The following is a 57,671-nucleotide window of genomic DNA, read 5'->3' as shown; positions in this document are numbered from 1 at the left end:
CACTTATCGCTAACGGTTTAGTGCCTATTGTTAGGTATAGCATTCATGAAATTGTATCCCGTGTCGGTGAATTACAGATGCTTGGTTATAACCCTGAGCAAAGCCCGTGTGGAATGGTAAGTAAATGGAATGCCAGTGAACTAACCGACAGCGTACAACTGGTTTTTGTAGCAACACCAGAAGATAATAGTGAACATGGCTTTGGTCGATTTTTAAATCAAATTGAACTGGCGATGCAACTAATGGCTGTGGAATTAGAAATTGAACCTAAAAAAGAAGAAATGATGGTTAGATTTCATCAACATTTGGCATACAATTTTTAATCTTATTGAATCTTAAATGGAAGAATGAATCACATTCATTTTATAAGGCTGATATTGCTTAGGTGGCTCTATACAATGCTGTTATATGCCAAGGAGGCATAGATGAAAATTTTACAAACTTTACAAATGTTAGCGTTAATTACCGTCTCATTTGTTACGAGTGCCAATACTGATGATACTTTTGATAGTATTTCTGCAGGTATTAAAATTACTAAACCTGCAAGTTGGCATTTTCTATCAGCTCAACAAAATATAGAAAACTTGAAAAGTGTTGATTGGCGTAATGCCAAAACAAAAGATTTAGTTCTTAAATACGCCAAAGCTCCATTAGTGGCGATGATGAAATACCCTGAACCTTATGAAGATATTAACCCTAGTTTAAAAATTAATATTCAATCTTTAGGGGATTTTTCAGCAGATAATCCTAACAATATTTTAAACCTTATTCTTCCTCACTTGAAAAAAGCATTTATTGATTTAGAGGTGATACAAGAACCGATCGAAATAACCTTATCCGGATTAAAAGCATCTTACATGCGTTTTAATTATAATTTGGTAGTTCCTGGAGGGGAAAGTTTCCCTACGACATCAGAAATGTGGCTTGTGCCAAGAGGTGATTATTACTTTATGATTGGCTCAGGTACCAGACAGGATGAAAAAACGGGGAGCCGTAAAGAAATTAAGGAAATTTTAAATACTTTAATAATAGATAAGTAAGCAAGTATTAAGCCTTACAGGTGGGGATGGCTCTGTTTAGTTATTATTAGATCGTTGGTAATAAAACCTGTTTAGCTTGATTGAGGGCGCTTTTGTAATTTACGCTGCAACGTTCTTCTGTGCATTGAAAGCTGCCTTGCGGTTGCGGATATATTACCTTGGTTAGCCTTTAATATTTGCTGAATATGTTGCCATTCAACTTGTTCGGCGGATAATGTTTTTTCACTGTTATGCTCAAAATCACTAGTTTCTATTTTGCTGCCTTTAAGTGTTGCGAGTAAGGTTTGGCTATCAACCGGCTTTGATAAATAATCATCAGCACCGAGCTTTATAGCTTCAACGGCGGTAGCAATACTGGCAAAGCCGGTGAGTAATATTATTCGGCTATCTGGACGCGATTTCCGTAGTGGCGTAATTATCGACAAGGTGTTTTCTTCCGCCAATTTCATATCAAGTAATATATAGTCAGGTTTGTGACTATGGCAGGCGAGTAAAGCGTCGTTATTATTATCGGTTTGCACACAGTCGAAGCCGTATTTAGTTAAACGTCTATTCAGGGTGTTGGCAAAAATAATATCATCTTCAACAATTAATAATTTTGGTATGTCTTCTTTGCCTATGGCTGTTATTGAGGTGGCTTCTATTGCAGATGAAGTGGTAGACATAATGCTGTTCTCTTTATTATAAACGGCTGATTATATTGAGCCAGTTGAAATGGGTAGACTCAAGGTTACCAGTGCACCGCCATCTTGATGATTGGTTAGGGCTAACTTACCACCAAGGCGTTCTAAACTGGCATGACTTAAAAATACCGCCATACCAAAACCTTGTTCACTGGTTACAGGTTTAACGCCTAACTCATTCAATTTTTTTAAGGTAAAACCTTTACCGTGATCTCGAATTGTTAATTGCCAATTTAAATCATTAACTTCACTGGTTATACAAAGCTCATTACGGTTATTGGCTTTACTCGCTTGTATGGCGTTATTAATTAAATTGAGAATAGCGGGTAATAAAGCCGCATCAGCATTAATTTTCGTGTTTTTTACATTATTTATTACATTAATTTCTGCTAAGTAACTGGCTGTGTTTTTATGAATTAATTCTAAACTGATCTCTGGGTTATTAACTCGTACATTTTCAGCAATTTCATCAACTAAATATTGGCAATTAATCGCTTTAATTACCTGCTCTTTAATATCAAAAACCATGGCGCGAAATTCAGATAAACTTGCAGTACAACGGCTGAGTTGGCTTTGCATATCTTTAACAATATCGTTATCAGGAAAATCTTCACTAAGTTCATCAGTAAGTAATTGTACAGTAGCTATGGGTGTTGCCAATTGATGAGTTACTTGAGCAGAGGCAACACCTAATGAGGTAACTTGCTCCTGCTTTAATAAGTTTTCTCGGTAAGCGGCAATGGCGAGTTCTTGTTGATTGATACTGCGCGCCATTTTACCCACAACAATGGCAACTACTAAGGCCGAAAATAAAAAGTTAATGCCCATACCAATGAAGTGACCTTGCATATTGCCGTGCATCACGCTCATGGGTAACGACCACAATAAAATACTGTAAGAAGCAATGGCAAGCGCAGCAACTATGGCAAGTAACAAGGGCGTTAATGTTACCGCGGCAATGGCGATAGGGATAAGCAATAAAGACACAAACGCATTAGTTGCCCCACCACTAAAAAATAATAATAATGAGAGGAAGACAATATCAGCACAAATTTGAATAAGTACCGCTTTTTGGCTGGCCTTTTTTTCACTCAAATGATTGTGACGATAATAAATATAACTGCTTAGGGTAAATAATATTTCTAAGCTAATTACACTAACTAATGGTGTCCACGGTAAATCGTAAGCGAGACCAATATTTACAAACAGAATCAATACCAGTTGAATGGTTATGGCGATTGTTCGCAGCGCAATAATTGCCTGAATTTGGTTAGTTATTTTAAAAAAATTTGCCATCTGTTTTTACTGTGAACATGTGAGTACAATAGAGTTATTACGATAACATTTAATGCATTTATACGCAGCAAAGTTGAGATAAATTATATGACCAAGCAAAGTAACGCAGAAAGTAACGAACAAACTCTCGATCAAGGAATACAAACAGCGACACTTGCTGGTGGATGCTTCTGGTGTATTGAAAGTGCATTTAATAGCCTTAAAGGTATTATTAACGCAACATCAGGTTATATGGGCGGGCAGGTTGAAAACCCAACGTATGAAGATATTTGTACGGGTACTTCTGGTCATGCCGAAGTAGTACAAGTGCAGTTTGATAGTCAGATAATTAGCTATCAAGAAATACTCGAGATATTTTTTAGCTTACACAATCCTACTCAGCTAAACCGTCAAGGTAATGATATTGGTACGCAATATCGTTCTGAAATTTTCAGCCATGATCAATCACAACAAACTATTGCCTTGGCAATCATCGAAGCAATGACTCAAGCACAATATTTTGACCAACCAATTGTGACCAAAGTGAGTCCGGTTGAAATTTTTTATTCAGGCGAAGCTTATCATCAAGGTTATGTTGAGAATAATCCGGGTAACCCTTATTGTCAGGCTGTTGTTTCGCCGAAGTTAGCCAAGTTTAGACAGACTTTCGTGGCAAAATTAAAGTAACTACGCAGCAAGCTTAGTGAATAAGATTATAAGAGATTATAAGTGAGTGTCACTTATAATCTTTCTTATAATCTTTTCGCGACATAAGCTTAAAAGTTCTTATAGTTGCATTAAGATATGAACTATTATTCAGTGACTTGTATGATTAGTTACGAGTTAGTTGGGTTTTATCATTATTCAAGGTTTCTTAACTAAGGTATGCATTTTGTTCAAGCTTTACTATTATCCAAACAATGCGAGTCTTGCACCTCATTTCTTACTACATCACTTAAAAGCAGACTATGAGTTATTGTTAGTTGATACAGATACAAACGCTCATAAATCTGCGGATTATCTTAAGTTAAATCCTGCGGGCTTAATTCCTACTCTGGTGGTAAATGATCAGCCCATTTTCGAAAGCCCAGCTATCTGCATACATATTTGCGAATTACATCCTGAATCAGAGTTAATGCCAACTATTGGCGATTTTAAACGGCCTTTATTTTTTCAATGGCTTGCATACTTAAATAATACGTTGCAAGCAGAAATTATGGTGTTTAATTATGCTCATCGTCATACCAATGATGAGAGCACAATTGCTAATATAAAGGCAGCACAAGAAGATAGAATTGCCGATGCATTGTCAATTATCAATGACCAGCTTGAACATAATAAATATTTACTCGGCGACACTCTTACCGCCTGTGACTACTTTCTATTTATGCTGATGGAATGGTGCTCAACTATAGAAAAATCTCCACTTACTTTTAAGCATATAGCAGCATATTTAAGAAGACTCTGTACAAACCCAACGATTAAAGCGGTTTGTGATATTGAAGGATTAGATCTCAGCCCTTTTAAATAAGCTTGAAATTCCTTTTTTATGACCCTGAACAAAATGGCATGGTATATGATGATTATAAGTGAGTGTCAGTTATAATTTTTACTTGGTGATTATTTAACCATGGTAAGGAGATGCGAATTAATCAATGTTTATGGCTGTCCCAATATTTACCAATATTTATTGTCAGTTTAATCAGCCATTAGTATCCAGGACTGCTACCACCGCGGTCACTCGATCTTTAAATAAAACTGTCACTCTTTCGTTACCAACCCAAACCAACATAAATCATAATGTTAATTTGGGTTTGATGAAGTCTATAAATGCTTTTACCTTTTTAGAGGCTGCTGAAGATTTATAATATACAGCATTCACCAACTCCCTATCTGTACCTTGTATCGTATATGAATTTATTAATGAAATCAGTTTACCTGACTCGATATCTTGCTTAACCATAAAACCAGACAAGCAAGTGATACCACTTCCTGATAAAGCTAATTGACGGATTGTTTCGCCATTACTGGCCGTTATTGTAGGTGTGATTGTATCTACCCCCCTAATCGGCCATTTATTAAGGGCTTTTATATTTGAAAAACCGATTAATGTGTGATTTTTCAATTCCGTTGGGTTTTTAGGTAAACCGTTTTGTTCTATATATTGAGGAGATGCAACAATAAAAAGAGAGCTTTTTCCTAAAATTTTAGCATGTAATGTAGAATCCTCTAACTTCCCTATTCTAATTGCAACATCGGTACGTTTTTCAATTAAATCGACTATTCCTTCATTCGAGTTAAGTTCAATTTCTATATTAGGGTAAGCTTTGTTAAAGACATTTATATGAGGCGCTATTTGGTGAAATATAAATGGGCTAACAGCGTCAATTCGTAACTTTCCTTGAAGGATTTCCCCTTGAGCGGTTATATCTGCTTCTGCATTTTTAATATGCTGAAGTCCAATACTTACAGCATCAATAAATTTTTTACCTTCATCTGTCAACATAACCCGTCTAGTAGTTCGAATTAAAATAGCTGTGCCAATATCTTTTTCTATTTTCGTTACAGAACGTGATATACGGGCCACTTGAATATTCAATGCGTCTGCGGCAGCGGAAAACCCTCCAAACTCAATGACAGCTAATAAAAGCTCTAAATCATCTGATCTTGTTTTTAAATTCAAATTAACCTCATTTATTACAATAGTGTTTTGTAAATAACTCTGTTTATCACAAAAGTTTAACAGGTAATAATTGCGTCACCAAACAGAAGTAGGGATTTATTTAACTCGCTAACTTCACACTGATTTATTTATATTGGAGATTATGATGCCATTAGCATTACTTGCATTAGCGCTCAGCGCCTTTGCTATAGGAACAACCGAGTTTGTGATTGTTGGATTACTTCCAACTATGGCACAAGACCTTAATATATCAATTCCTTCGGCAGGCTTATTAGTTAGCTTGTACGCACTAGGAGTCGCAATAGGGGCACCTGTTCTAACTGCTTTTACAAGTAAGTGGAATAGAAAGCACGTTTTATTGTCCGTTATGGGCTTATTTGTTCTTGGTAACCTAGTAGCTTGGCAAGCGCCTAGCTTTGAAGCATTGATAGTAGCGAGAATACTCACCGGGTTAGCGCACGGTGTGTTCTTCTCCATAGGCTCAACAATAGCGACAGGTGTGGTACCCAAAGAGAAGGGAGCAAGTGCTATTGCAATTATGTTCACAGGATTAACTGTCGCTTTAGTAACAGGAGTACCATTAGGCACCTATATAGGTCAAACGTTTGGCTGGGAAGCTACCTTTCTAACGGTATCTATTTTAGGCTTATTAGCTATGATTGGGAGCGCTATACTCGTGCCAAACAATTTAAAACAAGCCAAACCAACAAGCCTTGCGTCACAATTTAAAGTGTTAACACACCCAAGGTTGTTACTCGTTTATGCAATTACTGCGGTTGGCTACGGTGGGACTTTTATTGCTTTTACTTATTTAGCACCAATTCTCAATGAGATTAGTGGTTTTGAATCTAGTTCGGTAGGTTTAATACTCTTAGTGTATGGTATTTCCGTTGCTATCGGAAACATATGGGGTGGAAAAATGGCAGATAATTTTGGTCCTATTAAAGCATTAACAATCATTTTTTCAGGCCTAGCTACAATATTATTAATGTTGAATTTTACGGCTTATAACCCTATTGCAGCAGTAATCACGATTTTAGTGTGGGGAGCGTTTGCTTTTGGCAACGTACCAGGCTTGCAAGTTTATATTGTAAAGTTGGCTGAAAAATATACACCTGATGCGGTAGATGTAGCATCAGGTTTAAATATAGCTGCTTTTAATGTAGGTATTGCAATAGGATCATGGGGAGGCGGGATGATTGTTGAGGAGCATGGTTTAATGAATACTCCTTGGGTTGGCGCTGTTGTTGTTTTAATTGCACTTATTATAACCCGTTTTAGTGGGAGTTTAGATCGAAAGGAGGAGTTCATAAATTAGTTAAAGCTATAGCCTAAACTTGAAACGCTGTTTTGATTTATCAAAACAGCGTTGCTGACATCATATTGTAGTGGTTTAATTCCCAATGAAATCCCGCACTTTGAATGATAACGGGTAAATATAATTTGTTGTTTTTATATATCAACAACCACTTTACCCATACCTAAACCACTTGATAAACGAGCATGCGCTTTACCAACTTCTTCTAACGAGAAGCTTTGCTCATCTAATACTGGAGTCAAACCGCCTGCTTCAACAATTTTACTTAATTCACGTAAAATGTGCGCATGTTGTTCACGTTTGTGATTATAAAGCATAGGAATTAACATAAAGACTACATGTAAAGATAAGCCTTTAAAATGTACCGTAGTTAGATCTATTTTTAACATCGAGGTAGTAGATATTACATGACCGTTAAGTACTGCGGCTTCAAAAGAATTTGTCATGTTTTCGCCACCAACAGAGTCAAAAACAATATCAAAACCTTCGCCATTTGTATGTTTAGCGACATAATCACTGACCGTTTCGGCTTTATAGTTAATTCCTTGGGCACCAAGTTGTTCGATTAATGCTATTTGTTTATCGCCACCGCCAGTTGAGTAAACCTCTGCACCAAAGTAACGAGCCAATTGCAATGCAACATGACCAACACCACCAGAGCCGCCATGTACTAAAACTTTCTGGCCTTTACTAATACCTGCTCTAATTAAACCTTCATAAGCAGTAATAGCAACTAATGGTAAAGCTGCGGCTTCACGCATCGTCAAATTTTTTGGTTTAGCCGCGATTAGTTTTGCATCAGCAACCATATATTCTGCCAATGTTCCTTGAAGATCTGCCAATCCACCAGCACAGCCGTAAACTTCATCACCTACTTCGTAATCCGTAACACCTTCTCCAGCTTCTTCAATAATACCGGCAAAGTCCATTCCTAATAAAGCGGGCAACGCAGGAGAAAGTGGAAGTGCATCTCCCATTGCTCTTATCATGGTATCTACTGTGTTTATGCTCGTAGCAATCACTTTTATTAAAACGTGCCCTTCTTTCACTTGCGGCTTTGCTATATCAGCTACTTCAAAAAGATCTTCGCTTCCATATTGGTTTAATATCATTGCTTTCATTTTTATTTACCTCCATTAGTTGATGAAGTAAGTATATACACTGGTAATTAAATTGATAATAGAGCAAAATAAACAATCACTTTATAGTTTATGTTGATAATTTGGGTTTTAAATAATGAATATTGAACACCTTAAATTATTTGTTAGAGTTGCTAGCACGCAAAATATTAGCGTAGCTGGACAAGAGTTAGACTTGTCGCCAGCAGTATCTAGCGCACATCTCAATAAACTAGAAGATGCACTTGGTGTTCGTTTAATTCATCGTACTACGCGAAAGGTTTCGTTAACGGAAGAAGGCATCGCTTTTTTACCACATGCCGAAAATGTACTGGAAAGTGTTGAAGCAGCTCGTGCGTCAATAGGTGCAGGTAGTTCATCGCCGAGAGGAATATTGCGTATTGCTGCCCCTGCTTCTTTTGGTCGAATGCACTTACTTCCAGCGTTAAATGGATTCTTTGCTCGTTATCCCGATCTAACTGTCGACTTAAAATTATCAGATACGATCATCGATTTAGTCGATGGCGGCTTTGATATCGCTATACGTAATTCTGCACTTAAAGATTCTAGTTTAATTGCTAAAAAGTTGGCGACTGATTCTCGAAGGTTGTGTGCTTCTCCTGAATACATAGCCAAATATGGCGAACCTAAAGATCCTGATGAGTTAATTCATCATCAATGCATTACTTTGATGGGGCTTGATAATTGGGTATTCGATACGCCAACAGGCCAAAAGAAAGTCAAAGTAAAAGGAAGTTTTAGGACAGATAATGGTGAGGCCATTCGTGATGCTTGTGTAAATGGTTTAGGAATTACAGTGAACTCAAGCTGGAGTGCTTATCAAGAGCTTAATAGCGGTAAATTGCTCCATATTTTAAAGGACTTTCCATTAGTATCGAATACCGATATTTGGGCTGTTTATCCTAGTTCGCGATTATTAGCGCCAAAGGTAAGAGCCTTTATTGATTATTTTGCAAATCACTTTGGAAATTCTCCTTACTGGGACCAGTAGTAATAAACGTGAATATAGAGTGGAGTTGCTACTCAATGATAAAACTCTTTATGATAGTTCTAAGCTTATGATCTGCATGTTATTTTCCAATTAATAAAAAGCCCCTTGAACAGTAGGCTGTTCAAGGGGCTTATCGTTACTTTTATTGCGTTATTGGTCTGGCGTTGTCTTAAAAACTATAACTTGCACTAATACTGCCATTGATAGGAGCGCCGTAATAACCGACAACATATAAACTATTAATATATTTGGTATCGGTTAGGTTATTAATATTAGCTTGTACTGAAAATTGCTCCGAAATATCCCAACGAGCAAAAGCATTAACTATCGCGTAGGCACCTTGTTCAACGTTATAATCGGTATTAACAGTTTTTGACTGCCATAAACCACCTAAGCCAACTTTAACTGTTTCAAGTTGCGGAAATGTATAATCAATTGAGAAGTTGATGCTGTCTTTTGGAGCCCATTGATGCTCTTTTTCACCATCTTGGCCTTCAATATTTAAGTAAGTATAAGAAAATAACACGCCAATGTTATCCGCTATTGTGCCGGTTACCTCCACTTCAAAACCTTGTGATTCAACATTTATACCATCATAAAACCAAGTGCCGTCTGGTGTTGAACCCGCATAATTTGCTAAGCCTTCTTGCTCGGCTGTAAAAATGGCAAAATTTGCAAATAAGTTATTATCTAACCATTGGGTTTTTATACCTGCTTCATAGTTAACGCCTTTGGTTGGCGCTAAAAATTCACCCTGCTCATCATATTCATCTTGAGGTTGGTATATATCAGAATAATTTAAATAAGCATTAACATGCTCTGAAATAGTATAAGTAACACCCGCGTAAGGACTTATTTCCTTTTCTTTATTATAAATATCAACAGCATTGACAGTGCCATCACTTGCCACGGTTTTGTTTACGCCATCACGAATGAAATCAATCGCGTTAAAGCCAACAATAAAGAACAAATCATCAGATGCGTTTAATTTAGCTGAACCGAAAACGCGCGTTAAGGTAATATCGGTAGTTGAATATTCATTTCTATCGGCCCATTCAGGTTCTTCTATTACATTTAAGGCATAAGGAAACGCTGGTGTTGGGCCAAATGCTGGTGTTGTTGCATAATCAAAAGGGTGTTGATATTCAGCTCTTTCACTTTTTGCTTGGCTAGCACCAAAAATCAGCTCATGTGATCTATCAAATAAAGTAAATTCGCCTGTTGTGGTAATATCAAGAATATCAGCCGTATAATCAGTGTCGTATCTACCAGGCCAGCCATTTAGACCTAAACCTGTGTCTTTGTCGATAGCACCTGATGCATAAAATAACTTACTTTCATCTTCAAAACTTTGGTGGTTGTAAGTCGCCTTTAATTCCCAGTCATTATTGAATATATAAGCATATTCAATAAAAGCAGTGCTATTAATGGTATCCCACATGGTCCAGTCTTGTGCGGTAGTCGCACTTGTTTCCCACTCAGCTTGTGTGCCGTCGGTGTAGTTAAAAACTAAGCCACCCCACATGTTGCCATCGGTATTCGCATCTTGATATGAATACCCAGCAGCAAGCGTCGAGTTATCTGTTAATTGACCGTCAACAACACCGTAAAAATAAGTACGGTCGTTAGATAAACCGTCAAGGTAAGAATTTGAATCTTCAGTTGCTACAACAAACCTAGCCGCCCAGCTGCCACTTTCTGTTAATAAAACAGAGTAATCAGCTTCTAGTCTTTTAAAATCAAATGAGCCTAAAGATACCTGAACTTCGCCGGCATTTTCATTTTTAGGACGCTTTCTTACGTAATTAATTGTGCCTGCAGAATTACCTACACCCGTTAATTGGCCATTAGCGCCGCGAATTACTTCAATTTCTTCATAACCATAACTTTCCATTGCACCGGTTACAATGCCCCAATCATTAGGTAAACCAATACCATCAATTTGAGTACTTTTAATTTCAAAACCACGTGATGTGTAGTTAGTACGGTTAGTTTCCCATTCTTCTACATTAATACCTGGGGCTAAGCGAAGTGCGTCATTTAAACTGTGTGCTGCATAGTTTTCTATTTCTTCAGCAGAAACCACACTAATAGATTGAGGGGTTTCATTAAGTTCCATGGTAAAACCAGTGGCACCTTTACTAACTCGGTCTTGACGGACCCCAACAATAGTGATTTTCTCTGCTTCGTTTTGTGTATTTTCAGCAGTATTCTCGGCGGTATTTTCAGACGAATTTTGCTGCGCATAGGCAGGAAATCCCATTGCTAATACTAAAGAAGACAAGGCGAAAGCGCGTGTTAGTTTCATGATTACCCTTAATACTTAATAAAATGAGGTGTAACGATATTTTGAAGAGGATTATACAGAACAAATGTGCAATGTAAATGACAATGGTTATCATTTGTGTTTTTTGTAAGATAATAAAAATGGCTTACCTTAATTAGGTGTTATTTTTAATTAATTGTACCTATGTTCTATTATAAGGATGTTAAATAAAAACAATAACATAACAATTTCAATCATGGTTGTTATTGATAATCATTATCATAAGTAATATTATGCGCAGCTCTTATGCTGCATCTTTTCATATTATTCGGATAACCCATGGCAAAACTTAGTAATCGTTTTTGGTTTCAACTACACGGCTGGTTTTCATTACCAGTTTGGATAATATTTTGTTTTGTCTGTTTAACTGGAACTATTGCTGTAGTTAGCCATGAATTAACTTGGCTGACGAACCCAGATTCACGTGCGAATAATCCGCAACAATTAATAGAAAAATCATCTGCAGAGTTGGTCGATATTGTGCAGCAAGCACATCCTACTGCGAGTATTTCTACAGTCGTAACCTTTGAACCTTACCTTGTAAATGCCGTTATTTTTACTGACAGTGATAAACCTTTTGCAATTGCTTATGTCAATCAATATACAGGTGAGATACAAGCGATTAATGAGGGAATGACCTTTATTAATTTTATGCGCGGTTTGCACAGTTGGTTGTTATTCCCTTGGGAGAGTAATTACAGTATTGGCTATTATATTGTCTGTGCTATGGCTATTGCAATGCTAGGTGCATTAGTCACTGGCTTGGTTATTTATAAGAACTTTTGGCGAGCTTTTACCCAGCCTAAACTTCGTTTGAACCAAGGTAAGAAAACATTACTGTCTGACTTACATCGTTTAGCAGGCGTGTGGTCGCTTTGGTTTTTACTGTTAATGAGTTTGACTGGTTTATGGTATTTAGTTCAGGCGATTCTTTGGCATAATGATGTCGATCTTGAAGCGCATGCGCCTTTAGTTTCTGCCCAACAACTACCGATAAACAGTGTTGATATCCCTGTTGCTGATATTTCTTTATCAGAGGCGTTAGTCATTGCTAAAAATAAATTCCCTGATTTTAAAGGCACCTATATTATGTTGCCAGAGCATACACGTGATACCTACAAGTTATATGGTAAAGGTGATTTTACATTCTATGATGAACATTCGTATGGCGTGATTATCAACCCATGGACAGGTGTAATTGAAAGCACAAGACAGCCAGATGATATGACGCCGCTGCAAACGCTGTCGCATATAGCTGATCCCTTGCATTACGGTAATATCGGCGGACTTTGGACTAAAGCTATTTGGTTTTTATTTGGGGTATTACTGACCGGCATGTCTATTACCGGATTTTTAATGTGGGGTAGTCGGACGGTAAAAGCGGCTAAAAGTGTCGACTCTGAGCTTGAGCCTAAGTCTAAGGAGATTAAATAATGGCTAGAGTTAAAAATACCTTATGGCAGCGCTATAAATATAAACTTAATGGCTTGGTGTTATTGCTGTCTATTTACTTTTTATATCAATCACTAACCCCTGTTTTTCCTGATACTTGGGCGCCTAAGCAAATAGGTTCATTTGAGATAACTCCAATGCCTTTTAATTTGGACGCACCATATCTTCATCACGATGTGTATACGAAAGACTTCTTTTTTATCATCAATAAAGGTGATGTTAAAACAATACGTCAAGGTTATGTGAATATAGGGCCGACGGCATTATCACTAGAAAAGTTAGCTATGGGTGATGATGGTATATTACACGGTAGTCAACATGGGCAAGAAGCACATGCTATTAGCCCGCAAGTATTGCAAGCTAGTGATAGGTTATGGTTAACGATTGAAAATTGGCAAGGTGAGCAGTTAATCACCAGCTGGGATTTACCTAAAGAACTATTGCTTTAACAGTTTAGGTTATTGAATAAAAACGCCTTGAGATTAATTAATCTCAAGGCGTTTTTTGTTTAAGTCTACTTTACTTTTATTTAAGTCTTGGCTGTTTTTACTTAAACCGCATTGATAAATCAATAGCCTGTACGTGTTTGGTTAACGCCCCACTAGATATAAAATCAACCCCAGCTTTAGCGTATTCTTGTAAGGTTTCTAAAGTCATGTTGCCTGATACTTCTAACTTAGCTTTACCACGCGTAGCGGTAACCGCTTGCTCTATCATTTCAGGGCTAAAGTTATCTAACATGATAATATCAGCGCCCGCAGTAAGAGCTTCCTGTAATTCGTCAAGTGATTCAACTTCAACTTCAACTATTTTATCACTGTGATTGGTTTTTGCCGTACTTACCGCATTGGCAATTCCACCACAAGCCGTAATATGATTCTCTTTAATTAGAAAGGCATCAAATAAACCTATTCGGTGATTTTGTCCGCCACCACATAACACAGCATATTTTTGTGCACTACGAATACCAGGTAATGTTTTACGGGTATCTAACAGCTTGGTTTCGCTACCCTCAAGCTCTTTAACGTAAGCGCTAGTTAAAGTGGCTGTGCCAGAAAGCGTTTGTAAAAAATTTAATGCGACCCGCTCACCTGTTAATAAAATACGAGCATTGCCTTCTAACTCAAATAAAGTGGTGTTAGCGGGTGCTAATTCACCGTCATTTACAAACCAAGTAATTTTTGTGGCATAAGGCTCTTCCGATTTTTTTTTCGTTGCATTAACAGACGCATCAAGTTGTTTGAAAACTTCATTCACCCAAGCTATGCCACAAATTATACATTCTTCGCGGGTAATTACTGTTGCTACAGCTTGCTCATTTTCAGGGATCAGCATGGCGGTAATATCTTGGCTTGCTTGTGGTGTGGCGCCATCAGTAGCGCCTAAGTCTTCGCTAAGTGACCAAGCAATTGTTTTACGTATATCTGGCTGTATTTTTTTAAGTTGTGCATTAAGCATGTTTTTTTCCTGTTATACCTATTGACCTGTTAACGTTAATTTAAAACTGGTTTAATAGGTATTTCGCTGTTCGCGTAAGATTAATTTTTTACCCGTTTGGGTAAAGTCTACTTGCTTTAAGGCACTCATGCCTAAAAGTATTTCGTCTGATTTCATCGCCGGATTGATATGAGCGGGAACATTATAAAGGAAAATATTGCCTAAGCTCAATTGTCCAATCTCTGTTTTATAAACCGTAACACTACCGTTAGCTGTTTGAACGCGGTAATTACCTTGGCCAACTAGTCCTAATTTATCAGCAATATGTGCGGGTATTGAAACCTGAGTTGCGCCAGTATCTAACAGGAATGTTACGCTTTCATTATTGATAGTGCCGCGAGCTACATAATGACCTTGTCTGTTTTGCTGTAATATAACTTCAGCTTGTCCTAAGTCGGTTAGACGTATTTCTGGCTGGCTATTCGGATTATACTGTTCATCTAGCGCATCTTGAAAGACGAACACCAGTAACGCTAAGGCAATTATCCATGCTAGCCAAACGAATGTTTTTCCTATTTTGTTTGTTGGGTCAACTTCGGTCATACTAAGGAATCTTTGATTAAATAGCTTAGTATTGTATGTCTTCTATCACAAGCAAGAAAGAGCAAAGTGTAACCTTATTTTACATTGAATATATAAATTGAGCCTTTAACTATGTCTTCAAATACAGCTGTAACTTTATCTGTAAATAATTTTTCAATCGAGTCTGGCTGGTTAGTACAACAAGCGAGTATCGAGCTTTTACCTTCTCCATTTTTCACGTCTCGTGAATGTGGGGAAGAAATTTACTTATTAGTGGTACATAACATTTCACTGCCTGCAGGTATTTTTGGTGGGCAATTTATTAATGATTTATTTCTTGGCAAACTCGATTGTACCGCGCATGATAGTTTTAATGATTTAGTTGGTGTAGAAGTGTCAGCGCATTGTTTAATTCGTCGTGATGGTAGTATTACTCAGTATGTGTCGTTTTTGGATAAAGCATGGCATGCAGGAGTTTCTTCTTTTCAAGGCCGAGAGCGTTGTAATGATTATTCCATTGGTATCGAGCTAGAGGGCACTGATGACATTCCATATACGGATAGTCAGTATCAACAGTTAATCGCGTTAACACATTGTTTGCAAAATGAATATCCGGCTATTACTATGGCGAATATTGTTGGCCATTGTGATATTGCTCCGCTGAGAAAAACCGATCCCGGTAAGATCTTTGATTGGCAATATTTTCGTCAACAGTTAAATAATACCAGTTCCATTAAGTAGGTGGTCTATTTTATACGTAGGAAAAACAACCAAATACAAGGCATTTATTTTATAATTAGTTGTTCTAATTATTAAATAATGACGTAGTTGAGTATTTTAACAAGTATAAATGTTCACATATTTAATGGGATTGGTATAAAACATCGATAAGGAATCGAAAATAACATGAGTTTACTAAGTTTGTTAATTGCCATTATGGCAGAACGTTCATTGTCAGGCACTGCGTGGCAATTTAATGTTTACTATCAAAAATACTTACACCTTTTTGGTAAAAATTTCACCGCTAAACATGGCACTGTAGCGAGTGTTGTATTTATTCTACTTCCAGTAATAATTACGTTTTTAGCCTTAACGTTAATAGATAATAGCTTGATTGAGTTAATACTCTCTACCGTTATACTTATTATCTGCTTCGGTTGTACAACCACACGTAATAGTTATAAAAATTATCTAAAGTCTGCTTCGCATGATGAAGAGTCCACCGCTGAAATGTATCATCAACAGTTATTATCGGATAAAAACCTACCGCAAATGGGCTTTGGTCAAGCACTAATTTGGCTAAACTACCGTTATTATATTGCTATTATGTTATTTTTTACTGTTTTTGGTGCTGCAGGCGCAGTGTTTTATCGTTTACTGACAAGCGTGATTGAACATAAAAAAGAGCAATGTATTGCGAATGCAAATAAAGCAGAAGCTGCAGTTATGGCTTCACAAAATGATAAATTATCAAGTAGCGAGTTAGACAGCGACGTCAACCAAGCAGATACAAATTCTGACGATGAAACATTTACACAGGCAGATGAGACAAGTGTTAGTGAGCAAAATACATCTACTGAATCAGTTGATGCTCCAATTCATCAAAGTAACGTGGTGCCAAATATTACTACGGGTTGCCATAATCATTATGACGTACTTTTCTGGCTTGATTGGTTACCGGTCCGTATCGCTTCTTTTGGCTATATGTTAGTAGGGCACTTCTCTAAAGCCATGCCAGTGTGGTTAGAAAACTTGTTTGATAGTAGCAAGCCTACTCATCAAATATTAATTGATGTCGCGGAAAAATCAGAAGATATTATGCTTAATGATAAAGATTGCACAGCAGAGCCATGCTTATTAGTGAGATTGGCTAAACGTAATGTTTTATTAGTACTTGCCGTTATTTCACTGTTAACCCTGACGGGTTATCTTAATTAACCTGTTTAGGCTAATTTAAAAGTTACTCCTTCTTTTAGAGCGTACTCATTTTAACTGTATATGAAACCTTCATTAATTATTAATTTATTATTAATAAAGGCTTCATATAAACAATGCTAAATTCAACATAATACGTGCTGAATTTTTAGTTATTATGGGTTAAAAGTAAACAGCTGTTTGAATGGAGGCCGCTTGTTTCAGTAGGATAAGATCTTGCTTAAATCGAGCTCATGAACTAAATTCACTTGTCAAAACTAGGCTTTTTTGTTATTTTAATACCCGTAAAAACAAAGGTCTTACCAATTTACCAAGTGTTTTTGGTTTAATTTAGGCTTTGATTAAATATTCAATTACCTTGTTAAGCTATATAAATACTGAATTATCTGACCTTTATGAACACTAACGAAACGACAACTAAATAATGAATGTATCAAAAAGCACAGGGCGAGTTAAGCCTCAGAAGTTAGCTGATATTATTTTAGTACAACTTGAAACAATGATTATTGAAGGTAGCTTGCAGCCAGGCGAAAAATTATTGCCTGAACGAGAGTTAGCTTTACAGTTTGAAGTATCAAGACCTTCGTTACGTGAAGCTATTCAAAAGCTCGAAGCAAAAGGTTTGGTTACCCGCAAACAAGGTGGTGGTACCTTTGTTTGTAATAATTTACTCAACGGCTTTTCAGATCCGTTGTTCGAGTTAATGTCGAATAGTAATGAATCACAATTTGATTTATTAGAATTTCGTCATGGCATTGAAGGAATGGCGTCGTACTATGCTGCGATGCGTGGGACACCAGCAGATTTTAAAGAAATTCAATTTAAGCATGATGAAATTGGCACCAGTCAATTAGAAGAAAACCTAACCGCCGAAGCCGAAGCCGTAGTTGATTTTCATTTAGCTATTTGCGCGGCTTCGCATAATGCAGTGATATTGCAACTTGCTCGTAGCATGTCTACTTTACTAGTTGATAATATAAAACAAAATTTAACAGTATTGGCGAAACGCCCTGATATATTTAGCAAGATTACTGATTATAGAAAAAGTTTACTCAATGCGATTATTAGCGGGCAACCGCAAAAAGCGTGGGGAGCGAGTCATCGTCACTTAGCCTTTATTGAAGAAGTGCTACTTAAGTTGACTCAAGAAAATAGTCGCGTGGAACGCTCCATGAGACGAATGTAAATGAATTATGCACAATGTGCACAGCGTAAGAAAGTAAGATTAAATCAAAGTTAAACACAGTAAATATTAGTTAGAACATCAACTTAAATATTAAGTTAACAAGAAAATTAAACATTAATTTTTAAACATTTTTAAAATCACAAAAATATCGGAGACTATACAATATGTCAGATATACCAAATATCGATATTGACTCAACAGAAACTCAAGAGTGGATCGAGTCAATGCAATCGGTTCTGGAAAACGAAGGTCCAGAACGTGCTCATTTCTTATTAGAGCAATTAATTGATAATGCACGTCGTAGTGGTACACATTTACCATTTGATGCAAAAACTGCTTATGTAAACACTATCCCTGCTGGCGATGAACCTTACATGCCTGCTGACCAAGCATTAGAATCACGCATTCGTGCTGCGATTCGTTGGAACGCATTAGTATTAGTTTTACGTGCTTCTAAGAAAGATTTAGAGCTTGGTGGTCATATCGGTTCTTTTGCATCTTCTTCTACACTTTATGACGTGGCATTTAACCATATCTTTAAAGCGGCAACAGAAAAAGACGGTGGCGATTTAGTTTTCTCTCAAGGTCATATTTCTCCGGGTATATACTCGCGCGCTTTTGTTGAAGGTCGTTTAACTGAAGAGCAAATGAACGGTTTCCGTCAAGAATGTGATGGTAAAGGTTTATCTTCATACCCACACCCACACTTAATGAAAGATTTCTGGCAGTTCCCAACAGTTTCTATGGGCTTAGGTCCATTACAAGCTATTTACACTGCACGTTTCCTTAAGTACTTAACAGATCGTGGTATTAAAGACTGTTCAGGCCAACGTGTTTACTGTTACTTAGGTGACGGTGAAACTGATGAGCCAGAATCATTAGGTGCTATTGGTTTAGCAACGCGTGAAGGTTTAGATAACTTATGTTTCGTTGTTAACTGTAACTTACAACGTCTTGATGGTCCTGTTCGTGGTAACGGTAAAATCATCCAAGAACTTGAAGGCACATTCCGCGGCGCAGGCTGGGAAGTGGTTAAAGTTATCTGGGGTCGTTACTGGGATGCACTAATTGCTAAAGATACTTCTGGTAAGTTATTACAACTTATGAACGAAACTGTTGATGGTGAATATCAAAACTGTAAAGCTAAAGGCGGCGCATACACGCGTGAGCATTTCTTTGGTAAGTACCCTGAAACTGCTGCATTAGTAGCTAACATGTCAGACGAAGAAATCTACCGTTTAAACCGTGGTGGTCATGACCCAATTAAAGTTCACGCGGCGTACAAAAAAGCCATGGAAACTAAAGGTCGCCCTACGGTAATCCTTGCTAAAACAGTTAAAGGTTTTGGTTTAGGTGCTTCTGGTGAAGCATTAAACATCGCACATAACGTTAAGAAAATGGACGTTGAATCAATCAAGTACTACCGTGATCGTTTTAACATTCCAGTATCTGACAAAGATATTGCTGACTTACCTTACTACAAGTTTGCAGAAGACAGCCAAGAATACAAATACATGATGGCACGTCGTGAAGCATTAGGTGGTTCATTACCTGCTCGTCGTGTTCAAGCTGAAGAGCCAGTTGAAGTACCTGAATTATCAGTATTCGACGCTATCTTGAAAGGTTCTGGTGACCGTCAAGTTTCTTCAACAATGACATTTGTTCGTGTATTAAACGCGTTATTAAAAGACAAGAAAATTGGTAAGCGTATTGTGCCAATCATTCCTGATGAAGCGCGTACTTTCGGTATGGAAGGTTTATTCCGTCAAGTAGGTATTTATGCTCATGAAGGACAAAAATATGTTCCTCAAGATGCTGACCAGGTTGCTTACTACCGTGAAGATAAAAAAGGTCAAGTATTACAAGAAGGTATTAACGAATTAGGTGCAATGGCTTCATGGGTTGCTTCTGGTACGTCTTACTCAACTTGTGACGCTACAACGATTCCTTTCTACATTTACTACTCAATGTTCGGTTTCCAACGTGTTGGTGATTTAGCATGGGCAGCTGGCGATAGCCAAGCACGTGGTTTCTTATTAGGTGCTACAGCTGGTCGTACAACGTTAAATGGTGAAGGTTTACAACATCAAGATGGACATTCACATGTTCAAGCTAACTTAATTCCTAACTGTGTTACTTATGATCCAACATACGGTTATGAAGTTGCGGTTATCGTTCAAGACGGTTTACGTCGTATGTACGGTAACAACGAAAACATTTTCTACTACTTAACGTTAATGAACGAAAACTACCAGCATCCGGCAATTCCAGAGAATGCTGACGTAGCTGAGCAAATCATTAAAGGTATTTACAAGTTAGAAACTGTTGAAGCGAAAAAAGCGAAAGCAAATGTTCAATTAATGGGCTCTGGTACTATTCTAGAATCTGTTCGTGAAGCGGCGCAAATTTTATCTGCTGACTACGGTGTTTCAAGTGACGTTTACTCTGTTACTTCATTCAACCAATTAGCACGTGAAGGTCAAGACGTTACACGTTGGAACATGCTTCACCCAGAAGACGAGCAAAAAGTACCATACATTGGCACTGTAATTACGTCTGATAAAGGTCCTGCTATTTCTGCAACTGATTACGTTAAAGGTTACTCAGACCAAGTACGTGCATTTATCAATACTGAATATCGTTGTTTAGGTACTGACGGTTTCGGTCGTAGTGATAGTCGTGCTAACTTACGTACTCACTTCGAAGTAAATGCTAGCTACATTGTTGTTGCTTCATTATTTGAATTAGCAAACCGTGGTGAAGTTGAGAAGAGTGTTGTAACTGAAGCGATTAAACGTTTTAACATCGACACAGATAAACTTAACCCACTTTACGCTTAATAAGTGATTAGATAAGGATTTAAAAATGTCTGATATTCAAAAAATTCTAGTCCCTGATGTTGGCGGCGAAGAAGTTGAAATCATCGAAATTTGTGTTGCAGTTGGCGACACATTAGAAGCTGATGAAGGTATTGTTACCGTTGAAACTGATAAAGCATCAATGGACATTCCAGCACCATTTGCTGGTAAGCTTGCAAGCTTATCAGTAAAAGTTGGTGACAAAATCAAAGAAGGTGACGTGATTGGTGAAATTCAAGCAGAGGGCGCTTCTGCGCCAGCTGCTGAAGAAGCACCTGCGGCTCCTGCACCAGTTGAAGCGGCACCTGCTCCTACAGAAGCACCTGCTGCTCCAGCTGCATCGTCTAGCGAAGTAATTGAAGTAGCTGTTCCTGATATTGGTGAAGATGGCGAAGTAGAAGTTATCGATGTACTAGTTGCGGTTGGCGATGTTATTGAAGCTGAAGATGGCTTAATTACGCTTGAAACTGATAAAGCAACCATGGACGTTCCATCGTCTCATGGCGGTACAGTTAAAGAAGTACTTATCAGCAACGGTGATAAAGTTAAGCAAGGTTCAATTGTAATTAAATTGGAAATTGCTGGCTCTACACCAGCTCAAGCACCTGCACCTGTTGCAGCTCCAGCAGCTGAAGCCGCACCTGCACCTGTTGCAGCGCCTGCGGCAAGTTCTGCTCCGGAAATTATTGAAGTAGCTGTACCTGATATCGGTGAAGACGGTGAAGTAGACGTAATCGACGTACTAGTTAGTGTTGGTGATGAAATCGAAGAAGAAGATGGTTTAATCACCCTTGAAACTGACAAAGCAACGATGGACGTTCCATCAACGCATGCAGGTACCGTTAAAGAAGTATTTATTAAAAACGGTGATAAAGTTAAGCAAGGTAGCATTGTTATCAAGCTTGAAACTAAAGGTGGCGCAGTTGTTGAAACTGCTGCTCCTGCACCAGTTGCAGCGCCTGCTGCGGCTCCAGCACAAGTTATAGCTACGACTGAAGATCGTCCGGATCCTGTTCCAGCAAGCAACTTTAAAGCGTCTGGTCCAGTTTACACTTCGCCTTCAATTCGTCGTATCGCACGTGAATTTGGTGTTGATTTAACTCTTGTTAAAGGTACTGCGCGTAAAGGCCGTATCTCTAAAGAAGACGTACAAAACTACGTTAAAGCAGCATTAGCAGCACCTAAAGCTCCGGCTGGCGGTTCAGCAATTGTTGGTGATAACGTACTGCAAATTGTACCTGTTAAACCGGTTGATTTTAGCAAGTTTGGTGAAATTGAAGAACAGCCGTTAGGTCGTATTCAAAAGATTTCTGGTCCATTCTTACACCGCAACTGGGCAACTATTCCACACGTTACTCAATTTGACGAAGCCGATATCACAGAATGTGAAGCGTTCCGTAAAGACCAAAATGATTTCCATGCCAAGAAGAAGACTGGCTTGAAAATTACGCCACTTGTATTCGTAATGAAAGCCGTTGCTCGTGCGTTAGAGAAATTCCCTAACATGAACTCTTCATTATCTGAAGACGGTGCTAGCTTAATCATTAAGAAATATATCAACATTGGTATCGCAGTAGCGACACCAGGTGGCTTAGTTGTTCCTGTAATTAAAGACGTGAACAAAAAAGGCATTGAAGAGCTTTCTCAAGAATTAATCGTAATTTCTGGAAAAGCACGTGACGGTAAGTTAAAAGCTGCTGACATGTCTGGTGGTACTTTTACTATTTCTAGCTTAGGTGGCATTGGTGGTACAGCATTTACGCCAATCGTTAATGCGCCAGAAGTTGGTATTTTAGGTGTGTCTAAATCAGACTTTAAACCTAAGTGGAATGGTAAAGAATTCGAACCACGTTTAATGGTTCCGTTAAGCTTATCTTACGATCATCGTGTAATTGATGGTGCTGAAGGTGCAGCGTTCTCAACTGAAATCGCTAATAACTTAACTGACTTACGTCGTTTAGTATTGTAGTAATGCCGGCGATATTAATGGCTATTGTCATTAATATCGCTAAAACGTAAACCTTAGTTTTAATTTACAATTAAGGTTTAACTAATAAATTTTAAAACGCAGTCGCTATAAAGCCATTGCGAATAATTAGAGGTTCACATGAGTAAAGATATCAAAACTCAAGTAGTCGTTTTAGGCGCAGGCCCTGGCGGTTACTCAGCAGCATTTCGTGCAGCAGATTTAGGTTTAGACGTAGTATTAGTAGAAAGCCGTGAAACACTTGGTGGCGTATGTTTAAACGTGGGTTGTATCCCATCTAAAGCATTACTTCACGTAGCTAAAGTAATTGATGATGCAGCTGATATGGCTAGTCACGGTGTTACTTTTGGTGCTCCACAAATTGATTTAGACAAAATCCGCAGCTGGAAAGAAAGCGTAGTTGGCCAATTAACTGGCGGCTTAGGCGGCATGGCTAAAGCACGTAAAGTAACCACAGTTTACGGTTTTGGTAAGTTTACTTCTGACAAAACTATTGTTGTTGCAGGTAACGACGGCGCAGAAACAACTATTACGTTTGATAACGCAATTATCGCAGCTGGTTCATCAGTTGTAGATTTACCGTTTATCCCAACTGAAGATCCACGTGTTATCGATTCAACTGGCGCACTTGAACTTAAAGACGTACCAGGTGAAATGTTAGTACTTGGTGGTGGTATCATCGGCCTAGAAATGGGTACAGTATACAACGCGTTAGGTTCTAACGTTTCTGTAGTTGAATTTGCTGACCAATTAGTACCTGCTGCAGATGCTGATATTGTTAAAATTTACACCAACTACAACAAGAAAAAATTCAACATCATGTTGTCTACTAAAGTTGTTGCAGTTGACGCTAAAGATGACGGTTTATACGTTACTTTTGAAGGTAAAAACGCACCAGAAGGTCAAGTTCGTTACGACAAGATCCTAGTTGCTGTTGGTCGTAAGCCAAACGGTAAGTTAATTGACGCTGATAAAGCTGGCGTAAATGTTGACGATCGTGGTTTCATCAATGTTTCTAAAGAGTTACGTACTAACGTTAATCATATCTTCGCTATCGGTGATGTTGTTGGCCAACCTATGCTTGCGCATAAAGCTGTTCATGAAGCACATTGTGCTGCTGAAAACATTGCTGGCAAGAAACATACTTTTGACCCTCGTTGTATTCCTTCAATCGCTTATACTGACCCAGAAATGGCTTGGGTTGGCGTAACAGAACGTGAAGCGAAAGAGCAAGGCTTAAACATCGAAGTTGCTAACTTCCCTTGGGCTGCTTCTGGCCGTGCTATTGCTTCTGCACGTACTGAAGGTAAAACTAAGATGATTTTCGAAAAAGAAACAGGCCGTGTACTAGGTGGCGCTATTGTTGGTATCAACGCTGGTGAAATGCTTGGTGAAGTTTGTTTAGCGGTTGAAATGGGTGCTGATGCTGAAGATTTAGCATTAACTATTCATGCTCACCCAACGTTAAACGAGTCAATTGGTTTAGCGGCAGAAGTATTTGAAGGTTCAATCACTGATTTACCAAATGCTAAAGCAGTAAAGAAAAAATAATAATTAACTAAATATTTATTAGTTAATATTAAACCCGTTTTGCTTTTGGTAAAACGGGTTTTTTATTGTCTAAAAAAATATAACCGAATAATAACGCATCAACTTTATCTATTTAATCACATAAAAAGAGTGCCATTCTTAGGGAATGAATTTAAAATTACCCTTTATGCTATTTTCGTATCAATGCTTTTCTTCTAAATAAGGTTCATCGATGTCTGTCAAAATAAATTCTGCTGCTATTAAAGTGCTTTTTACTTTCTTTATCTTGATATATAGCCAAGCCATATTTGCTAATGCTGGCTCTGCAACGGTAACAACCACAACTACATTAAAAAAAGTAACTGACTCTGAAGATGCTACTGAAAGCATTATTGAAAAGACCATAGAAGAGGGTAAGCCAGGGCAAACACCACTAGCCACTGTTATTTCAATTCATCAAGAAGTGAAGCAAGGTAACTTGGATGAAGCAGGTAAATATCTAGATATGCGCTATCTGCCTAAGGAAGTTTCAGAAATAGGAGCGGAAGAGCTTTTACGACAACTAGTAATCATTTGGAGCCAACAGCATATTCTTGACTTATATAGTCTTAGTGATCAACCAGAAGGTCATTTAAATGATAGCTTACCAAGCTATCGCGAGTCATTAGGTGTTATTAACTCAAGTAATGGTCCTATGCCATTGTATTTGCAGCGTGTGCCTGCAGGTAACGGTGAGCGAATTTGGAAAATTTCAAACGCGACAGTAGCGAGCATCCCTGAATTATGGAAAGAGTTTGGTTATAACAAGCATATTGAGTTGCTTGCCCATTACCTCCCAGAATTTACAATATTTCATATGAGTAATTGGCAGTTTATTTGTTTTATATTACTTATTGTTATTACCTGGTTATTGACGAGTGTAATGCCTAAGCTGGCGCAAGTTGTTTTTGGTAATAAAACTAAACGCAGTGAAGCATTGATCAAATTTTTTGGTCATTCGGTTCGAATGTTTTTATTCTTTATTTTAGTTGAGTATGGCACCGGATTTCTAGGCTTATCGATGCAAGCTAAGGTTTGGTTAACTATCGGTACTTTAAAGTATCTGGCGGCTATTTACCTTATCTTAGGCTTAATGGAAATATTTACGGCTCTATACTTAATGCCGAGAAAAGAAGGCGCTTATTCGGCTGCGATTATTAGACCATTAATGACTACCGCAAAAATAATCGTGGTGTTGTTGGTTTTACTTAATTGGTTTGAGAGTGCAGGTTACAACATAGCAACCATATTAACAGGACTTGGTATTGGCAGTTTAGCTATTGCTTTAGCTGCTCAAAAAACATTAGAAAACATATTTGGTGCTTTCACTATTTATGTAGCTAAACCAATTCAAGCGGGTGATTTTTGTAAGTTTGGCGATATTACCGGTACCGTTGAAGAAATTGGTTTACGCTCAACACGCATTCGTAAACTTAACCGTTCGGTGGTGCATGTTCCTAACTCTATTTTTTCATCAAAAGAACTAGAAAATTTCTCTGAAATTGATCGTCGTCATTATCAACGAGAGTTTCGTGTTCGTCTTGATACAAGCTCTGATCAATTACGCCAAATGCTTATAAAAATACGTGAATTGTTGTTATGTCATGAGCGTGTGTTGCCAACTGCAGCAAGAGCTCGTTTTGAATTTATCGAGCGTGATGCCTTTGTCGTAATAGTTAATTGTTATGTAGATACAAAGTCTGTTGTTGACTTTAAAGGAGTAGCTGAAGACTTAAATCTTTATATATTAGATATTATTCGTGATTTAGGCATTCAATGGGCTATTCCTCAACAAGAATTATTGATGGGTAAAGCGATACAGACTAACCCTGAATTGGTTACTGCGGCACATAACAATATGGAAGCGTTACGCAAAGAGAATAAACTGCCGTTTCCTGATTTTTCAGAAAAGGATATTGAAACAAGAAGGGATACTCTTAAATATCCAGCCCAAGGAACCTTGCAAAAAGCACCTGACAGTGATCAAATTATTGAAGGTGAAGATAGCCACGAAGCCAATGAAAGCCATGAAGCGGTTAGCCGTGTGTAAGTTTTAAGTTCAATCGTTATTAAATGGGTGGAGAGAGTGGTATTAAATGCTTTTAACTAAAAAGTCTGCATTATTAAGCGTACATTCTTTGCTTATTTTATTATTGTTATTAGATCATATCTCAATTGTTGCGGCGTTAGTCAGTAGCTTTTACTTGCTGATTATTTACAGTGACAAGTCTTATTTTAAAGGTTATTTAACACTTAGAATAATATTATTTATCATGTTAAGTGCGGCATTATTACTACATAAAATTCCAGGATTTCACAATATTGCCGTTTATCAAGATATTCAGTTTTCACCGGATGCTTTACCGTATTCACTGTACCTTAATTTTGATAAGTTTTTAATCGCAATAATATTATTACCCTATGTATTGATTAAGGACAATAGAACGAGGAAAGCTTTACCTAAGTTGCCGAGACTGTTAACAAATTATTCATTACCCATGGCGATGCTTATTATTTCGATACTGACTATTAGTATTGTTTTGACGTTAGCGTTATTGCTCGGGTTAGTTAATTGGCAAGTTAAACTACCCGAGAAAGCCTTTTTGTTTTTTGTAAAAATGTTAGTGGTAACTGTGGTTGCTGAAGAGTGTATTTTCAGAGGGATTTTACAGCGCTCTTTAACTAATAAAGTGGGTTTATGGGGAGTGCTACTTATTTCAGGAGTATTCTTTGGGGCTGTACATGCGGCTTTTTCACCGCTATTTGCTTTCGTTAGCGTGTTTGCAGGCTTAGGTTACGGACTTGTTTATTACTATTCTCGAAATATCTTATATGCGATTACTCTACATTTTGTCCTAAATAGTATTCATGCAATATTTTTGACTTATCCCATGTTAGCTTAATCAGCTTGGTCTTATATTTCATATTTTTTTACATCTATAAGAATTATAAACTCTTAACAATTAGTAAAAATTTATTACCAAGTATTGGTAACACATACTTGGCAATAATCAGCTTTAATCGTTATTTTTAGCAGTTAGAGTTAGCAGTTAGAGTTAGCAGTTAGTAGCTAATAATTATCTTTTGTGCACAAGCTATTGCGTCATCAACTGCTGTTTCAATACTATCACGACGCGCTAAAGCGACACCTAAGCGACGAGAGCCATGAATTTCAGGTTTAGCAAACAAACGAAGTTGAGTTTGTGCTTGGCTAAGGGCACTATTGATGCCTGAAAAACTAATATCCGTTGACTCACCATTGCCTAGTATTACCGCTGAAGCTGAGTTACCTAGCTGTTCGATGCTATTAATAGGCAACCCTGAAAAAGCACGAACATGTAAAGCAAACTCAGATAATTCTTGCGAAATTAAAGTGACCATTCCAGTATCATGTGGACGCGGCGATACTTCGTTAAAAATAATATCATCGCCTTTAATGAAAAGCTCCACACCAAATAAGCCATAACCACCTAACGCTTTTACTATTTTGCTAGCGGCAGTTTGTGCTGCATTTAAGGCTTTTTCTGACATTACTTGTGGCTGCCAAGATTCACGGTAATCACCATTTTCTTGTCTATGGCCAATTGGTGCACAAAAATGGATGCCATCAGAGGCGTTAATGGTTAATAAAGCAATCTCGTAATCAAAATCGATAAAACCTTCAACTATTACGCGCATGCCACTAGCTCTGCCGCCGCTTTGTGCATACTGCCAAGCTTTCTCAATATCTTCAACAGATTTTATAACGCTTTGCCCTTTGCCTGAAGAGCTCATTATAGGCTTTATTACACAAGGTAAACCAACATCATCAATAGCAACTTTTAGTGCCTCTAGGCTATCTACAAAGTGATAAGGAGAGGTTTTTATCTGTAACTCTTCTGCGGCTAAACGACGAATGCCTTCACGATTCATGGTTAGTTTGGTGGCTTTAGCGCTAGGCACGATATTGACACCTTGACTCTCAAGTTCAACCAGCATATCAGTAGCTATGGCTTCGACTTCTGGTACCACAAAATTAGGTTGCTCGCTGTTTATTACATCTTTAAGTGCTTTTGCGTCTAACATGTTAAAAACATGACTACGATGAGCAACTTGCATTGCTGGAGCGTTAGCATAACTATCGCAAGCAATAACCTCTAAGCCCAAGCGTTGACATTCAATAGCGACTTCTTTACCTAATTCGCCAGAGCCTAATAATAAAACGCGTGTTGCACTTTTACTTGTTGCCGTACCAAACATATAAAACCTATTAAATAAGATAAATTACAAAAGATCATACGGTATTTTTGTAAAAGCGCAATTCTTGTTTAATTGATACTTATGGTTAAAAGTATTGGTAACACCAATTTCATTAATTCGGTGATCTATTTTAATCCGTATAAATAATCACATATTTATACGGTCTGGTTAATGCAAAACTGCCTTGAGCTTGACTATTTACCTTCATTGAATTTTTAATTCATTTAGTATAAGAAAAGTGATCAAAGCAAGAATAATGGTGGGTTATTTGGTAGTAGTTATGTGCTTATGTGCTTATGAGCTAAGAGGTAGTGCTAGAAATTTATACTGAACTTTATAGTAAACTTATTGCGCGGGATATGAAGCTATTGTTAGGTAACTTTATTTGTCACCTAACAAAAAGAAGACAGCTATTTGTCTTCTTTATAATATAATTCAACAGGTATTGCTAAACAGGTCGCAAGAAATTCTTCAGCGCGTGCGTGGCCTTGCCCCTTGTATTTCCAACCTAGGGTTAGCGCTATTTGTGGAGGTCTAGTCGCTGGGTTATTTTTTTCTGCTTCTGTAAATGGATAAGCAACACCATTACCTGTCATCAGTTGATCTTTAGACAGTGGTTTTTGCTCTGCTGTTGATAAGTCAAAAGCACGTTGGGCAAAATCGACAAAAAAAGATACCGATGCTTGGCAATAATCAAAACGCATTTTTTTAGCCATAAAAATACTTTCTTCATGGGTCATTAAACGTTTGCGCTCTCCAGGGGCAGCTTCACTTTTTAACTTTTTCTTTAATACTTTATAAGACTTGGCATAAGGGTTATCCATTAAGGCTAACTTGGTATGCATTTCAGGCCATGACTCTGAAGCTAGTTGTTGCTCATACTCGGCAATAATTTCAGGACTCATATCTGCGGTGATCGACACTGTATCAGCTAGTGTGGTTCGTGTAGTTGCTAATAAACTAATTAAGCTTAAACTAATGAAGGTAATGAAACGTAGTGTTTTCTTTACGTTAAGGTTTAATGTTGAGTGCAGATTGTTTGTCATGTGATTTTTAGCTTTATTTTTATTAGATAAGTTATGGAGGAAATATTGCCCGTAAGAATACATATTCGCTTGCATGCTATTTCTCTTATTTATTATTTTTAGTTTTTCACCAATCACCTTCTATTGTATTGATGAATGGCTATTTATTCTACCAGAATCTAGCGTAAAATGATTATGTCACTATTTTTATACGGTTAATTAACTATTCCTTACTGCAATTAACAAAAATAAAACAATTAAAGTTTAATGAAATCAGCATTACGTAATGTAACAGCACAAGCTAAAGGATCGAAATGAAGATAGTGAGAAGTTTTAAACGGTTAGTTCAATATAGTTATTTATTTTTATTACCTGTATTGCTAATCGCCTGTGTGACTAATTCTACAGTTAATAATCAACAACATACTGAGTTTGATTTTGATCACGAAATACAGTTTAGTCAAACTCAACTTGATGAGTACAGTTACCGCATTGAAGTTGTTCCTAATAACAAAGTCAATTTTGGTCGCCTTTCGGCCTTTTTATTACGACAAAGTTTACTTGTTTGTGGCGGTTATGGTTATCAATTAACGGTATTGTCGGGTATTAAAAGTGTCGACCATTTACGTGAGTCGCCTAATTTAATTATGCAAAAGCTAACGGCAAAACTTAAGTGTCCGATTGATACGCCCTAAATACTTGATCAATTACTTATTTAACCTGAGCTCAGGTTATTTCATTTGTCACAAAGCAAACCATCAATTGTTTTTCTTTAGATGGCAAATAAAAAAAGAGCGATTAACTTACGTTAGTCGCTCTTTTTGTTTATTCACCTATCGCTTTAGGATAAAAGCTTAGTTGAAATTGCTATACCATTTTAATAGGTACAGCTGTTGATGTAGTCATCGCGTGTGTAGGAGGAGTGAATCGAGTTAAATCGATACCTTCTACAGCTGCTTTGTACTCTTCGATTGAAGGGAAACGACCAAGAACAGTTGAAAGCACAACTAATGGCGTTGAACCAAGTAGTGATTCACCTTTCTTCTCGGCAGTGTCAGCTACAACACGACCTTGGAATAAACGCGTTGAAGTAGCGATAACCGTATCACCTGGTTCAGCTTTCTCTTGGTTACCCATACATAAGTTACAACCAGGGCGTTCTAAATACATGATATTTTCGTATTTAGTACGTGCAGCACCTTTCGGGTTTGCATCGTCAAATTCAAAACCAGAGTACTTTTGTAAAATTTCCCAATCGCCTTCAGCTTTAAGTTCATCAACAATATTGTATGTTGGTGGAGCAATAACTAATGGTGCTTTGAATGATACGCTGCCATTTTGTTTCTCAAGGTTACGTAACATTTGAGCAACAATTTGCATGTCGCCTTTATGAACCATACAAGAACCAACAAAACCTAAATCAACTGATTTATCAGCGTAGTATGAAACAGGACGAATAACATCATGAGTGTAACGCTTAGAAGCATCTTCGTTGTTTACATCAGGGTCAGCAACCATTGGTTGGTCGATAACGTCTAAATCAATTACAACTTCTGCGTAGTATTTTGCATTCTCATCTGGAGATAATGCAGGAGTATCACCTGACTTAATACCAGCAATACGTTTGTCAGCTAAAGCGATTAAACCGGCAAGTGTTTTCGCTTCGTTTTCCATACCCTTGTTGATCATTATTTGGATACGGCTCTTAGCAAGCTCAAGTGATTCAATTAATGTTTCATCTTCAGAAATACAGATAGAAGCTTTTGCTTTCATTTCTGCAGACCAATCTGTAAAGGTGAATGCTTGGTCAGCTAATAAAGTACCTATGTGTACTTCAATGATACGACCTTGGAATACGTTTTCGCCGCCAAATTGCTTAAGCATTTGTGCTTGAGTAGCATGTACAACATCACGGAAATCCATGTGACCTTGCATGTGACCTTTAAACGTAACTTTTACAGACTCAGGAATTGGCATTGCAGACTCACCAGTAGCAAGTGCAATTGCAACAGTACCTGAGTCAGCACCAAAGGCTACACCTTTAGACATACGAGTATGTGAGTCACCACCAATGATGATAGCGCGATCGTCAACAGTAATATCGTTTAATACTTTATGGATAACATCTGTCATTGCAGGGTAAACGCCTTTCGGGTCACGTGCAGTGATAAGACCAAACTTATTCATGAAGCTCATTAGCTTAGGAATGTTTGCTTTAGCTTTGCTATCCCAAACTGATGCAGTATGACAGCCAGACTGGTAAGCACCATCAACTAATGGAGAAATAGTAGAAGCAGCCATTGCTTCAAGTTCCTGACAAGTCATAGGACCCGTAGTATCTTGAGAGCCAACAATGTTTACTCTAACGCGAACATCTGAACCTGCATGTAATGCAGTTTTTGAAGCTACACCAACAGCGTTGTTGTTAAAGATTTTTTCAACGGCAGTTAAACCTTGGCCTTCATGTGAAATTTCTTTTGAAGCAGCATATACAGGAGTTGTTGCTACGCCAAGAGTTTCAGCTGCGAACGTTTGTAATTTCTTACCAAAAGTAACAGCGTAAGAACCACCTGCCTTCATGAATTCCATTTTTTGTGGAGTAAATGCAGATGAAATATCAGCAAGTTCTTTATCACCGTTAAGTAACTTTTTAGTTACAGTGTCGATAGTTAATACCGTACCGGTTGCTACTGAGTATGCTTCTTCTAAAACAGCATCACCATTAGCGTCTGTTATAGTGTTACCGTCAATATCTACTTGCTTAATCCAGTTTTTAAGATCAAGACCAATACCACCAGTTACATCTACAGTTGTTAAGAAAATTGGAGAAATACCGTTAGTACCAGCAACAACAGGAGCAATGTTAATAAATGGAACGTATGGACTTGCTTGTTTACCAGCCCAAAGTGCAACGTTGTTAACACCCGACATACGAGAAGAACCAACACCCATGGTGCCTTTTTCAGCAATAAGCATAACTTTTGCTTCAGGGTGTTTAGCTTGTAATGCTTTAATTTCGTCTTGAGCTTCTGGCGTGATCATACATTGGCCATGTAACTCACGGTCAGCACGTGAATGTGCTTGATGACCCGGAGAAAGTAAATCTGTTGAGATATCACCTTCACCAGCGATGTACGTTACTACTTCAATTTTTTCAGCAACGTTAGGTAATTTAGTGAAGAACTCAGCCTCAGCATAGCTTTCAAGAAGCTCTTTAGCGATAGCGTTGCCAGCTTTGTAAGCCGCTTCAATACGGCTTGTATCTGCGTCATATAAGAATACTTGAGTTTTTAATACTGCCGCAGCTTGAGCCGCAACAGATGCATCGTCAGAAAGTGCTAAATCAAGTAATACTGAAATTGAAGAACCACCTTTCATGTGAGAAAGCAGTTCAAAAGCAAATGTTGGCGTAATTTCAGCAACAACAGATTCACCTAAAATAATTTCTTTTAAAAATGCAGACTTTGCACTTGCAGCACTTGTTGTGCCTGGTAACGTGTTGTAGATGAAAAAGTTAAGAGAATCCGCTCTATACTCATTTTCAGAGTCTTTAATTTGAGCGATAATTTCTGATAATAACTCAGCACCATCAATTGGTAGAGGAGCTAATCCTAACTCTTCCTTACGGGTTTTTATTTCTGCTATATAATCTAAATACAGGCTCATTAAGTACTCTCTTTAGTATAATATGCTAATAACATGCACAGCACGCTAAATTAGCAGGGACAAAATTTGCACTTAGTTTACCTGATTTTCTGCCTACTAGGAATCATTTGGTAAAATAAGCATTATTCATATTAGTGATGGACTCTATACATGCTTTTATATATTTCTCTATACATAGAATTAGTTAACTTAAAGGCAATTTTGGTAAAAAAGCAAGTAGTAAAAGAAAGGTGATATTTTGTTTGCTTGATAATGATCCAAATCAAGTCTCTAACTATTATCACGACAAAGTTTTTGCTAGAATACCGCGGACAAATTGGTGGTTTTACTGGTTAGTTAATATGAGAATTTACCAGCACTAATTTTTTCGTTTTAATTATTAATCTACAGCACTGGATTTACGGTCCAGCTAGTTCAATGGAGTACACATGAGTTTATCAACACAACAGCCTGCTACAGTTAAAACGGGCACGGTAAAGCAGACCGCAACAACAATCACTATTTGCGCATTATATAAGTTTGTACGCTTAGACGCGTTTGAAGCATTACGCGAGCCATTATCAAATAAAATGACTAGCGTAGATGTTAAAGGCACTTTGTTATTAGCCAATGAAGGTATTAACGGTACTATTGCAGGACCGCAAAGTGGTATTGAAACCGTATTAGCCTTTTTAGCCGAGCAACCAGGTTTAGATAATATTTCCCATAAAGAATCTTACAGCGAAGAAAACCCATTTTTACGTACTAAAGTGAAATTGAAAAAAGAAATCGTCACCATGGGCATTGAAGGTATTGATCCTAATCAAGTGGTAGGTACCTACGTAAAACCACAAGATTGGAATGCGCTAATTTCTGATCCAGACGTTTTATTAGTTGATACTCGCAATGACTACGAAGTTGAAATTGGTACTTTTAAAGGTGCGGTTAATCCGAACACTGAAACGTTCCGTGAATTTCCAGAATACGTAGCCAAAAATTTAGATAAAAACAAACATAAGAAAGTTGCGATGTATTGTACAGGTGGTATTCGTTGTGAAAAATCTACCGCTTACTTAAAAGAACAAGGTTTTGAAGAGGTTTACCATCTTGAAGGTGGTATTTTAAAATACCTTGAAGAGGTACCAAGTACTGAAACAATGTGGGAAGGCGAATGTTTTGTGTTTGATGGCCGTGTTGCGGTAAATCATGAGTTAGAACAAGGCCAATACGACCAATGTTTTGCCTGTCGTTTTCCGATCACAGAGGAAGAAAAGAAAAGCGAACACTACATTAAAGGTGTAAGTTGTCACCGTTGTCATGACAAAGTGACTGATGAGCAACGTAATCGCTATGCTGAACGTCAACGCCAAATCACGTTAGCGGAAGAACGTGGTGAGAGCCATATCGGTGGTGATATCCATAATATCATCGAAGAACGTCGCCAAGAAAAAGCCAAGAAAAAATCGCAACAAGCGGCTAAATAGCCCTTTCTATAAAGTACTAATGATAAAAAACAGCCAGTTTATGAGAATAAACTGGCTGTTTTATTTTAGACCTTAAAATATGAGCTTAAAGCTTAGCTTAACGAAAGCGTCTTGATGGTATTAAGTGCTGTTTCAACCGATTTTTCTCGATCACTAGCAACTCCTTCTGCACGAATAAATTCGATATCAGTAAGGCCTAGGAAACCAAGGAATACACGCAAGTAGCTTTCTTGATGATCTGCGGCATTTTCTTCACCGTAAGCGCCGCCTCGAGAAGAAGCAATAATAACCTTTTTACCTCCCGCTAGGCCTTGAGGACCATTTTCAGTGTAGCTAAATGTTTTACCTGCTACAGCAAGGCGATCTAACCAAGATTTTAATTGCGACGGAATAGTAAAGTTATACATAGGTGCGCCAATAATAATGATATCTGACGCGAGAAATTCATAAACAAGCTGAGCGTTGTTGCTAATGCTTGCTTGTGCACTTTCTACTTGCACGTCGTTACCTGTCATTGCCATATATTCAACAGCTGATAAATGTTCTAAAGGCTCGGCTACTAAATCTCGTGATATGACTTCTGCCTCTGGTGCTAAGTTTTGAAAATGGTTAAGTGTTGCGGCGGTTAATGCGCGACTAACAGAGTGCTCACCTAATATACTTGAATCAATATGGAGAATTTTCATTATTGTTTACCTTTTAATGTATGATAACGGTTTAAGCAGTAAACTTAACGGCAATAAGGCTGTTAAACAATAAGGTACATTAATGAAACCCAGTAACACAGAGGTAACTAAGCAAATAACCGATGTAGAACATGGTGATTGTTTAGAGATTAATAAGATATTAGCCCGTATAGGTGAAAAATGGACTATTTTAATTATTTTATTATTAGCTTATGAACCGAAAAGATTTAACGAAATAAAAAAAGCGATTAACGGTATATCACAGCGAATGTTAACGGTTTCGTTGAAAAGCCTAGAGCGAGATGGGCTTCTTAAACGAACCGTTTATGAAATAATGCCACCACATGTTGAATACGAACTAACGCCTTTAGGTCAATCACTTACTCAGCCGATTAACGAGTTAGTTAGTTGGACCCGAGGTCATCTTAGTGAGCTTAAAACAGCGCGTGATAATTATGATGAACAACAGCTTGCTAAAGAGGGAAGTGGTAAAACACCATGGCAAAAAATGGCAGAGCCTTTAGAAAAATAGCAGGTGTTACCTGCTATTTTAATTAACTTTTATTGCTCAGCAGCTTCTTTTAAGTAAGCAAGTCTGTCTTGCTCTTGCTCAAAAGCGGCTTTAATTTCGGCAAGTACCGTTTCAACATCGGCACTTTGCGTTTCTTCAGCAAATTGTCCGGTTAATTTAGTGGTATCACTTAATTCGCCAGCTTCATACAAAGCCCACATTTCTTCGCCAAACTTAGTTAAAGCTAGGTTAGGAGCAAACTGTGCGTAATAGGTAGTGATATTGTTTACATCACGCAATAACATGGCTTTAGCATTATTATTAGCAGAAGCGTCAACGGCTTGTGGTAAGTCGATAACGACAGGACCGTATTCGTCTACCAACACGTTAAATTCTGATAAATCGCCATGAACAATGCCGGCGCATAACATACGCATGATATAAATCATCATCAAGGCATGATCTTCCATTGCCTGATCCGCTTCCATAACTACATCATTAAGACGGGGCGCTACATCACCAGCTTCATCTGTGATCAGCTCCATTAACAATACGCCGTCATAACAACCAAAAGGCTCAGGTACACGTACGCCATGTTCAGCCAATGTGTATAAGGCTTCAACTTCAGCATTTTGCCATGCTTCTTCTTGTTGGCTTTTGCCGTACTTTGAACCTTTTTCCATGGCTCTAGAGCGTCTACTGTTTCGACTTTTTCTGCCTTCAGTATATTGTGATGCTTTTTTAAAGCTACGCTTCATTGATTCTTTATAAACTTTCGCGCAGCGGATTTCATCGCCACAACGAACTCGATATACGGTAGCTTCTTTACCACTCATTAATTGATTGAGCACTTCATCAATTAGTCCCTCTTCTACAAGAGGTAAAATACGTTTTGGAATTTTCATTTCGCTGTTATACCTTAGATAAGCTCAGGAAGATAGGGAATTGCGGAGAATAGATTATATAGGTGCTTTGCATAGAAGCATTGTAACCGATATCGTTGTAGGAAGTTACCGATAATAGCGTCATTGCGTTATTAGATGTACGTATTTTTGATGACATAAATTAATATTTTGCCCGTTTAAAATTTATACCAGTTCCATTGAGTAAGTGGTCTACTATTAGCTTGTTCAGGCTATTTATCAATATCTGTAGGTTTGTGAGCATCACGGAGTAGAGACGCCATCTTTTCTTCCAACTCTAGTAGCTTTGTATAAGTTCTGTCATTTTGTCGTATGATTTGAAAGTTTTGCATCCTTAATTCTCGGTTTTTGATATTAGTATCGGCAAAGCCAAATATTTTATTTGCAAATATAGCTCCGGCACCACCTAAGATACCAACTCCTAAAATAAACATAACAAATACGGTTAATCGTCCAATTAAGGTAATGGGATAAACGTCACCAAAGCCAATAGTGGTTGAAGACATTAACATTAACCAAAAAGCATCGGAATAGGTCTTAACAGGAGAGCCTTCTACATTGGTTTCAGCCATAAAAGTTAAATAGCCTAAGCTAATATTTATCAACGCAAATAAAGCAAAAGATAATAATGCAATAAAACCGTAGTTATAGTTTTTAACGCCAAAATCATCAACGCGATAAAGTTGGCTTTTTTCCATAGCATGTTGCAAAAGGATCATTTTATTCTCTTTGTTCTGATGAGCTTATTAAAGATTTTCATAATATTACAATATCAAGGGATAGAAAAGTGCTAGCAGAAATTAAGCTGTTTAATAGAATTGAGTTTATGCTTGCAGCTAACCCCAATAATTACACAACAATAATAAGGTAGTGCCAGGTTAATTTTTTGTTGCTAAAATGTAAGCTTTAGTTGTGTGTTTACATATATTGGTTTAGAGTAGGCTTGTATTGATACTTCGATCATCTGAGTTTATTTTTAAATATCAGAGCATATGATTTTAACTTCATACAAAAATAAAAAAAATTACGGCGAGCATCAATGTTCGCTACTATTAGCCCCTACTTTTGCTGTAAGCGACGAGCGAAATTATTTTTGCTTGAATGAGCTGCACATACTATTAATAATATGAAGTAGTGAATAAGTAGATTGATTAATAAGGCGTTATTACCCTAAATTTCATCAATATTTGTTGTAGGCAAGGCTTATCAAACTGTGATTCCCCCCAGCAGAATGGTAAGCCTTTTTTTTAACTGAATTCAGATCTTAGCACTTAGTATAATTAAGGCTGTTGTAGCATTTTACTTATCCCAGACTCAGGTTAATTAACAAACTTTAATGCTTAACTCGCTTTTCTTACCGACTTATTTACCGGTGACTTTTTCTTAAATGTTCTATTGCTCCGCTTCGGTTTAAAAGCGACTTTCGGTAATCCAGCAAAAGATTGCTGACTAGCGCCGTATACCATATCGGTAACTGTATCGGTAAGTGGTTGCATAAAACTAACGTAGCTTGCATGTTTTTCACTAATTGCGGTAAGGGTTGCTTCCCATTGTGCCGTCATATCTGGCAGTGTTGCCATTTCAGGTAGTGCATTTATTAGTGCTACGCCAACCTCGGTAGCTACAATTGATTTACCTTGGCGCTGTAGGAAATCACGCTTAAATAATAAATCGATAATACCAGCGCGGGTGGCATCAGTACCTAAACCATCGGTATCTTTTAATACTTTTTTAATCTCAACATCGCTCACATAGCGGGCGATACCTGTCATCGCAGCAAGGAGGGTTGCATCAGTAAAAGACTGTGGTGGAGACGTGTGTTTTGCAACTAACTCACCATGTTGGCAATGTAGTACTTGCCCCTTAGTTAATGGTGGTATGGCTTGCTCTGTTTCTGCATCTCTATTTTGTCCATTATTTGCAGTTACTTGTGTTTTTTTACTTTTCGGGAAGAGTACTTGCCAACCTAATTGTTTTTCGGTTTTCGCTTGGCTGTTAAAGTGTCCACCAGCAATTAATAAATCTACTTTGGTTTGCTGGTAAATATACGCTGGATAAAACTGTATTAAATACTGGCGTACAATCAGTAAATAAATATTTTTTTCAAAGGTATTTAAAGTGATATTTTCAGGTGATTTTTCGGTAGGAATAATGGCGTGATGTGCAGTTATTTGCTTATTATTCCATGCTTTACTTACTAAATTTGTATCAGCGCCTTGCGCTGGTTTATTACAAGGTAATGAAGACTTTGCTAGAGTATCAACAATACTTTTGGCTTGCTTTAATTGTTCTTTAGGTAAATAACGACAGTCAGAACGAGGGTAGGTGATCAGTTTATGTTTTTCATATAATGCCTGACAAACATCAAGCACTAACTTGGCGTTCATTGAAAATTGTTTAGCAGCACTAATTTGTAATTGTGACAGGTTAAAAGGTAAGGGCGCGGCTTGTTGTTTTTCTGTGCTTTGCAAATTGCTAACAGTAGCAGATTGGTTTTCTATGCGCTTAACTACATTTTCAGCTAATGACTTAACTAGCACTCTACCTTCTTCATCACAATAAGGTTTACAGTTTTCACTCGGTTGCCACTTTGCGGTAAATGCTACAGCCTCACCTTGATTTAAAGCAATATGTGCTTGTACTTGATAAAAGGGTTTACTAACAAATTGTGCGATTTCTTGTTCGCGTCTTACCACCAAACCTAATAAAGGTGTTTGCACGCGGCCAACAGATAAAACGGAGTGATATCCTGTTTTTTGTCCTTGTAAGGTATAAGCACGCGTAAGATTAATACCATAAAGCCAATCAGCGCGAGATCGAGCTAACGCTGAAATAGATAAAGGCATAAAGTCACTGTTTGGTTTAAGTGAGTTTAGCGCACGTTTTACTGCAGGTAAGTTTAAATCACTGATCAGCAGGCGTTTAATGGTCGATTTTTTTGCTTTAGATATCTTAAAGTAATCAATGACTTCATCAACAAGTAACTGTCCTTCTCTATCGGGATCGCCGGCGTGAATAATTTCATCGGCTTTTTTTACTAAACCTCTTAATACTGTTAATTGAGACCGGGTACGGCTGATAGGTTTTAATTGCCATTGTTGCGGTACAATCGGCAAACTTTCCATGCGCCATTTTTTAAATTCAGGATCGTAATCTTCAGGATCAGATTGCGCTAAAATATGACCGATACACCAACTCACTACGTCACCATTAGCGAGTTCGATATGGGTTTTATGATTTTTTTGAGGTTTAGGCAATGCCGCTGCAATGGCACGACCTAAACTGGGTTTTTCGGCAATATAAAGTTTCAAACCTGATCCAAGTGTTAGCTATGTTATAGCGATAATTTGAGTATAGCTTAAAGACTGTTTTTATGTACAGTTGTTTTGTTGGGCGGTTATTAAAGTGCTTAGGGTTTATTTATCGAATGCAGCTTTTTGTTGCTTGAACTTTAGTACTAAAATTGTTCCGCTAACTATGGTTATCGATGCGAAGATAACACGCATACTAATGGTTTCATTCAATAATAAAGCGCCAAATAAAGTCACTAATACTGGTACGCTTAATTGAATAATAGCAGCTTGGGTAGCTTTAAGTTGTGGCAAAACACTATACCAAAGAATATAACCAATACCAGAGGCGACAATACCTGATATCAGCGCACAAATAACACCATCAACAGCTAAGTCAATGGTATTATTTGAAAAATCAGGAGATATACTACTTGATAGATAAACACCTAACCATAAAATAATAGCCATAGGCGAGGCTTTAATAAAGTTACCCGCAGTAGCTGTTGCAGGATTACTTGAGCCTCTACCTTGTAGAGTATAAATTCCCCAAGCAATACCTGAAATACACATAAGTAATGCACCTAAAAATGACGGTGCGCTAATACCTGGTAGCATTAAAATAACTAATCCTGCTAAAGCTAAAATAAAGCCAATTATTTGTATTTTGTTTAATCGTTCACCCTCACGATAACCCACTATGGTCATGGTTATTTGTACTGAGCCAAACAGTAGTAAAGCGCCAGTACCTGCGGCTATTAGTTCATAACCATAAGTAAAACTCACGGCGTAAATAAACAACGCTAAAGCGGCATACCAGCTTCCAGATTTTAGTGCGGTATTATTCTTTTTGAATGCTAAGAATAGCCACAAAAATAAAGCGCCAGAAACAATTCGGATTAACGTAAAACTCGCTTGATCAATATCCGTTTGATCTAAAGCATAACGGGTGATAATTGAGTTCGCGGCAAAGGCGATAAGCGATAAAATGATGACGGTGATAATACGTAACGGAGTCATATTTTTCCTTGGGTTGTTGAAAGGGGCTCTGAGGCGATTACTCTTAAAATAAGAAAAGCAAAACAGATAAAAATAAAAAAGCTCACTTAGTTGTGAGCTTTAGGTTTAATATAATTACGGTAATAAGTAATTTTACTAGACCATATCATCAAAAGGATTTTTGCTTGGTAGCGCAATGCTATTTTTGAATTCGGCAAAGCTTAAACTGTCGCTCGTTAGTGCCATGCTATCTTCATCGACTAACCCTTCACCAAACTTGTAAATTAAATCGAATTGACCTTTGTTGGCATTATCGCGATAAACTTGCTGCGCCTGTTCAACACCTTCTAATTTCTCAAAATAGCTTGTCATAGCTGCTGTGCCATAACGTTTTTCCATCATAGCTAAACTCACCTTAGGTGAAAATACAGTAGCAGTTGCGTTATTACCACCAAAGCCTTTTGAGTTGATAAAAGCGATGTCCATATCATGACAATGCCAATGCTCTGTAGCAATGTTTAGGTGTGCATCATAAACGTCATCAGCAACCTCATCAATAGTGGTAATACCCGGCATAATGTTATGGTTAAAAATACCTAATGCCATGGCCATTTGATCGCCACTTGCAGGCCCTAAAGTATGACCAACATAAGCTTTAGGTGCGGCAACTGGCCAGTTTTCGATGTTAAAACATTCAGCAATTTTATGATAAATTAATGATTCAGTAACGCGGTTTTGCGGTGTACTTGAACCATGCGCTAATATAAAACTGCGTTTTTGTAAGGCTTCTTTACCTAACACTTGTTCAGCTAACGCAACCGATTTAGCCATAGTTATGTAATTACCAGGACCTGGTGCGGTAATCGATTTTTTATAACCGTCAGCATTAATAAATACGTCGGCAACAGAGCCAAGTACTTTCGCGCCCATTTCTAAGGCAAGAGCATCGTCCATTAACACTACAAACTGAGCGCCTTCACCAATAGTAAAACCGCAGTTTTGGCCAAATGGACGACTTGGTCTACGATGATCTGCAGTGTCAGTACCGTCTAATCTTTTTAAACCTTCTTCGTTGGCAAGGGCACTCATATTACCAAAACCTTCGATTATTTCAGGGGTAATAGGTGTTTCACTACTACCAACAATCGCAACACGAATACGACCTGCGTCAATATCATTAACTGCGGTTTGTAAATTATATAAAAAGGTTGCACAAGCACCAGAGCTAGTAAACGTTTTCCCTACATTACCGGTAACATAAGCGTTGATAAAATCAGTAGGCATTGTATTTAAACCAAGTGCTAATTGTTTAGTGCTAACACGTGATCCAGTTAAACGACTTTTTAGTAAACCACCTAAACCTTCATCGTGCATTTGCCCCATGATTGATGCTGAGTAAGTACCCACTTCATCAGGAGATATTAGATCTAAAATAGCATCCCACTCTAATCCGGTAGAACGTATAGCATCGGTTGCAGCAAAAATAGTTGCTTGTAAACCTCGTGGTTGGTATCGGCTGTTATAAAGCGTAGCAGGTTCAAATCCTGTTGGAAATTGTCCGGCAGCTTTAATTGGATTGTCACGATATGAATCGTGCAAAATAGTTAATTCTTCAGGAATTTGCACCGACACTTTTTTGTCTGCTAATTCGGTAATAACCCACGAGCTTGGCACAGGATCGGGTAAATCTCTGGCGCGTAACTCAAAACTAATATGTTGTTCTGTTGGCGTTATGTTCATTTTTTGATGCCAATGCGTTGCGTCAACGTCAAAATGATTTTTCTCTATCTTACGAATAAGAGTACCAGCAAGAATTTGTTCGCCGAATTTAGCTTCTATTTCAGAAGCTTCAATAGCATTACCATCAGCATCGGCTAAAACACCTTCTTGATTGTGTACTAATTTCATCAAGCTAGCTAAACCAACAAAGGTTTCTTGGCGAGCTTCGGCATTTAATTTATCGATTACAATACGGCGAAAGCCCTGATGAAACGAAGTACGACCAGAAGCGTTAATGCCGCCCATGCCTATAATTAAAGGTAAACGTGCCATGTGATAACCCACTTAAAATAAGAATAAAAGCAACATGTTGATATTGCATTCGATATAGCTATTCTATGCTTTTCTTAAAATAATAATAGGTCATAACAGCCTTATATTATGCTATTATGGCCAAGTGGGTGGTTTGATATACAGTTAGAGATAAGAAATGGATAATAAGAAAAATTATGCAGCTAACAGTGGAGGTATTGTTAAAGATGATACTGAAGAGACTGTTAAAAAAAACGATATAATAGAAGTTAAAGCTAATAATAAAGGTACTGATGCAGTTCACAAATCTAATGTAAAGCCATTAGAAAATCTAACCGTTTACCTTTTAATTTACCCTCATGTATTAGCAACGGCCATTACTTTACCCGTAGAAATGTTACTTGCGGGAGAAGCTTACGCAAGACGCTATGATAAATCAGTCGTAAAATTACAGCCGAAATTTTTAAGTGAGTCATCAAGCGACATTAAATCTCGATCGGGTATAACTATGGTTGCTGATATAACCCTAAGTGAAGAAGAGTCTGCATACGCAAACCCTCCAGACATTATTATTGTACCTAGCTTGTGGCGTAATCCAAGGCCGGTGTTAAAAAATAATCCAAAAGTTATCGCTTGGTTAAAACATTGTTGGCAGCAGGGCAGTACATTAATTGGTGTTGGCACTGGGGTTTGTTTCTTAGCTGAATCTGGTTTATTAGATAATCATTCCGCCACTACTCATTGGCATTATGTTGATCAATTTAAGCGAGATTACCCTAAAGTAGATTTAAAACCTGATTTTTTCATCACTCAATCTGAACGTATATATTGTGCCGCGAGTTTGAATGCCCAAGCCGATATTATTGTGCATTTAATAGGGCATCATTACGGTAAAGCAGCAGCGCAAAATGTAGAAAGAAATTTTTCACACGAAATTCGTAAACCTTATGCCGAGCAACGCTATTTAGAAGGTGCTGGCGACAGACACGCAGATGAATTGATTGCTGAAATTCAATTTTGGTTACGCACTAATTTAAATACAGAATCAACATTAACCGAAATAGCTCAGCAATTTGGTATGAGCCAACGTTCTTTTACGCGTCGATTTAAAGCGGCTACTGGTGTGCGAGCTACACAATATTGGCAACAACTACGTATTGAAACGGCCAAAGAATTATTATCATCAAGTAACTTGAGCATTCAAGAAATAGCAGATCAGGTTGGTTATCAAGACCAAGGTCATTTAGCGCGATTATTTAAACAAAATTTGAATTTAACGCCTAAAGCTTATCGGGCGATGGTAAGAAAGAAACTATTTAGTTAACCTGAAACCGAATAAACTATCATTATTGTGTAAAAACGAAGTTTATGTTTTAATTTTCAATTACTTACAAAGTTAACTGTCTAGGTTTCAGATTAGTTAGTAATACATAAATCACACAAAATGAGAGTGAAGTAATATAAAAAAGTGACAATAAGTAGTAGCTATCTATTGTCACTTAAGTTTTAGCTAATAGATAATACTATTACTTTTTAATCTTTCTAGATCGTAAACCGAATAATGCTACTGCAAAAACTGCTAATGTAGCGGGTTCTGGAATAGGATTTAATTGAGTATCAGAAAAACTATTTGATTGAATAAATACAGTTGAATCCAAAGAGTTATCACCAGTATCCGCTATTTTTAGTGAAATAGAATGTGTGCCGGCGGATAAACCAGAAAATGAAGCAGTAAACACATCAGTAAAGCCATCATATTCTATATCAAATAAATTGTTATTATTATTATTAAAATATTGAGCGTTAGAGGCATTTGTTCCGACTGGGTTACCGCCATTTACATTGTTTATTGAAACTGGTGTATTTGTTCCGGGAATCAGAGCAATATTAGAACCATCTAAAAAGAAGGCAAACGCATCGTTAAAATTGCTATTTACATATTCATTATATTCTTCAGATGCAAAAACATAATTAAAGAAAATATTTCCGCCATCACTAACGAAATCGAATGTTAATGTTGCTGCATCAAAAGTGTTACCAGCAAAAGAGCTTAGTTGGGCATCACCAGGGGTGCCAAAAGAAGTCGATGTACCTGTGCTTGAGTTCGGTCCAACAGCACTTGTTACTAAACCACTTGAAAGCATAATACCACTTTCTATGCCAATACCAGCACTTGCTCCACCAGTAAAAGTTCCAAATGCATTATTAGCGCCAGTTAAAGATATATTTGAGGTGCTCACACCTGAGCCTAAAATATTGCTAACGAGAGTATTTGCATTGTTGTCTTGTGTTACCACTAAACCTGCATGGGCAGAGTTAATAAAGCATGTAGTTGACAAAATAACAGTGGTTAATGTATTTTTTAAGTTTTTGATATTCATATTCATCCTTTGAATTGATTTTTGTTACATTTTTATAAAGAAACCCAGCAAAAGCACAAAGTGTACCGGTTTTTTAACGGTATGATTTTAAGGTGATTTTTAGCATTTGTTTTATTTGGGTTAAAAAAGTGTAAATTTTATTGACGTTTTTTTAGGTGTGTAAACTATAAGTGATGAGTAGAGTTTGCTAATCATAAAAAATGATTAAAGCTTTCTTTAAATAAAACCCACATCAATAACTTGTCACTTGCAGATCTGTTAGGCAAAATGACCGCACTAATATTTATTATTGAGACAATCATGAGCGAAAAATTATCAACGGCACTTTCTATAGCTGAAAAACAAATTAGCGAAATGCTGCGCATGCAGGATGCAATGAATAGCCGTGTTAGTGACACATGGCGTGAAAACGGTTATGAATGGTACCGTGCTATTTGGGTTGAGTGTGCTGAGATGTTAGATCATCATGGTTGGAAATGGTGGAAACACCAAGAAATTGACGTTGCTCAAGTACAATTAGAACTGGTTGATATTTTTCATTTTGGTTTAAGTTTACGCTTAATGTCTGGCGCAAGTGCTGAGTCTATTGCTACAGAACTTGCTAAAGAATTACATCAAGGTACGGCCGAAAGTGATTTTAAAATAGCTTTAGAGAACTTAGCCTCAGCTGCGGTTACTAAAAAATCTTTTGACGCAAAAGCCCTTGCTGATTGTATGTCATTAATGAATATGGATTTAGACGAATTGTTCAGACAATACGTAGGTAAAAACACGTTAAACTTTTTCCGTCAAGATCACGGCTATAAAGAAGGTAGCTACATTAAAGAATGGCATGGTGAAGAAGATAACGAAGTATTAGCAAAACTTGTTGCGACACTTGACGTTAGTGCAGATGGTTTTCAACAACAGTTATACCAAGCGTTAGAAGAAAAATACCCAGTTTAAGTTTTACATATAGATATTTAGGCGCAGTATTCAATTGCTGCGCTGATACTCTCCTTTAAAATACAGTATTAAATTCATTTTTGAAGTAGCCTTATAATTATTTATCAGATCTTTTTTAATAGTCTATTTTTCCTTAGCTAAAATCATATTTATATATCGAACAATATGATCATTGGCACATATTCTGCTTAATTCAATGTAAATAGTACGTTTACCCTCTATAACAGAGAAAGCGTCAATAATTTGATATACCGTCATAAAAATCGTTGGTATTGCAGGAGAAGACTATGGAACTGATATTATTTGCCTTAATTACCTTAGTGGTAATCGTTGCTGTGCTAGCTAGTCGCTTAAATGACAATAGCTTTCCTTTTCCTTTTGATAGTAAAAAAGCCATTTTTACACCTGCGGAAAAGAACTTTCAAAACCTAGTTGAACAAGCTTTGGGTGGACAATATCGCGTTTTAAATCGTGTTAGATTAAGTGATGTAGTCACTATTCGTCAGGGGGTTTCAAGCCGAGCCAGTCAAAGTGCAGCCAAAAGCGCCGAAACAAAATATTTAGATTTTGTGATTTGTGATCGCGCTAGTATGAAGTTACTTGGCGCTATCGATTTAGTTGATACACAAGGTCGAGGTTACAAAATCAAAAAAGATTGGTTTGTTAGCGGTAGTTTAGAAGCAGCGTCAATTCCACATCTTCGTATAAAAGTAAAAGCTAACTACACACTAGAAGAAATTAGAACCTGTATTCATACCCGTTTACTAGGTAAAACAGCAGCAAATTTTGCGCCGCAACCAAAAGTGAAAGGACGAATTATTCCTGCACCTATGGTAAGAGCAAGAAATAAATCGGTTGGCGCATTATCAGCCGCGGCTGCAAGAGCTCAGCTTGATGAGCAAACACCAATGATACCTTCTATGCAGGGGCAAATAGGTAATATGCAAACAACGTCGTTGTCTCATTAAGCAGGTATAAAGTTTACTTAAATACTTAAATACTTAAATACTTAAATACTTAAATACTTAAATACTTAAATAGATAAAGAGGTAAGTGATTAGATTAATCGCTTACCTCTTTTTTTAAATGTCTCATTAATATCAAAGTGATAAAAAGTCAACGGCAGCAAATCCGACATAGCGGTCATTAGAAGTTAGTTGATCTTTAAGACAACTGCTAGCCAGTTGCGGACGTTAGCATTGGCGGACATTGAAGCTGTTTATAGAGTTCAATTTACCTTGTTCCAGATAGAGAGCAAAGCCACCAAGCAGTCAAAGTCAGTAATAATATTTTTACGGGTTATCTTTTTTCCATTGTCCGTACAACACAGAGTCTTCTATAGGTATAGGATTTTCATTTAAAACATGAATATTAGTTCGATTTGGGCAATCCTCACCATTTAAATTACCATTATCAAATCTATATGCGATAACACCCCTAGTTATTGAATCATAGGTATATTCTGATAGAAATCGATTAGGTAAACTGTCTTGGGCTAAAGATTTATAAACACAGATGATCTCAAAATCATAAACTCTAAAACTAGATTCATTAGAGTGGTAGATAATTTTACTTGATATGCTTTGGTCATTTATATTCTCCCAACTAAAATTCTTATAAATTAGGTGACTCTGTTGTTGTGTAGCTATATAAATTAACTCTTTTGATTTGTTCAATCGATATATAGCCTTGTCATTGATATATGCTCCACTTGCGCTTCTTACTTTAAAACGCTTCTCAATATCTAACTCAAGATATCGTTCTGGTTGATCATCACGTATATATAATCTTTCGTAAATATCATAATCAGGGGATTTACAGGTTAAAGCCTTATGGTCTGAATGTATACTTGTTGTACACTTATCGAACTGTAAAGTAACTGTCGCAATATTTGATTCACCATTGTTTTTCGAAGAACCATTTGTTGCTACAAAGGTAAAGGTATCGGTAGTATCTTCAGTTATAGTTTCATCTGATGTGTAAGTAAACAAACCTCCACCTGGATAATTAAAGGAAGGACTGAGATCAAGTGTACCAAACTGAGGTGGAGTTTTAATTTCAAAACCCGTTTCAAAATCAGCTTGTAATCGTGCAGTCATATCTTCACCAATAACTGCGACAAATGTTTCACTGTAAGCAATAGGTGGGTTTAACGTGACTTCAGCATCTATAACTGTAGTGCCATTTATACTGCTATCTGTTAATGAAAATTGAAATGGTACATGTCCTATATCTAAGTCTTGTATATCAAAATTTAAATCAAAACTATTACCGTCCACTATCATATAACCATCAACATCTGCTGAAGATATACTAGACATTGTCAGAAACGATGGATCTATTTGTTCATATAAATAATCATTAATATCTACTGGATTTTCTATATAACTGAGTAAGAATGCAGGCGTATTGTTCTCACCAATAAGATTAACCAATTCTATAATTGGGCCTCTTACCTTATTTACAGCATTTATAATTGAAGTAACATGATTTTCTGCGCCAGTTAAAATTTGATACTTACGTGTAGCTACAAATGTTCTTTCTTCGTTGTGGAAGAAGTCTACAGTCCCATTCTCCACTTTAGTTGTTTTTATTGGTGTTGATAGCTTAATTGATGTATTTCTAGCGGTTAAATTTTGCTTTTCAAACGAATTAATATTATCAAGATCTGTTTCCGCCCATTCAAAGCACAATTCACCCATTCTATCTACAGAGTGAATTAAAACATTCCATGACACTGCAGCGCCTAATATAGTAGCGCTCGCAACTGGAATTCCAGCCCCTGTTGCTGCTAAAGCTAAGGTTGCAGATGTTGTCAAGTATGCCGTACCACCTGAAGCGACTATCAAAGCGGCAGTACTTTCGCAAGAGGATAGGGAATTCTTAGCTGACATCAATGAATAATTTGATTTGCCATAATATGCATTGCTATTTACAGTATTTTCATCTGCATAAAGTTTACTAATATTTTGATATATTAAATAGGCGAGAAGGTCTACTTCATCCCTGGTTAGCTCCGATATTAAAGAAACATCAAAACTATTTTTGATGTCGTTCAGTTTTTCAATTTCAGTAGATGATATTCCTTTTGACTGAGCTATCGCTATTTTCTCATCAACTTCTGAGCGCACTTGTATTATGTAGTTTGTAACATAAGCTGATGTATCACTAATAATATCAATAGAAGGTGTCGCATTATATTGATAAGTTACGGCTTCTCCTTCAAGTTCTATTATTAAAGTTTGTGTTCCACTAGCATAAAAAGAAGGAAAATAAACTAGTTGTCGATCAGATGTTACTCCAAGCTTTATTGCTTCACCATTTAATGTCGCATCAATTAAACCTTCTGAAACGTCTGCAAATGAAACATCAATTGTTGTTAATTTTGCGGTAGTTGCACTTGTTACACCATTAGCTAATGCTAAAGCAGGTGTTAATGCATTGATTGTTAAGGAGAGTGTTTCCGTTGTGCTTCTATTACCGTTATCAGTAGCTGTTGCGGTACAAGTTGCAGTAGTTTCGGTTGAAACACTTGGCGCAGTGTAGTTGTTACCATCTAACGTTCCCACATCACAATTCAATTCAGAAGTAATTGTAGTATCCTGATAATCTTTTGCGGAGTGGGTAATAACAATAGTGCTGCTTTCATCAATAGAAGCTGAATCAACACTTAATGTTACTACAGGTGGGGGTGCCGTCGGTTGTGGTGGCTCTTTAGGCGAATCACTACCTCCCCCCCCCCCACAACTTATTAAAAGTAAAGAAAGTAGTGGTAAAGCTAGCTTTTTAAAAGGCATAGGACGAACCCTATTTTTTATAATAATTAAACAATAACAGATACAGTAATTGTCTGCAATTCAAACAAAATAACAAGCTTGCAATAGTAATTTCCCTATCTAAGCCAGCAATATTAGATTAAGTATCCTTTGTTATCTCACCATTTCAGTAACTTAAAAATATAGTTATACTAGTCACCAGCACAACTACATGTTTAATTTTTAAAGATAAATACCGAAGAATTACCCCAAATAACCATCGAAAACTAATTGAAATAGAATCCAATATAACGAATCGAAAAGCCAAATAGAATGTTCTATTTCGTATCTTTTCCGCTAATAATTGAAGTGAATATTAGCCACTATTTTTGACCGCCAAAGGCTCTGAGCTGACCTTAATAAAGCTGATTATATTCTAGAGCTATACAGTTATTAATTAACATATTATTAATTAATAACAAAAAACGGCTTATTACGCGAAGTGCATAATAAGCCGTTTTAAGTATTGATTGCGAGGTAAGCGCTAAGTAATTACTTGAGTAGTGTTACTGTAAAATACCTCAATAACAATTAAGCTAAGAGTTAACTTTTAAAAGGGTTGTATACGTAATTCAGTAAACTTTCTGATTGAATTTCGATACGGCGTAATAACCAGAATACTGGTGCGCCTTCGCCAGTATTAATTGCAGCTATACCACCTGCGCCAAATACCATTTCTTTACCTAACTCTTCTTCATCAAGATTTACCACAACAGCGAAATGGCCAATACCTCTTACTGATTCAACCGGTGCTATTTTTCCACTGATATCAAATTGCGCTTCACCTACACCCTTAACCAACGAGTCTACTTTTGCTTTAAACACATGGCCAGGATACATAGTTAATGCAAATTCAACATCTTGGTTTGGCGCTATGTTTTGACTACCAGCTTGACGTACTTTCATTACTAACCAAGCTTCATCAGTACTTACAAATGTCATCACTGGGGCTTTTAAGCGCACGAATTGTCCTTCATGTAACTGCAGATTTACCACATAACCATCACTTGGCGCGTAAGCTGTAACTTGCTGCAGTTCATATTTATAGGTATTTACATTAGCTAACGCTTCATTATAAGCATCTTGTTTTAGGGGCAACTCAGTTGCAGCCATTACTTTACGGTCAACTAGCGCTTTGGTGTTATCAAGTGCAGTTTTTGCTTCGGCTAATAATGCTTTAGCTGCGTCTAGTTTATCTTGCACTGGCGTTTTATCTAAAGTGTAAAGAGGATCACCTTTTTTAATTGGTGTGTTAGCTTTTACATGTACGGTTTCAACTTGCCCGCCCATATAAGTAGCTACCTGTACAACGCGGCGCTCAACAAATACTTGCTCGCTATAGGGGGCATATTGACCAAGGAAAACTATTTCGGTTAAAGCCGCACCACTATATATACCAAAAACAATTATGCCCCAAGCTAAATTCCATTTAAGAATCTTGTAATCAACAAAAATAAATCGAACTAAGAAAAAATAAGCAACGGTTACAATAATTTCCATTAGATACTTCCCTCTGCTTGGGTTGCTTTAGGCGCTTGCTCTAACTCAATTGGTTTCAACACAGGTTTTGTGTATGCCCATAACAAAGCGAACATCCAAAAAGGAAATATTAATAAACCTAAAAGGCTACAAACCATAATGGCATCTGCTTGAGGGTGACCGCGTTTAATAGCAACTTTTGAAGGTAAATCATGTATTAAAACAATACCGACGATTATTATTACGATAACCGCGATAATTAAGAATAAACAAAGTAGTTTCATTTTTTTGTACTTTTAAGTTATTGACTTTCTATTAGGTTAATAAATAATTATTAATCCGCCTTTGTACTTATTTGACTGATATTTGATTAATACCCATTGAAATAATAAATTAATCTTTTTCAAATGGTATAACTTGAACCTAATCTAGCTTAGCGCCTATTTATAAAGTCTATTTTAGGTGTTTAGTTAACCTGATTTTAGAATAAGCAAAGTGCTACAACAGCCTTATTTATCCGTATTTCTTCGTTAAGAAAACTACCAATAACTCGTTATTGGTTTCGCTTTCTCGCCTTGACCTACGAATAACTAAAACTATTGTAAATGCTTTAGTACAAATAATTGATATTTTATACTTTACAATTTCATTATCCTGAACTCAAGTTAGTTAAATTTTGATACAATTTAATACGAACAGCAAACAATATATCGATTTAATAGCATGTTAGATAGTTAACTACGAGACTACGATAGTTAAAGTTACATGACCATACGTATATCGACTTATTTTAACGCCAAGAGGATAATAATGCTTTTGCTTGCGATTTTTCAGGATAAGTTTGCTCACTGCTAACGGATTCTTGTAAATATTTTCGAGCTTCTGTTTTTCGTTGTAACGCAGCTAAGGTAACCGCTAAGTGGTATTTAACTTCAGCATTCTCATAATCTAAGGTGTTCGCTTTACGTAATAGTGCGAGTGCATTATTGACATTACCGCGATGAAATTCAATCCAAGCTTTGGTATCTAGAATTATGATGTTTTGTGGCATCAATTGATAAGCTCTGTCTATTAATTCTGCGGCTTGGTCGTATTGTTTTAGTTCGCGATAAACTATTGCTGCGTTATTTAATAACACCGGGTTGTCGCTATTATTTTCAACAAGCGTTTGATAATAGCTACTCGCCTTAGCTAAATCACCCATTAGGCGATAATTTTCAGCTAAAGATATTGCTAAGGTTAGATCGTCAGGATTTTTGTTTAACCATTCAGTTAATAATTTACTTATTTGAACGTATTGTTTATTAGAGCGATAGATGCGAAAAAGACCAAGTAATGCGGCTCTATTGGCTTTAATAGTATAAGACTGCTGATAAAGATTTAATGCCTTATTTTCTTGGTTAATTGACCAATAAAGATCTGCTGTTAATTGCGCGATGAGGCTTTTGTCAGCAGAAACGGCAGATAAAGCATTAATTAATTTTAATGACTTCTCTTCAGCTTCTGTGGCTGTGTCTAACTTGTTATAGAGCGAAAGGAGTAGTAAATATGCGGGCTGATAATCACTTTGCCAGGCAATAGATTTCTGTAAGCTCAGTTCAGCTTCATTTGTGTCGTTATTTACAAGTTGTAATTGCGCTAGTTGATAAAACGCTACGGCGCGATTGGTGGCCAATTTAACGTACTGATTCATTTGCGTTAATGCTTTTTGATACCAACCACTTTGTTGATATAGTTGTGCTAATAATAAATGTGCTTGTTCGTTATTATCAAACTTTTGTATATAATTTTCAGTAATTGCAACGGCCTGCTCTAATTGATGGTCAGCTAAGTGAATTGCTACTATTTTATTTAAAGCTAATATACTGCTTGGATTTTTAGCTAAACCTTTTTGATACCAAGTCATACTGGCTTCAGTGTTATTAATACCCTGATAAACATCGCCAAGCTCAATATATAAAGCGCTATTAGGCCCAGATTCAAGTGCTGTTTTTAGTAAGGCTATGCTCGAGTTGATATTACCTAGTAAAGCTTCAATGCGAGCTAAAAACATCACCGCTTGAAAGTTGCTTTCGTCAAGTTCAATGGCACGAATAAAAGCAGCTTTTGCAGGTGCTATTTTACCTTGTAGCGCTAATATATTTCCCTGAATTTGGTGAGCATAAGTGTTGTTATTAGCAACCTTTAATAGCTGCTGACTATAAAGCATCGCTTCATCCAATGAATTGGTTTCTTGTAACGCTTTAATCAACATGAACAATATTTGAGTTTGCTGAGGAATATTATCACTTAAGCTGGCTATTTTAGTTGCAGGCTCGAGTAGTTTTTGTATGGCAATGACGTCATCATTCAACAAATATAATGTTGCTAAATCAATTATTGCCGTTAAATCAGTTGGATTACTGTTGTGTACTTTTTTGAAATAGAAGTCTGCTTTATCTAATTCATCCGTCATCATATAAGTACGCGCTAACAGTGCCCATATTTCCACATCAGCTTCATCGAGAAAATGAGCTTTTATTAAATGTTTTTTTGCCTGAAAATAATCCCCTAATGCCATTTGACTTCGTGCTAATAGTTTAATTGCGGCAATATCGTTGGGTGCTTTCTTATGATATTTCAATAAAGTTTGTTGCGCATTTTCCATGGCATTATTTTGAAAGTTAACCAATCCAGTTAAAAACAAAAAAACGGGTTGTTCATTTTTGTATTCAGCAGGTATGGACGCCAAAATAGACATTAAGTGTAGCTCTAACTTTTTAGAAGCTTCGTTATCTGCTTGTGCAGGGCTTGAAATTAATCGCACGTAATTGGCGATAGGTTCATTTGGAAAGTGATCTAAAATAATATCGAGATCAGCAGCTGCTTGTTCATCTTCTCCCAATCCAGAAAGCAGCATTGAACGGGTTAATAAAGCAGAGTAATTTTTATCATCAAGTAAAATTAATTGATTAATGGTTGTTAATGCGGCGGATAAATCATTAGTTAATTTATACGTTATTGATGCCATTAATAAGGCTTGTTTGTTGTTCGGCTCAATCGTTAGTACTTGTTTGATTAATGACAACGCATGTGCGCTATCTTCTTGTTGAATGCTAACTTTAGCTAAGCCAAGTAATGCATCAACGTTGTTAGGAGATAGTGTGAGTGATTGAGTAAAAGCTGCAGTAGCTTGTGGGTAATCTCTTTGACCAAGATAGGCATAACCAACATAGCCTTGCATAATACTCTTGTAATTATCGGGACTATTTTCTGGAATATAAATGTCTAAGATAAATTGATAATTATTTTGTATTAAATATGCTCTTGCCAATAACGGCATTATTTTCATATTGTCTGCACCTGCAGCAGAAGCAAATTTTAGCTCCACCTCAGCTGCACTTGCTTTTCCTTGCTGTAGCAAATTTTCAGCCATCAATACTCTAGAAGGTAAGTGGTTACTGTCTAACTGGAGAATATTTTTTAAATGAATAATTGAGGTTTGGTATTTGGCTTGATAAAAAGCTTGTAAGGCATCTTCATAAGATTGATTTATTGCCGAGTTTTGCGCAAAAACATTACTACTAATTAAAGTAAATAAAATAAGGAATACACGGGTTTTTACACTGAAGAAAAGTGCTTTTTGAAAAAGAAAAGCGAGTAGATTGTTAAACATTTAGCGCTCCGAAAACAAGCTAAACAGCGATGGTTTTCGCAAACACTGTAATCTACTCGTTAAAAATAATAATAGTTGGCTGTGAGTAAAGTGGTTGTCGTTTATTCTTTATTTACTTACTTAGTAATGAATAAGGTAGTAATCATTACTAAGTATTAGAAAACTTGGTAGCAGACGACTTAGCAGTCAAACGACGAGCAAGTGCAATAAATGCAAAACCAAATAATAGCAGTGTTGCTGGTTCATTTACTTTAACTAAAGGTGTAGGGCTAACTTCACTACCCACTAAGTGTATTTCACGATTAGTAATTAATGAATAAGCACCAACAGCGCCATCAATATTGCCCATAGCTGTTACTGTTGCTAAAGGCGCAAGTAAAGTACCCATGAAATTATTAGCGCTTAAAGTAATGGTTGTTGCTTCATAAAAATTCCATAATATTTTTTCTCTAAAATTAGAGAATATATTACCTAGCATATTGTTGTTCTGCGCTTGGTTTATCGTAGTACCGCTAACATTAATAATAATACCAGCAATATCATTAATGTTATTGGCGATAATTTCAGCTTCTTGATTAGCGCTATTACTAAAGAACTTGTTCATTGAATCTAAATCAAATACCGCATAATCATCAGCGCCTAACGACTCATCAACCGTTAGTGTATATTTTTTATTTTCTTTATATGTAATGGTGTTGTTAGTGCTAGCCATATTTTGAAATGATGTTGATGCTTGTTCTAATTCATTTTTAAAATTTATAGCGGTAGTAGTTAAATCAGCATTAATGGATATGCCTGAAGAGTTTTGAATTTCCTGATTATTAACGCGAACCTTATGGCCATTATCAAAAGTAGAAAGTGAATTGCTGCTTCCAACCTCCATACTACCTTTAACACTAATACCTGAACTGCCTTGAACAGATCCCGCAACTTGTAATGTAGCACCTGCATAAGGTGAAGTTAAATGCTCACCCACACCTATTTTTGAATTGGCAATTAAATCACCACCCACAAAAACTTTACCATCAACATGAGAGCTTGTTTGAAAGTCTTCTATTGTTACAACATTGTAGTCTTGTAATACGAAAGAGCCTGCAGTTACGGAGCATGAAAAACACGTTAATAATGATAAAATAGCGGTAAATTTGGTCACGGTTATCTCTTAAAGAATGTATAGCTGTAATATGAAGGCATATTACATGATTATATTGGCGCATATTTTAACCGTTAGTGTGATTTAAGTAAAGATTAGAATATATATTCTATATATTCAGCAAAGCTGATTGCGAGTTACTGATGAAAAGTCTTAAATAGAGGGCTTTAATAGTATAAATTTACTTTAATTATTTGAGCCATAGCCTGTTTTTAAACGGATAAGTAGGGAAAAGAAGCATTCTTTGCGTAAAAAACCATCAAACAAACAATAAAGATAAAAAAAACGTAATATATTTGAATTTAACTATTGCAAGGCGGAAAACATTACACTAGAATTCGCACCACTTAATGTAGTGCCGACTTAGCTCAGTTGGTAGAGCAACTGACTTGTAATCAGTAGGTCGCCAGTTCGATTCCGGCAGTCGGCACCATTAATACTTATAAAGCACAAGTTTTATAAGGTACCTTTAATTAAAGGTATGGCTTGATGTGGAGGGGTTCCCGAGTGGCCAAAGGGATCAGACTGTAAATCTGACGGCTCAGCCTTCGGTGGTTCGAATCCACCTCCCTCCACCATATTTCGATTTATGCTTGTTTAAGCTGTAAAGGCAGATAAGGATAAATCAAAAACAGAGATGAATTGATAGAAAAGCGGGTGTCGTATACTGGCTATTACCTCAGCCTTCCAAGCTGATGAAGCGGGTTCGATTCCCGCCACCCGCTCCAATCTTTGTATATGAATGCTGATATGGCTCAGTTGGTAGAGCGCACCCTTGGTAAGGGTGAGGTCGGCAGTTCGAATCTGCCTATCAGCACCATTCCTAGATTAATCTATCCTCATTTCACATTAAAAAATAAATTTAAACAGTATATTATTACTATACCCAGAGGTATTGAAAAATGGCTAAAGCAAAATTTGAACGTCTAAAACCGCATGTTAACGTTGG

Annotated in this window: 44 protein-coding genes and 4 tRNA genes (1 of these 48 running past the window's edge); 26 read left to right on the top strand and 22 right to left on the bottom strand. The window is 37.0% G+C overall.

What is annotated here, in order from left to right:
- Positions 1 to 323, top strand: the end of a protein-coding gene (locus tag CWS31_RS14575; RefSeq protein WP_101344549.1) for a DUF3083 family protein. It extends 790 nt beyond the left edge of the window; 323 of the gene's 1,113 nt are visible here — the last part of the coding sequence; the start codon falls outside the window, past its left edge; its stop codon occupies positions 321 to 323.
- 102 nt (positions 324 to 425) lie between these two features.
- The gene (locus CWS31_RS14570) at positions 426 to 1,040 is read left to right on the top strand and encodes a hypothetical protein (RefSeq protein WP_101344548.1); all 615 of its coding nucleotides are present in this window, start codon (positions 426 to 428) and stop codon (positions 1,038 to 1,040) included.
- A 71-nt stretch (positions 1,041 to 1,111) separates the two neighbouring features.
- On the opposite strand, the gene CWS31_RS14565 is transcribed toward CWS31_RS14570, so the two are convergent.
- Together CWS31_RS14565 and CWS31_RS14560 are read right to left on the bottom strand one after the other, a co-directional pair.
- Positions 1,112 to 1,645: a response regulator transcription factor gene (locus CWS31_RS14565; protein ID WP_101344570.1), complete on the bottom strand. Its 534-nt coding sequence runs from the start codon at positions 1,643 to 1,645 to the stop codon at positions 1,112 to 1,114.
- A gap of 90 nt (positions 1,646 to 1,735) precedes the next feature.
- On the bottom strand, positions 1,736 to 3,019 hold the full coding sequence (locus CWS31_RS14560) for a sensor histidine kinase (protein ID WP_101344547.1): 1,284 nt from the start codon (positions 3,017 to 3,019) through the stop codon (positions 1,736 to 1,738).
- Positions 3,020 to 3,106: 87 nt separating this feature from the next.
- Between CWS31_RS14560 and msrA the strand changes: the two genes are divergently transcribed.
- Together msrA and CWS31_RS14550 are read left to right on the top strand one after the other, a co-directional pair.
- Positions 3,107 to 3,685 carry a peptide-methionine (S)-S-oxide reductase MsrA gene (msrA, locus tag CWS31_RS14555; protein WP_101344546.1) on the top strand — a complete coding sequence of 193 codons (579 nt, stop codon included), beginning with the start codon at positions 3,107 to 3,109 and terminating at the stop codon, positions 3,683 to 3,685.
- Positions 3,686 to 3,890: 205 nt separating this feature from the next.
- Positions 3,891 to 4,529: a glutathione S-transferase family protein gene (locus CWS31_RS14550; protein ID WP_101344545.1), complete on the top strand. Its 639-nt coding sequence runs from the start codon at positions 3,891 to 3,893 to the stop codon at positions 4,527 to 4,529.
- Between the two features lie 264 nt (positions 4,530 to 4,793).
- Here CWS31_RS14550 and CWS31_RS14545 read toward each other — a convergent pair whose 3' ends face one another.
- Positions 4,794 to 5,681, bottom strand: coding sequence for a LysR family transcriptional regulator (locus CWS31_RS14545; RefSeq protein WP_211355841.1), 888 nt, complete (start codon positions 5,679 to 5,681; stop codon positions 4,794 to 4,796).
- Between the two features lie 145 nt (positions 5,682 to 5,826).
- On the opposite strand from CWS31_RS14545, the gene CWS31_RS14540 reads away from it, so the two are divergent.
- Entirely contained in the window at positions 5,827 to 6,999 is a 1,173-nt protein-coding gene (locus tag CWS31_RS14540) for an MFS transporter (RefSeq protein WP_101344543.1), read from the top strand.
- A 134-nt stretch (positions 7,000 to 7,133) separates the two neighbouring features.
- Here CWS31_RS14540 and CWS31_RS14535 read toward each other — a convergent pair whose 3' ends face one another.
- Entirely contained in the window at positions 7,134 to 8,120 is a 987-nt protein-coding gene (locus CWS31_RS14535; protein ID WP_101344542.1) for a zinc-dependent alcohol dehydrogenase family protein, read from the bottom strand.
- Between the two features lie 115 nt (positions 8,121 to 8,235).
- Between CWS31_RS14535 and CWS31_RS14530 the strand changes: the two genes are divergently transcribed.
- Positions 8,236 to 9,129 carry a LysR family transcriptional regulator gene (locus tag CWS31_RS14530; protein ID WP_101344541.1) on the top strand — a complete coding sequence of 298 codons (894 nt, stop codon included), beginning with the start codon at positions 8,236 to 8,238 and terminating at the stop codon, positions 9,127 to 9,129.
- Between the two features lie 169 nt (positions 9,130 to 9,298).
- On the opposite strand, the gene CWS31_RS14525 is transcribed toward CWS31_RS14530, so the two are convergent.
- Complete coding sequence (locus tag CWS31_RS14525; RefSeq protein WP_101344540.1) at positions 9,299 to 11,437, bottom strand: TonB-dependent siderophore receptor; 2,139 nt, start codon at positions 11,435 to 11,437, stop codon at positions 9,299 to 9,301.
- A gap of 297 nt (positions 11,438 to 11,734) precedes the next feature.
- On the opposite strand from CWS31_RS14525, the gene CWS31_RS14520 reads away from it, so the two are divergent.
- Positions 11,735 to 12,889: a PepSY-associated TM helix domain-containing protein gene (locus CWS31_RS14520; RefSeq protein WP_101344539.1), complete on the top strand. Its 1,155-nt coding sequence runs from the start codon at positions 11,735 to 11,737 to the stop codon at positions 12,887 to 12,889.
- The gene (locus tag CWS31_RS14515) at positions 12,889 to 13,356 is read left to right on the top strand and encodes a hypothetical protein (protein WP_101344538.1); all 468 of its coding nucleotides are present in this window, start codon (positions 12,889 to 12,891) and stop codon (positions 13,354 to 13,356) included. The genes CWS31_RS14520 and CWS31_RS14515 overlap by 1 nt, the downstream gene beginning before the upstream one ends.
- Positions 13,357 to 13,453: 97 nt before the next feature.
- Here CWS31_RS14515 and nadC read toward each other — a convergent pair whose 3' ends face one another.
- The gene (gene nadC / locus CWS31_RS14510; protein WP_101344537.1) at positions 13,454 to 14,365 is read right to left on the bottom strand and encodes a carboxylating nicotinate-nucleotide diphosphorylase; all 912 of its coding nucleotides are present in this window, start codon (positions 14,363 to 14,365) and stop codon (positions 13,454 to 13,456) included.
- A gap of 51 nt (positions 14,366 to 14,416) precedes the next feature.
- A complete protein-coding gene (locus CWS31_RS14505) occupies positions 14,417 to 14,947 on the bottom strand; it encodes a retropepsin-like aspartic protease family protein (protein WP_101344536.1) in 531 nt (176 codons plus the stop codon).
- Between the two features lie 111 nt (positions 14,948 to 15,058).
- Between CWS31_RS14505 and ampD the strand changes: the two genes are divergently transcribed.
- From ampD to CWS31_RS14465, 8 genes are all read left to right on the top strand, one after another.
- Complete coding sequence (gene ampD, locus CWS31_RS14500) at positions 15,059 to 15,667, top strand: 1,6-anhydro-N-acetylmuramyl-L-alanine amidase AmpD (RefSeq protein WP_101344535.1); 609 nt, start codon at positions 15,059 to 15,061, stop codon at positions 15,665 to 15,667.
- A 165-nt stretch (positions 15,668 to 15,832) separates the two neighbouring features.
- Positions 15,833 to 16,864: a beta-lactamase regulator AmpE gene (gene ampE, locus CWS31_RS14495; RefSeq protein WP_101344534.1), complete on the top strand. Its 1,032-nt coding sequence runs from the start codon at positions 15,833 to 15,835 to the stop codon at positions 16,862 to 16,864.
- 421 nt (positions 16,865 to 17,285) lie between these two features.
- A complete protein-coding gene (gene pdhR, locus CWS31_RS14490) occupies positions 17,286 to 18,047 on the top strand; it encodes a pyruvate dehydrogenase complex transcriptional repressor PdhR (RefSeq protein WP_101344533.1) in 762 nt (253 codons plus the stop codon).
- A gap of 164 nt (positions 18,048 to 18,211) precedes the next feature.
- Positions 18,212 to 20,887 carry a pyruvate dehydrogenase (acetyl-transferring), homodimeric type gene (gene aceE / locus CWS31_RS14485; protein ID WP_101344532.1) on the top strand — a complete coding sequence of 892 codons (2,676 nt, stop codon included), beginning with the start codon at positions 18,212 to 18,214 and terminating at the stop codon, positions 20,885 to 20,887.
- A 25-nt stretch (positions 20,888 to 20,912) separates the two neighbouring features.
- Positions 20,913 to 22,874 (top strand): pyruvate dehydrogenase complex dihydrolipoyllysine-residue acetyltransferase, encoded by a 1,962-nt coding sequence (gene aceF, locus CWS31_RS14480; RefSeq protein ID WP_101344531.1) that lies wholly within the window; start codon positions 20,913 to 20,915, stop codon positions 22,872 to 22,874.
- Between the two features lie 138 nt (positions 22,875 to 23,012).
- The gene (gene lpdA, locus CWS31_RS14475) at positions 23,013 to 24,443 is read left to right on the top strand and encodes a dihydrolipoyl dehydrogenase (protein WP_101344530.1); all 1,431 of its coding nucleotides are present in this window, start codon (positions 23,013 to 23,015) and stop codon (positions 24,441 to 24,443) included.
- A gap of 211 nt (positions 24,444 to 24,654) precedes the next feature.
- Positions 24,655 to 26,511 carry a mechanosensitive ion channel family protein gene (locus CWS31_RS14470; protein WP_101344529.1) on the top strand — a complete coding sequence of 619 codons (1,857 nt, stop codon included), beginning with the start codon at positions 24,655 to 24,657 and terminating at the stop codon, positions 26,509 to 26,511.
- Positions 26,512 to 26,557: 46 nt separating this feature from the next.
- On the top strand, positions 26,558 to 27,364 hold the full coding sequence (locus tag CWS31_RS14465) for a CPBP family intramembrane glutamic endopeptidase (RefSeq protein ID WP_101344528.1): 807 nt from the start codon (positions 26,558 to 26,560) through the stop codon (positions 27,362 to 27,364).
- 160 nt (positions 27,365 to 27,524) lie between these two features.
- Here CWS31_RS14465 and purT read toward each other — a convergent pair whose 3' ends face one another.
- Both purT and CWS31_RS14455 read right to left on the bottom strand, forming a co-directional pair.
- A complete protein-coding gene (purT, locus tag CWS31_RS14460; RefSeq protein WP_101344527.1) occupies positions 27,525 to 28,700 on the bottom strand; it encodes a formate-dependent phosphoribosylglycinamide formyltransferase in 1,176 nt (391 codons plus the stop codon).
- Positions 28,701 to 29,110: 410 nt separating this feature from the next.
- Positions 29,111 to 29,746, bottom strand: a complete 636-nt coding sequence (locus CWS31_RS14455; RefSeq protein ID WP_148747772.1) for a hypothetical protein — start codon at positions 29,744 to 29,746, stop codon at positions 29,111 to 29,113.
- A 293-nt stretch (positions 29,747 to 30,039) separates the two neighbouring features.
- Here CWS31_RS14455 and CWS31_RS14450 point away from each other — a divergent pair, with 293 nt between their 5' ends.
- Complete coding sequence (locus CWS31_RS14450) at positions 30,040 to 30,420, top strand: hypothetical protein (RefSeq protein ID WP_101344525.1); 381 nt, start codon at positions 30,040 to 30,042, stop codon at positions 30,418 to 30,420.
- Between the two features lie 172 nt (positions 30,421 to 30,592).
- Here the strand turns inward: CWS31_RS14450 and CWS31_RS14445 are convergent, their stop codons facing one another.
- A complete protein-coding gene (locus CWS31_RS14445) occupies positions 30,593 to 33,391 on the bottom strand; it encodes a bifunctional aconitate hydratase 2/2-methylisocitrate dehydratase (protein ID WP_101344524.1) in 2,799 nt (932 codons plus the stop codon).
- Between the two features lie 428 nt (positions 33,392 to 33,819).
- On the opposite strand from CWS31_RS14445, the gene trhO reads away from it, so the two are divergent.
- Entirely contained in the window at positions 33,820 to 34,854 is a 1,035-nt protein-coding gene (gene trhO, locus CWS31_RS14440) for an oxygen-dependent tRNA uridine(34) hydroxylase TrhO (RefSeq protein WP_101344523.1), read from the top strand.
- Between the two features lie 92 nt (positions 34,855 to 34,946).
- Here the strand turns inward: trhO and CWS31_RS14435 are convergent, their stop codons facing one another.
- Positions 34,947 to 35,540, bottom strand: a complete 594-nt coding sequence (locus CWS31_RS14435; protein WP_101344522.1) for an FMN-dependent NADH-azoreductase — start codon at positions 35,538 to 35,540, stop codon at positions 34,947 to 34,949.
- Positions 35,541 to 35,622: 82 nt separating this feature from the next.
- On the opposite strand from CWS31_RS14435, the gene CWS31_RS14430 reads away from it, so the two are divergent.
- Complete coding sequence (locus CWS31_RS14430; protein WP_101344521.1) at positions 35,623 to 36,072, top strand: winged helix-turn-helix transcriptional regulator; 450 nt, start codon at positions 35,623 to 35,625, stop codon at positions 36,070 to 36,072.
- 29 nt (positions 36,073 to 36,101) lie between these two features.
- On the opposite strand, the gene CWS31_RS14425 is transcribed toward CWS31_RS14430, so the two are convergent.
- The 5 genes from CWS31_RS14425 to CWS31_RS14405 form a co-directional block, all read right to left on the bottom strand.
- A complete protein-coding gene (locus CWS31_RS14425) occupies positions 36,102 to 36,956 on the bottom strand; it encodes a PA4780 family RIO1-like protein kinase (RefSeq protein WP_101344520.1) in 855 nt (284 codons plus the stop codon).
- A gap of 230 nt (positions 36,957 to 37,186) precedes the next feature.
- Positions 37,187 to 37,693, bottom strand: a complete 507-nt coding sequence (locus CWS31_RS14420; RefSeq protein ID WP_246143547.1) for a potassium channel family protein — start codon at positions 37,691 to 37,693, stop codon at positions 37,187 to 37,189.
- 621 nt (positions 37,694 to 38,314) lie between these two features.
- Positions 38,315 to 40,285: a DNA topoisomerase III gene (locus tag CWS31_RS14415; RefSeq protein ID WP_101344519.1), complete on the bottom strand. Its 1,971-nt coding sequence runs from the start codon at positions 40,283 to 40,285 to the stop codon at positions 38,315 to 38,317.
- A 105-nt stretch (positions 40,286 to 40,390) separates the two neighbouring features.
- On the bottom strand, positions 40,391 to 41,284 hold the full coding sequence (locus tag CWS31_RS14410) for a DMT family transporter (RefSeq protein ID WP_101344518.1): 894 nt from the start codon (positions 41,282 to 41,284) through the stop codon (positions 40,391 to 40,393).
- Between the two features lie 135 nt (positions 41,285 to 41,419).
- Entirely contained in the window at positions 41,420 to 43,315 is a 1,896-nt protein-coding gene (locus CWS31_RS14405; protein ID WP_101344517.1) for a beta-ketoacyl synthase, read from the bottom strand.
- 157 nt (positions 43,316 to 43,472) lie between these two features.
- Here CWS31_RS14405 and CWS31_RS14400 point away from each other — a divergent pair, with 157 nt between their 5' ends.
- A complete protein-coding gene (locus CWS31_RS14400) occupies positions 43,473 to 44,618 on the top strand; it encodes a GlxA family transcriptional regulator (RefSeq protein WP_101344516.1) in 1,146 nt (381 codons plus the stop codon).
- 202 nt (positions 44,619 to 44,820) lie between these two features.
- Here the strand turns inward: CWS31_RS14400 and CWS31_RS14395 are convergent, their stop codons facing one another.
- Positions 44,821 to 45,675 carry a choice-of-anchor L domain-containing protein gene (locus CWS31_RS14395; RefSeq protein ID WP_101344515.1) on the bottom strand — a complete coding sequence of 285 codons (855 nt, stop codon included), beginning with the start codon at positions 45,673 to 45,675 and terminating at the stop codon, positions 44,821 to 44,823.
- A gap of 300 nt (positions 45,676 to 45,975) precedes the next feature.
- On the opposite strand from CWS31_RS14395, the gene CWS31_RS14390 reads away from it, so the two are divergent.
- Together CWS31_RS14390 and CWS31_RS14385 are read left to right on the top strand one after the other, a co-directional pair.
- Positions 45,976 to 46,620 (top strand): dUTP diphosphatase, encoded by a 645-nt coding sequence (locus CWS31_RS14390; protein ID WP_101344568.1) that lies wholly within the window; start codon positions 45,976 to 45,978, stop codon positions 46,618 to 46,620.
- A gap of 287 nt (positions 46,621 to 46,907) precedes the next feature.
- Positions 46,908 to 47,588, top strand: coding sequence for a DUF2726 domain-containing protein (locus CWS31_RS14385; RefSeq protein ID WP_101344514.1), 681 nt, complete (start codon positions 46,908 to 46,910; stop codon positions 47,586 to 47,588).
- A 324-nt stretch (positions 47,589 to 47,912) separates the two neighbouring features.
- Here CWS31_RS14385 and CWS31_RS14380 read toward each other — a convergent pair whose 3' ends face one another.
- From CWS31_RS14380 to CWS31_RS14360, 5 genes are all read right to left on the bottom strand, one after another.
- Positions 47,913 to 50,417 carry a hypothetical protein gene (locus CWS31_RS14380; protein WP_101344513.1) on the bottom strand — a complete coding sequence of 835 codons (2,505 nt, stop codon included), beginning with the start codon at positions 50,415 to 50,417 and terminating at the stop codon, positions 47,913 to 47,915.
- A 561-nt stretch (positions 50,418 to 50,978) separates the two neighbouring features.
- The gene (locus CWS31_RS14375; protein WP_101344512.1) at positions 50,979 to 51,935 is read right to left on the bottom strand and encodes an HlyD family secretion protein; all 957 of its coding nucleotides are present in this window, start codon (positions 51,933 to 51,935) and stop codon (positions 50,979 to 50,981) included.
- Positions 51,935 to 52,198 (bottom strand): DUF3302 domain-containing protein, encoded by a 264-nt coding sequence (locus CWS31_RS14370; protein ID WP_101344511.1) that lies wholly within the window; start codon positions 52,196 to 52,198, stop codon positions 51,935 to 51,937. The genes CWS31_RS14375 and CWS31_RS14370 overlap by 1 nt, the downstream gene beginning before the upstream one ends.
- Positions 52,199 to 52,704: 506 nt before the next feature.
- Positions 52,705 to 55,569 (bottom strand): XrtA/PEP-CTERM system TPR-repeat protein PrsT, encoded by a 2,865-nt coding sequence (gene prsT / locus CWS31_RS14365; protein WP_101344510.1) that lies wholly within the window; start codon positions 55,567 to 55,569, stop codon positions 52,705 to 52,707.
- A 148-nt stretch (positions 55,570 to 55,717) separates the two neighbouring features.
- On the bottom strand, positions 55,718 to 56,722 hold the full coding sequence (locus tag CWS31_RS14360; protein ID WP_170252893.1) for a choice-of-anchor A family protein: 1,005 nt from the start codon (positions 56,720 to 56,722) through the stop codon (positions 55,718 to 55,720).
- A gap of 357 nt (positions 56,723 to 57,079) precedes the next feature.
- Between CWS31_RS14360 and CWS31_RS14355 the strand changes: the two genes are divergently transcribed.
- From CWS31_RS14355 to CWS31_RS14340, 4 genes are all read left to right on the top strand, one after another.
- Positions 57,080 to 57,155 (top strand) — tRNA-Thr (locus CWS31_RS14355).
- 60 nt (positions 57,156 to 57,215) lie between these two features.
- A tRNA-Tyr gene (locus CWS31_RS14350) sits at positions 57,216 to 57,300 on the top strand.
- Between the two features lie 75 nt (positions 57,301 to 57,375).
- Positions 57,376 to 57,450 (top strand) — tRNA-Gly (locus tag CWS31_RS14345).
- 16 nt (positions 57,451 to 57,466) lie between these two features.
- Positions 57,467 to 57,542 (top strand) — tRNA-Thr (locus tag CWS31_RS14340).
- The last annotated feature ends 129 nt before the right edge of the window (positions 57,543 to 57,671 follow it).

Origin of the sequence: Colwellia echini, from assembly GCF_002843355.2 — a bacterium.
GTDB classification, from domain to species: domain Bacteria; phylum Pseudomonadota; class Gammaproteobacteria; order Enterobacterales; family Alteromonadaceae; genus Colwellia; species Colwellia echini.
Note: the sequence above shows the minus strand (reverse complement) of the source record. Positions and strands in the feature narration are given on the sequence as shown.

Bases quoted from the DNA above. Each gene is read 5' to 3' on its own strand.
- CWS31_RS14515 (WP_101344538.1), top strand. From the start codon at position 12,889: ATGGCTAGAGTTAAAAATACCTTATGGCAGCGCTATAAATATAAACTT.
- CWS31_RS14525 (WP_101344540.1), bottom strand. From the start codon at position 11,437: ATGAAACTAACACGCGCTTTCGCCTTGTCTTCTTTAGTATTAGCAATG.
- CWS31_RS14465 (WP_101344528.1), top strand. From the start codon at position 26,558: ATGCTTTTAACTAAAAAGTCTGCATTATTAAGCGTACATTCTTTGCTT.
- CWS31_RS14505 (WP_101344536.1), bottom strand. From the start codon at position 14,947: ATGACCGAAGTTGACCCAACAAACAAAATAGGAAAAACATTCGTTTGG.
- CWS31_RS14385 (WP_101344514.1), top strand. From the start codon at position 46,908: ATGGAACTGATATTATTTGCCTTAATTACCTTAGTGGTAATCGTTGCT.
- CWS31_RS14395 (WP_101344515.1), bottom strand. From the start codon at position 45,675: ATGAATATCAAAAACTTAAAAAATACATTAACCACTGTTATTTTGTCA.
- purT (WP_101344527.1), bottom strand. From the start codon at position 28,700: ATGTTTGGTACGGCAACAAGTAAAAGTGCAACACGCGTTTTATTATTA.
- CWS31_RS14420 (WP_246143547.1), bottom strand. From the start codon at position 37,693: ATGATCCTTTTGCAACATGCTATGGAAAAAAGCCAACTTTATCGCGTT.
- CWS31_RS14390 (WP_101344568.1), top strand. From the start codon at position 45,976: ATGAGCGAAAAATTATCAACGGCACTTTCTATAGCTGAAAAACAAATT.
- CWS31_RS14535 (WP_101344542.1), bottom strand. From the start codon at position 8,120: ATGAAAGCAATGATATTAAACCAATATGGAAGCGAAGATCTTTTTGAA.
- ampE (WP_101344534.1), top strand. From the start codon at position 15,833: ATGAGTTTACTAAGTTTGTTAATTGCCATTATGGCAGAACGTTCATTG.
- CWS31_RS14370 (WP_101344511.1), bottom strand. From the start codon at position 52,198: ATGAAACTACTTTGTTTATTCTTAATTATCGCGGTTATCGTAATAATA.
- ampD (WP_101344535.1), top strand. From the start codon at position 15,059: ATGTCTTCAAATACAGCTGTAACTTTATCTGTAAATAATTTTTCAATC.
- aceF (WP_101344531.1), top strand. From the start codon at position 20,913: ATGTCTGATATTCAAAAAATTCTAGTCCCTGATGTTGGCGGCGAAGAA.
- nadC (WP_101344537.1), bottom strand. From the start codon at position 14,365: ATGCTTAATGCACAACTTAAAAAAATACAGCCAGATATACGTAAAACA.
- CWS31_RS14430 (WP_101344521.1), top strand. From the start codon at position 35,623: ATGAAACCCAGTAACACAGAGGTAACTAAGCAAATAACCGATGTAGAA.
- CWS31_RS14445 (WP_101344524.1), bottom strand. From the start codon at position 33,391: ATGAGCCTGTATTTAGATTATATAGCAGAAATAAAAACCCGTAAGGAA.
- pdhR (WP_101344533.1), top strand. From the start codon at position 17,286: ATGAATGTATCAAAAAGCACAGGGCGAGTTAAGCCTCAGAAGTTAGCT.
- trhO (WP_101344523.1), top strand. From the start codon at position 33,820: ATGAGTTTATCAACACAACAGCCTGCTACAGTTAAAACGGGCACGGTA.
- CWS31_RS14435 (WP_101344522.1), bottom strand. From the start codon at position 35,540: ATGAAAATTCTCCATATTGATTCAAGTATATTAGGTGAGCACTCTGTT.
- CWS31_RS14530 (WP_101344541.1), top strand. From the start codon at position 8,236: ATGAATATTGAACACCTTAAATTATTTGTTAGAGTTGCTAGCACGCAA.
- CWS31_RS14570 (WP_101344548.1), top strand. From the start codon at position 426: ATGAAAATTTTACAAACTTTACAAATGTTAGCGTTAATTACCGTCTCA.
- CWS31_RS14400 (WP_101344516.1), top strand. From the start codon at position 43,473: ATGGATAATAAGAAAAATTATGCAGCTAACAGTGGAGGTATTGTTAAA.
- CWS31_RS14470 (WP_101344529.1), top strand. From the start codon at position 24,655: ATGTCTGTCAAAATAAATTCTGCTGCTATTAAAGTGCTTTTTACTTTC.
- CWS31_RS14380 (WP_101344513.1), bottom strand. From the start codon at position 50,417: ATGCCTTTTAAAAAGCTAGCTTTACCACTACTTTCTTTACTTTTAATA.
- CWS31_RS14405 (WP_101344517.1), bottom strand. From the start codon at position 43,315: ATGGCACGTTTACCTTTAATTATAGGCATGGGCGGCATTAACGCTTCT.
- CWS31_RS14455 (WP_148747772.1), bottom strand. From the start codon at position 29,746: ATGACAAACAATCTGCACTCAACATTAAACCTTAACGTAAAGAAAACA.
- msrA (WP_101344546.1), top strand. From the start codon at position 3,107: ATGACCAAGCAAAGTAACGCAGAAAGTAACGAACAAACTCTCGATCAA.
- lpdA (WP_101344530.1), top strand. From the start codon at position 23,013: ATGAGTAAAGATATCAAAACTCAAGTAGTCGTTTTAGGCGCAGGCCCT.
- CWS31_RS14540 (WP_101344543.1), top strand. From the start codon at position 5,827: ATGCCATTAGCATTACTTGCATTAGCGCTCAGCGCCTTTGCTATAGGA.
- CWS31_RS14375 (WP_101344512.1), bottom strand. From the start codon at position 51,935: ATGGAAATTATTGTAACCGTTGCTTATTTTTTCTTAGTTCGATTTATT.
- CWS31_RS14520 (WP_101344539.1), top strand. From the start codon at position 11,735: ATGGCAAAACTTAGTAATCGTTTTTGGTTTCAACTACACGGCTGGTTT.
- CWS31_RS14560 (WP_101344547.1), bottom strand. From the start codon at position 3,019: ATGGCAAATTTTTTTAAAATAACTAACCAAATTCAGGCAATTATTGCG.
- CWS31_RS14425 (WP_101344520.1), bottom strand. From the start codon at position 36,956: ATGAAAATTCCAAAACGTATTTTACCTCTTGTAGAAGAGGGACTAATT.
- CWS31_RS14410 (WP_101344518.1), bottom strand. From the start codon at position 41,284: ATGACTCCGTTACGTATTATCACCGTCATCATTTTATCGCTTATCGCC.
- prsT (WP_101344510.1), bottom strand. From the start codon at position 55,569: ATGTTTAACAATCTACTCGCTTTTCTTTTTCAAAAAGCACTTTTCTTC.
- aceE (WP_101344532.1), top strand. From the start codon at position 18,212: ATGTCAGATATACCAAATATCGATATTGACTCAACAGAAACTCAAGAG.
- CWS31_RS14450 (WP_101344525.1), top strand. From the start codon at position 30,040: ATGAAGATAGTGAGAAGTTTTAAACGGTTAGTTCAATATAGTTATTTA.